Below are 46,211 nucleotides of genomic sequence, written 5' to 3'. Positions count from 1 at the left end.
AAGCTAAGCCTTACAGCGCCGATGGTACTGCAGGGGGGACCCTGTGGGAGAGTAGGACGCCGCCGAACAATTCTTGAAAAAGGCCCACACCGTAAATCGGTGTGGGCCTTTTTGCGTTTCTGGCTACAGTTGCCGTATGAACTGTCTGATCCGCTCCATCCGGTCCGACGAGTGGCCGACGGCCAAGGCACTGCGGCTGACCGCGCTCCAGGACCCGGTCGCGCACATGGCCTTCGTGGAGACGTACGAGCAGGCTCTGGCCAGGCCGGACTCCTACTGGCAGCAGCTGGCCGCCCAGGCCGCACACGACGCGACCGGGGCGCAGCAGATCATCGCCGAGGGGCCGGACGGCGACTGGGTCGGCACGCTGACGGTACTGGTCGAGGAGCCGGGCACGACGGACTGGGCCGGGTTCCCCGTGGAGCGGAGGCAGGGACACGTCGTCGGGGTGTACGTGCGGCCGGAATACCGGGGGATCGGGCTGACCGAGGTCATGTTCGAGGACGGGCTGGAGTGGGCGTGGCAGGCCGGCGTCGAACGGGTGCGGCTGATCGTGCACGAGGACAACACACGAGCCCAGCGGTTCTACGGCAGGGTCGGCTTCAAACCGAGCGGGCGGGTCGTGCCGCTGGAGAAGGCGCCCGGCGAGACGGAGTTCGAGTACGTTCTGGAGCGCTAGCGAAGGGTCACACCGGGAGTTCGTCGTGCGGCCAGCGGCTGCGGCCCTGTTCGCGGGAGCGGAGCAGGGCCAGGGTGGGCAGGCCGGCGTCGGCTCCGGTGGACAGGAGGTCCGGGAGCTGGGGGAGCGGCGCCACTGCGGCGACGTCGTCCAGGACGAGCGTCAGTGGTGGGTCGAGGCGACCGGAGGATGACCGTTCGGCCATGCGCCGGCCGCCGTCGACCACGCTGGAGACGAGGGCCGTCAGGAGTGGCATCGCGCCTGGATCGGTCCTGGGGTCCTCGACGGATTCCCCCACGACATAGAGCGTGCCCCCTTCGTGGACGAAGGAATCCAAGGCGAGGGCATCCGCTCGGTTGGGAGTGCACGCCTCGCGGACGTTGACGGTGAAGAGGGACGACAGTGCACGGCTGGTCAGTTCCTGGGCCATGTCGCGTCGTTCGGGGTGCGCGGTGAGCGCGGCCTCGAGTTCGCCGGCCGAGCCGGGGGCCGCCTTCGGGTTCGTGCGGAGGATGCGGACCGCGTCCTGGATCTGCTTGCCCTGGGACCAGCGGTGGACGTGGCGGACGGTGCGGCCGTCGACGGCGGCGGCGTGGACGTAGCTGCGCAGGAGGGTCTCCGCGGTGGCCGCCACGGCCTGGTCGAGCTTGGCCGTGGGGCGGACCGGGGCCAGCATCGCCGCCGCCCGTGCCGCGGCCGTCTGCTTGTCCTCGCAGCCCGCCGTCGGGGACCAGTGGAGGCGGGCCGGGGTGTCGCAGCGGTGGGCGGGGTCGTAGAGGTGGACGGGGCCCAGCTTGGCGCGGGCGTCCTTGGTGTCCGACCAGACCGCGGGGTTGGAGGTGACCACGAGGGCGGGGCCCTCCGCGTCGCGTACCGCCTGCGCCGCGGTCGCCCGGCGGGCCTCCCTCGTCGCCACGACGGCCCTGTCCCATCCGCCGGTGCCTTCGCCGCCGAACCGGGGCGTGGCAGGCGCGGACGTGGACGGCAGGGGGGCGGAGGGCACGGTCGCGGGGGCCGCCGGGTGGAGGAGTTCCGCGGCGGCCGGGGCCGTGCGGGGCGTGGGCACCTCGTGGCGTGGCGGCCGGGTGTCGTCGTACGGCCCCGGGGGCTCCTCCTGGGCCTCCGGGAGCCGCTGGGTGGCCGTGGTGGCCCTTCCGGGTGCCGCCGTGCGCTGTGCGCGCCGCTTCAGGCGGCCGGCCCGCCAGCGGGCCAGCGTGCCCATGGTGAACACGGTCAGCACGAACAGCACCATCAACTGGCCGATGAACAGGCCCCAGAAGAGCCCGTACCCGGACAGCTGCCCGGCCGGGGTGTCCGGCCAGGCGCCGGGGACGTCGTGCGGCGCGCCGATGAGGTGGCGCATGGCGAGGGGGGTGCGGGCGAAGCGGACGCCGTCCGGCCAGGCGCCGTGCGCCAGCAGACCGGCGAGCCCGGTGGCGGTCCACACCAGCAGGGTCATGCCGAGGAGGAAGGCGAGCAGGCCGATCAGCAGTCCGTCCGGGATGCCTCCCTGACCGTCCCGCCGGCCCTCTTCGGGTCTCACCACTGCCCCTCCTTACGCCACCGTGGACTCGGACGAGCCGTCGAGGTGATGTTCCACGAAGGCCGCCGCGCGCTCCTCCGCCTCCAGTTCGGCGGCGTGCAGGGCGTCGTCCGCCAGGTGGTCGTTCGACGACTCGGTCATCGCGCGGTCGGTGAACACCAGCGGGCGTTCGGTCTCGGTGATCAGGTGTTTGACGACCTGGACGTTGCCGTTGACGTCCCACACGGCGATGCCGGGGGTGAGGGTGGGGATGATCTCCACCGCCCAGCGGGGCAGACCGAGCACCCGGCCGGTCGCCCGTGCCTCGTCCGCCTTCTGGGCGTAGATCGTCCTGGTCGACGCCATCTTCAGGATCGCGGCCGCTTCCTTGGCGGCCGCTCCGTCGACGACGTCGGACAGGTGGTGGACGACCGCCACGAAGGACAGGCCCAGGCGGCGGCCGAACTTCAGCAGCCGCTGGAACAACTGCGCCACGAAGGGGCTGTTGATGATGTGCCAGGCCTCCTCGACCAGGAAGATGCGCTTCTTCCGGTCGGGGCGGATCCAGGTGTGCTCCAGCCACACGCCGACGATCGCCATGAGGATCGGCATGGCGATGGAGTTGCGGTCGATGTGGGACAGGTCGAAGACGATCAGCGGGGCGTCGAGGTCGATGCCGACCGTCGTCGGCCCGTCGAACATGCCCCGCAGGTCGCCGTCGACGAGACGGTCGAGGACCAGTGCCACGTCCAGGCCCCACGCGCGTACGTCGTCTATGTCGACGTTCATCGCCTCGGCGGACTCCGGCTCGGGGTGCCGCAGCTGCTCGACGATGTCCGTCAGGACCGGCTGGCGGTCGGTGATCGACTCGTTGACGAAGGCGTGCGCCACCTTCAGCGCGAAGCCGGAGCGCTCGTCGAGGCCGTGGCCCATCGCGACCTCGATGATGGTGCGCAGCAGCGCCAGCTGCCCGGTCGTCGTGATCGCCGGGTCCAGCGGGTTGAGCCGGATGCCCATGTCCAGGGCGGCCGTCGGGTCGAGCCGGATGGGGGTTATGCCCAGCTCCTCGGCGATGAGGTTCCACTCGCCCACCCCGTCCTCGCCCTGGGCGTCGAGGACGACGACCTGGCGGTCGCGGAACCGCAGCTGGCGCAGGACGTAGGTCTTCTCCAGCGCCGACTTGCCGTTGCCGGACTCGCCGAGGACCAGCCAGTGCGGGGCCGGGAGCTGCTGGCCGTACAGCTGGAAGGGGTCGTAGATGTAGCCCTTGCCGGAGTACACCTCGCGGCCGATGATCACGCCGGAGTCGCCGAGGCCGGGGGCGGCGGTCGGCAGGTAGACCGCCTGGGCCTGGCCCGTGGAGGTGCGTACCGGCAGGCGGGTCGTCTCGACCTTCCCGAACAGGAAGGACGTGAAGGCGTCGGTGAGGACGGACAGCGGATCCCGCATCTTCAGCAGCCTCTACCTTCGAATGCCGGTGGCGAACGGGAGCGTGTTCACGAAGGCGCGGTGGTGCTCGCGGTCGCACCACTCCAGCTTCAGGTACGACTTTCCGGCCGAGGCCCGGATGGTCCGCTTGTCGCGGGCCAGGGCCTCGGGGGAGCGGGAGGAGACGGTGATGTAGCCGACCAGGTTGACGCCGGCCGCGCCGCTGGCGAGGTCCTCGCCGCGCTGGTCCAGGCGGGTGTGGGCGGCCACGTCGCGCGGGTCCACGGTCCGGTTCATCTTGGCGGCGCGGGACGCCTCGGCCTCGTCGTTGGTCTTCTCGGTCAGCATGCGTTCGATGGCTACCTCGGTGGGCTCGAGATCCATCGTGACGGCGACCGTCCGGATGACGTCCGGGGTGTGGACCAGCAGCGGCGCGAGGAAGTTCACGCCGACCGGGGTCATGGGCCACTCCTTCACCCAGGCCGTGGCGTGGCACCAGGGGGCGCGGGTGGAGGACTCGCGGGTCTTGGCCTGGAGGTAGGTGGGCTCCATGGCGTCCAGCTCGGCCGGCCAGGCGTTGCGCTTGGTCATCGCCTGGATGTGGTCGATCGGGTGGTCCGGGTCGTACATGGAGTGGATGAGGGAGGCCAGGCGGCTCTGGCCGAGCGGCTGGCGCACCCGGATGTCGGCCTCCTGCAGGCGCGAGCAGATGTCGGTGAGCTCGCGGGCCATGACGATGGCCAGTCCGGCGTCCCGGTCGAGCTTGCGTCCGCCGTGCGGCCGTGCCGCCCGCGCCATCGCCTGTGCCTCGGCGGCGAGTTCGCGGGTGTAGTGCATGCAGGCGACCAGGTAGGCGCGGTGCTGCTCGCTGCTGGTCGACACCATGGACTGCAACTGGTCGTACGACTGCCGCAGCCAGCCCGGCGCCTTGTCGTCGCCGCGTACGGCGACGTCCTTGGCGTGGGCGTCGGGGTCGGCGGGGAGGGTGCGGGCGAGCATCTGCAGGCGGGTGACGAAGCCGTCGCCGTTGGCGACGTGCTTGAGGAGGGTGCCGAAGCGGTCGACGAGGGCTTCCTGGTCCTCGGAGTCGCGCAGGCCGACGCCCGGGCCCTCGATCTCGATGGCCGCGGTGACCGTACGGCGGTCGGCGTGCAGGAGCACGGCGATCTCGTCGGGGCCGAAGGGGGCGGCCAGCCAGCTGATGCGGCCGATGCCGGGCGGCGGGCCGATCTCGACCTCGCGGCCGTCGAGGCGGGTGCCGGCCTCCACGGCGCCGGAGCGGTAGGTGGTGCCCTGCCGCAGGGTCCGCTTGTAACTGCGGTTGATCTCGAACCACTTGTAGAACGTGCGGTGCTTGTACGGCACGTAGACCGCGGCCAGCGCGAGCAGCGGGAAGCCCGTCAGCAGCACGATGCGCAGGGGCAGGACCGGGACGAGGAGCCCGCACATCATGCCGAGGAACGCGCCGACGATGATCAGCGCGATCTCGCCCGATTCGCGGTTGCGGCCGACGATCGCGTTCGGCCGGGCGCGGCCGATGAGATACGTACGGCGGGGCGTGACCGGATGGGACAGGTGGGACTCGGTCGTCAACGCCCTTCACCTCCCGTGCGGTTGGTACTGCTGTTGCGGGTGCTGCTGGCGTGCGGGGTGTTCACCGCGCTGCTGCTGGAGCGGGGCGCGGGTGCGGCGGAGGGGACGGACCCGCCGCCACCGGTCGGGGTGCGGGAGCTGTGCGCGGCGACTCCGCCGGTGGCAGGGTTGGCCGGGCGGGCGCCGCCGGAGGCGGACTGGCCGCCGCCTCCGCCGTCGTTGGCGCGGGTGCTGTGCGTCTTGATGCCCTGGGCGACGAGGGTCGCCGGGGAGCTGATGACCGCGGCGGCCTTGCCTTCGGCGCCCTGCATGATGCGGTTGTTGCGGGAGCCGGCGATCTCGTCTCCGAAGCCCGGGACGAAGCGGTAGATCATCGCGCTGGCGAAGATGGCCAGCAGGATGATCGCGAGGCCGGAGACGACGGCGGAGAAGGAGTCGGGGCCGTCGTCGGTGGACAGCGCGCCGGCCAGCCCCAGCACTATCACGATGACCGGCTTGACCAGGATGACGGCGATCATGATGCCCGCCCAGCGGCGGACGTGGCCCCACAGGTTCTTGTCGACCAGGCCGGCGTACACGACGGTGCCGAGGAGGGCGCCGACGTAGAGGAGGGCGGCCCGGATGACCAGCTCCAGCCACAGGACGCCGGCGGCGAGGATGCTGACCAGCGACACGACGATCAGCATGATCGGGCCGCCGCCGATGTCGTCGCCCTTGTCCAGGGCGCCGGAGAACGTGCCGAAGAACGTGTCGGTCTGGTCGCCGGTCGTCTTCGCCAGCACGTCGGTGACGCCGTCGGTCGCGGAGACCACGGTGTAGAGGATCAGCGGCGTGAACGCCGACGCCAGCACGGTCAGCCAGAGGAAGCCGATCGCCTCCGAGATGGCGGTGGTCAGCGGCACGCCGCGGACGGCCCGCTTGGCCACGGCCAGCAGCCACAGCAGCAGCGTCAGGATCGTCGACGCGGCGAAGACGACGGCGTACTGCTGGAGGAACTTGGCGTTGGTGAAGTCGACGTTCGCGGTGTCCTTCACGGCCCCGCTGAGCTTGTCGACGGTCCAGGAGGCGGCGTCGGCACAGCCCTTGCCGAGGGAGGAGAGGGGGTCGAGGGTGGAGGTGAGGCTGGGGGTGGTGGTGCCGGTGGAGCCTTTGTCGCCGCTGCCTCGTTCGCAGTATCGCTTGGCGGGGCCGACGATGAGATCACACTTGTCGTCCGACGCCGTCGGCGACGGAGTGGGCGCGGCTGCGGCGCGAGTGGCCAGCAGCACGGCGGTCGTCTGCATGGCTGTGACAGCGGCGGCCACTTTGAGTACGCGTCGCGGGCTACCGGGCATAGGTGAAGCCTCCGTACTGCTCGACGGCCTTGGCCATCTCGTCGGCGCTGGATGCCTTGTTGTCCCCGGGGACAGGCGCGGGGCCGTCCTTCTGGGAGAAACTGTCGACCTTCCAGTCGCTGTTCGCCCAGCGAAGCTGCAGCGTCATGGTGAACCAGTCGCTGGTCACCGGATTGGTCGAATCCTCTCCGGCTGTGCCGTACAGCCCGGTGCACCAGACCTCGACCGTTGCCGTGGTGTCCGAGTATGCGGTGGCCTCGGTGCCGATCGGCACGGTGCGTGACACGTAGGTGTGGCCTGCGGCCGCGTTGCCGTTCTGGTCGAGACCGATCTTGCTCAGGAAGTCCTTCGAGTACGCCGCGTTCAGCCGTTCCTGAAGCGAGGCCCGCTGGTTGGCGACGAAGACCTGCTGAAGGATCTCGCCTCGCCGAGCCGGTTTGAGGATGTCGGCAGACACCAGGACCGTCGCATAGTTCGCCGCCGCGCTCTGTGCGCCCTGTTCGTCGTGGGCGAAGCCGGTGGGGATGTCCGAGGTCTTGGACTGGACCGGCTTCGTGCCGGTGGCTGCCGTCGCCGCCGTCTCCGGCTTGTCCTCGGCTCCGCCGGCCGAGGAGGAATCGTCGCCTCCACGGTTCGCGAAGGCGATCGCGGCGATCAGCAGGATCACCACCCCGACCACCGTGACCAGGCTCCGTGACGACCGGCCGCCGCGCCGGGCACCCCCGTACACGTCGCCGCCTCCGGGCAGCCGGGTACGGGTCTGGCCCGTGCCGCCGTAACCGCCGGAGGCCTCGTGCTCGTCTCCGAGACTCATGCCGCGTACGCCCCCTCGACGTCGTGCGCGAAGTCGTGCAGAAACATGTCGGAGTACGACGGTAGCCGTGCTGGTTGCCGCGCGGACGCGGTGTGGTGACTCGACATCAGGGAGACGCAACCTCAGCCGGTGGGCACGACGGGTGGGTGGGGGTGCAGGGGACCGGGCGTGCCCGGAAGGGACCGGAGGGACGGGCGGGCCGTCAGACGGCCATGCCGTACACGATGGTGAACAGCGTGCCGAGCGAGCCGATGATGAAGACGCCGGTCAGGCCCGCGATGATCAGGCCCTTGCCCTGTTCCGCGCTGAAGGTGTCGCGCAGGGCGGTGGCTCCGATGCGCTGCTTCGCGGCGCCCCATACGGCGATCCCGAGGCAGAGCAGGATGGCGACCGCCATGACCACCTCGATCATCACCTTGGCCTCGTTGCCCAGGCTGCCGAAGGGGCCCCAGTCCGGAGCGATCCCGCCGATGATGGTGTTGATGTCTCCCTTGTCGGCCGCAAAGAGCATGTAAGTCACCGCCCCTGGTGGGTAGTTCCGCAGTCCCCTGCGGTAGTGCAGAGGTCAGGCCCATTGTCGCTGACAATGTCGCCGCCGCATGTCGACTTGGCGTCATTGCTTTGCGGGTTCGTACGAAAAGCATGGTCCGGTCACTCTGTGTATCATGGCCGGTCACGCCGGGCAATGAGGCCTGGGCGGAACCTCCGTGTGGTTCCGTCGTTGACCTTCCTTATGCCCTGGTGGGGTTTCTGACGGCTGGTCGGGTGAGATGTCCGGGACGATGGTCTCACGCGAAAGGGGCCCCGGCGGTTTGCCGGGGCCCCTTCGTGCGGGGGCGGTCAGCCGGTGAAGGCGGACACGCCCTCGGGGGTGCCCCAGCCGGTCGGGCCGTCGTACCCCGACCGGGCCGTGCACAGGTAGGCGGTGGAGCAGGTGCCGTTGTTGCCGCTGGTGACGTCGTTCAGCGCGGCGGTGCCGGCCTTGGCGTAGGGGAAGGCGGCCGGGTAGCTGCCGCTGGACGGCGTTCCGGCCAGGGCGTAGACGCCGGCGATGATGGGCGCCGAGGCGCTCGTGCCGCCGAAGGTGTACCAGCCGGCGGTGATGCCGTAGGAGTCGTAGACCGAGACGCCGGTGGCCGGGTCGGCGACCGCCGCCACGTCCGAGATCGTGCGCCTGGTGCAGCCGGTGTCGGTCTGCCAGCTGGGCTTGGCGTCGTAGGAGGAGCAGCCGGAGCCGGTGCCCTCGGTGCCGGACGTCTTCCAGACCGTCTCCGTCCAGCCGCGGGTGGTGGACGACGTGGACAGGGCGGTGCCGCCGACGGAGGTCACGTACTTCGAGGCGGCCGGGTATTCGGTGCCGTAGCCGCTGTCGCCGGCGCTGACGGTGATGGCGACGCCGGGGTGGTTGAAGTACGCGGAGTCGTAGGAGCTGTCGGAGGAGGACTCCGAGCCGCCGTAGCTGTTGGAGACGTACTTCGCGCCGAGGGTGACCGCGCGGTTCACCGCGGTGCCCAGGTTGGCCATGGTGGCGGAGGTGGCTTCGACGAGCAGGATGTTGCAGTTCGGGCAGACGGCTGACGCCATGTCGAGGTCGAGGGAGATCTCCTCGGCCCAGCCGGAGTCCGCGGAGGGCAGGGAGGTCGTCGAGCCGGTCTGGCCGACCTTCTTGAAGCAGCCGTTGGCGGTGGTGCAGGTGGGCAGGCCGTAGTAGGAGCGGTACTTCGCGAGGTCGGCCTCGGCGTTCGGGTCGTCATAGGCGTCGACGATGGCGATGGTCTCGCCGGAGCCGTTGGAGGCGGCGGCCGCGGTCAGGCCGTAGGCGGACCGCAGGTCGCTCGGGCCGTAGCCGGACGGGGTGGAGGCGTCGGCGGCCTTGGGGGTGACGCCGGTCCTCCTGGCCTGCTGCTTCTGGTAGGCCGTCAGGCCGCCGGTGACGCGGAAGGAGTCGCAGGCCAGCTCGCCCTGGTGCCGGGGGGTGGAACAGGGCGTCGCGGTCCAGGTCGCCTTCGACGGGGTGGCCGTCGGGGCTGCGCCGGCCTGGGCGGCGGCGCCGATGCCGGTGAGCAGCAGGGTGGCCGTGGCCACCGCGGCCGTGCCGAGACGGCGCCAACGGCTGGGCGCGGGAAGCCTGTCGGGGGGAGCGGAACGCATCGTGCAGCCTCCTGGTGTTCCTGGTCGGAGTGAACAGGGGCGGTGCGGGTGCGAGGCCGTCGGTACGGGGTCCCCGACGGCGGGCGGCGGCCCGCCGAGAACCCTGGCTTGTTGGGTACGCGACAACAAGGCCGGTTGTGGAACTCTGACGTCCGCATTACTCGGGGGAGTTGTGTGCTTACCCGGCGATGACGGTCGGATGGCGGGGCGTTGGCCGCGGCTTGACCGGACGCACGGGCGGCCCACAGGGGGCCGTGGGGCCGAGGCGGCGTGGATCGTCATGGTGGCGGGTGGCGGGTGGCGGGTGGCGGGTGGCGGGGACGGGGGCAGGTGGAGGAGGGGCTGCCGGAACCGGGGAGGACGGCTTCCGGTACGCGCCGGTGCCCGCGCTGCGCCCCGTCTCCGGAGGCCGGGAAGCCCCTGGGGGCCGGGTGCCGGCCGGGTGGTCCGGTGCGAGGAGAGGCGAGCCGGGGCGGGCGCCGGTACCGTGGAGGGGACGCCGGGTGTCCCGGCGACGCCGTTCGTGCAGGTGGTTCCGTACAGCCGGTGAGACGGAGGGACGAGAGGCAGCCGCCATGACCGTGTCGCCGGAGCGCAAGCGCGCCTCTCGTACGGTCGGCCCCGTGTGCCTGGCCGTCATGCTGCTCGTGCCGGCTCTCACCTCCGCCTCCCTCGCCGCCGCCGACGACGGCCCCGGGCCGCTCGGCGTCACCGCGGTCGTGCCCGGCGCGGCGCACAGCGCGCGGGTCGGGGCCCTGTTCGGCGCCGACGGGCACTTCTGCACGGCCTCCGTCGTGCGCAGCCCGCACCGCGACCTCATCGTCACCGCCGCGCACTGTCTGGGCGGGGGCGGCGACCTGACCTTCGTGCCGGGGTACCGGGACGGCGCGGCCCCCTACGGGGTCTGGCGCATACGGGAGCGGTTCGTGCCCGGGGGGTGGAGCGAGGGCCGCGACGAGGACAGCGACGTCGGCTTCGCCGTCCTCGAGGACCAGGGGGGCCGGGGCGTCGAGGACGTCGTCGGCGGGAACCGGTTCACCACCGGGACGGCGACCGGGGCCACCCCCGTGACCGTCACCGGGTATCCCGACGCACTCGAGGTCCCCGTCGGCTGCACCCAGCGGCCGACCCCGTACGGCCGCACCCAGCAGCGCATCGAGTGCCCCGACCTCACCGGCGGCACCAGCGGCAGCCCGTGGGTCGACGGCGACGACCGGGTGGTCGGCGTCCTCGGCGGCCACGAGCGGGGCGGGTCGACCGCCGACGTCTCCTACAGCGCGGTGCTCGGCGCGGAGGCCGCCGAGCTGTACCGGGAGGCGTCCGGAGGACGTTGAGTTCCACGGGGGACCCGGCGGGCGCCCTCCAGTGCCCTCCAGTGCCCTCCAGTGCCTGGCAGGGCCGTTCCAGAGCCCGTTGAAGCCATTCAGCGCCCGTCAGAGCCCTCCAGCGTCCGTCAGAGCCCTCCAGGGTCCTGCCGGAGCCCTCAGGGGTCCGTTTCTCCTTCCGCGTGATCACCCCGGATCGCCGGACCCGCCCCTACACTGACGTGGGCGACGGACTCCCGGACGGCGAGGGGCGGTTGACGGTGCGTAAGGCATGGATCGTGACGACCGTTGCGGTCGGCTCCGCGCTGTCCTTCGTGATGCTGCTCGTCGTCGGGGTGTACGTGGTCGCCGGCAACCTGACCGGCGGCGTCGGCGGCGGCACCAAGGCCCTCGCCAAGGGGGCCGTGCCCGCGGTCTACTCGGACATCGTGCAGAAGTGGGGCAACCTGTGCCCCGCCATCAACCCCGCCCTGCTCGCCGCCCAGCTCTACCAGGAGAGCGGCTTCAACCCCAACGCCAGGAGCGCCGCCGCGGCGGAGGGGATAGCGCAGTTCATCCCCGGGACCTGGGCCACGCACGGCATCGACGGCAACGGCGACGGCAAGCGGGACGTGTGGGACCCGGAGGACGCGATCCCGTCGGCGGCGTCGTACGACTGCAAGCTCGCCTCGTACGTGAAGGACGTGCCCGGGAACCTGACCGAGAACATGCTGGCCTCGTACAACGCCGGGGCCTACGCGGTGATCAAGTACGGGGGCGTGCCGCCGTACGCGGAGACCCGGAACTACGTCAAGACGATCACGACGCTCGAGGAGAGCTTCGCCGCGCCCGTCAGCCGGGTCGATCCGTCCGAGCAGGCGGCCGGGGCCATCGCCTACGCGCAGAAGAAGCTCGGCACGCCCTACCTGTGGGGCGGCGAGGGAACCGCCGCCGACGGCGGGCGTTTTGACTGCTCGGGACTGACGAAGGCGGCGTACGCGAGCGTCGGCGTCACCCTGCCGCGGGTCGCCAACGACCAGTACAACGCCGGGCCGCACCCCGCACGGGACGAACTGCTCCCGGGGGACCTGGTGTTCTTCTCGGACGACCTCACCGACTCCCGCGCCATCCGGCACGTGGGAATCTATGTGGGCGGCGGTTATATGATCGACGCCCCGCGCACGGGCGCGGTGATCCGGTTCGATCCGATCGACACCCCGGATTACTTCGGGGCCACCCGGGTCACCGAGGATGGCGCGAAAGCGCTGCCCACCACGGTGTGAACCGAGCGTGAACCAACCCCCTGAGCTGCGGCGATGAGTCTCTCTTCGATAACGTCTGCGTGATCATTCGGTGGAGGGTGGAACGTATCGACGAGGGTCGTGCGTTCCTGTTTGCGTAGCCGGACCACGGGGGTGGCAGGAGCGGCGCGCGCAAGGGCGCGCCGGGAGAGACGACGAAGGGGCCGCAGCACCATGGCTGGACTCGCCGAATCCGGGTCGAACCCCGACGTCGACCTGCTCTACGACATCAACGGACTGGCCAAGGACGCCCCGCACTGGTTCGACCGCATCATGGAGTACGTCGGGGAGTACGGGCTGCTGCTCGCCATGGTGCTCCTGGTGCTGTGGTGCTGGTGGTCGGTGCGCCGGCGGGGCGCCGAGGACGCGGCGTCGTCCGTGGCCGCGCTGGTGTGGGCGCCGCTGGCGGCCGGGATCGCGGTCCTGGTGAACGTGCCGATACGGGGGTTCGTCGAGCGGCCCCGGCCCTTCCTGCAGCACCAGGGGCTGGACGTCCTGGTTTCCGGCAAGACCGACTATTCCTTCGTCAGCGACCACGCGACGATCACCATGGCCATGGGCGTCGGACTCTTCGTCGCCAACCGGAAGTTCGGGCTCGTCGGGATAGGGCTGGCACTGCTGGAGGGGTTCTGCCGGGTCTACATGGGCGTGCACTACCCGACGGACGTGGTGGGCGGGTTCGCGCTCGGCACGGCGGTGGCCCTGCTGCTGTTGCCGCTGGCGATGGCCCTGCTGACGCCGTTGATGAAGGCGGTGGAGCGGTCGCCGCGCGCCGGGCTGCTGATCCGGGCCCGGGGCGGCTCCCGCGCGGGCCGGGACGCGGTGCTCGCCGGCACCCGCGAGGGAGCCATGGGCTCCGAGGAACGGGACCTGGCCGCGTAGCGGCCGACATGGTCCGCCGCAGCCGTCCGGGGGCGGGTGCCCGCGGTGCCGGCGCGGGTGCCTACAGCGCCTGCGGGTAGGTGAAGAAGCGGTTCGGGTCGTACTGCTTCTTCAGCCGGGTCAGGCGCGTGACCGCGTCACCGTAGTACGCCTGGCGCCAGTTGGTCAGCGCCGGGTCGGTGTAGTTCTGGTACGCCGCTCCGGACGCGTACGGCCTCATCGCGTCGTGGGCCGACGCCAGCCAGGAACGCGCCGTGGTGCCCGAGCCGCTCGCCGGCCAGGACGTGAGGTACTGGGCCAGCATCCGGGAGCGGCGGTGGACGAAGGCGGTCGCCGTGGGCGGGACGCGGTTGACCGCGCCGCCGAGTGCCGTCAGGGCGATGCTGCCGGAGCCGCCGCGCACCGAGGTCAGCTGGGCGAGCAGGGTGCGCACGCCCGCGGAGGAGAGCGAGCGGTCGAAGAAGTCGGAACGCGCCGCGTACGTCTCCCGCTTCAGCGCGCCCCTCGGGTCGCGGCCCGGCGTCGAGCCGGGCAGGTGGCACTGGGCCCGCGTGGAGAAGGAGGAGCAGCCGGCGTACAGCTCCATGGACTCCTGGTAGCCCCTGCGGTGCAGGGAGACGCTCGACGCCGGGGCGCCCACCCGGTCGGCGAGGCGGTCCACCGCGTTCTGCAGCTCGCCGTAGGTGCCGAGGGAGAAGGCGGCGACGGAGACGGTCGGGGTGGAGCCCGGGGAGTTCGCCAGGTGCAGGGAGGACCAGATCTCGTCCGGCTGGCCCGGTCCCCACTCCTGCCAGGCCGCGACCACCGCGGCCGCCCTCGCCCACGGCCAGGTCAGATAGCCCGTCACGGCCTGCGGCGCCGGGTGGGTGCGGAAGCGCAGCTCCGTCACCACGCCGAAGTTGCCGTTGCCCGCGCCGCGCAGGGCCCAGAAGAGGTCCTTGTTCTCCCGGGCGTCCGCGGTCAGCTGCCTGCCGTCCGCCGTGATCAGCGTCGCCCCGGTGAGGCTGTCGCAGGTCAGCCCGTAGGCGCGGGAGACCACGCCGTGGCCGCCGCCGAGCACCAGGCCGGAGACGCCCACCGTGGGGCACGATCCGGCGGGTATGGTCGCGCCCTTCGCGGCGAGCGCCCGGTAGACGTCCTTCAGTTTGGCGCCGGCGCCGACGACCGCCTCGCCGCCGCTCGCCCGTACGCCGCTGAGCTTCGAGACGTCGACGATCAGCCTGCCGTTGCCGGAGGACCAGCCCGCGTAGGAGTGGCCGCCGTTGCGGATCGCGACGCGGATGCCGTGGGAGCGGGCGTACGCCAGCGTCGTACGGATGTCGTCGGCGTGCGCGACGTAGGCCACCGCGGCGGGCTTCAGGCCGTCGAAGCGGGTGTTGTACAACTGGTGCGCGGTGGCCCACCGTGCCTCTCCCGGCCGGACCAGCACGCCGTCCAGGTCACGGGCGAGGGCGGACCAGCTCGCGCCGGTGGCCGGGGCGTGGCCGGCCGGCACCGGCAGGCCGGAGGAGGACGCCGAGACGGTGCGGGTCGAGGCGTCCGCGGGGCCGCCGCCGCTGCACCCGGCCGTCGCGGCCGCCGCGAGCGCGGCCGCGCCGCCCGATATGAACGTACGCCGTTCCATGTAGCGCCTCCTGTCGGCTCTCCTGGAACGAGACGGCCCGTCGGCTCCCCGGGTTCCAGCGGTCGGTGATCCGTTCGAGACGCGATCGGTGATCCGTACGAGACGTTCGCACGCGCGTGCGGGTGCGCGGTCCCCGGTCCGCCGTCACCGGAATCTGTGCGTGCCCTCCTCGTAAGCGTTCCGTGACCTAACCGCACCGACCGCAGGGGTTCACCTTGCGTTCATTTACGGCCATAGGCGCCTTCACCTGATCTGCCTAATTTCGGCCTTACGCGATGCGGGGCGTCCGTCGCAGGACGCGTCCGCATCACCAAGTCTTCGCACGCCGCCGGGTTCAGGTCGGCGGCTCCTGGAAGGAACTCCCTCAAGTGAAGCTTCAGCGCATGAACCGGCGGGCCCTCGCTCTCGGTGCTCTCGCCGTCTCCGGCGCCCTGGCCCTCACGGCGTGCGGCTCGGACGACACCGGTGGCGGCAAGGAGGGCGGCAAGAGCGCCTCCTCGACCGCGGGCGCCTCCTCGATCAAGTGCGACGACGCCAAGGGGCAGCTGCTGTCCGACGGCTCCTCCGCGCAGAAGAACGCGGTCGACGCCTGGGTGAAGAACTTCTCGCAGGCCTGTGGCGTGCAGATCAACTACAAGGCGGGCGGCTCCGGCGCCGGCGTCACCGCCTTCACGCAGGGCCAGATCGCCTGGGCCGGTTCCGACTCCGCGCTGAAGCCCGAAGAGGTCGCCGCCTCCAAGAAGGTCTGCTCCGGCGGCCAGGGCATCGACCTGCCGATGGTCGGCGGTCCGATCGCGGTCGGCTACAACCTCTCCGGCGTGGACAACCTGGTGCTGGACGCCCCGACCCTCGCCAAGATCTTCGACAGCAAGATCACCAAGTGGAACGACGCGGCGATCAAGAAGCTGAACCCCGGCGCGAAGCTTCCCGACCTGAAGATCCAGGCGTTCCACCGCTCGGACGAGTCCGGCACCACCGACAACTTCACCAAGTACCTGATCGCCGCCGCTCCGGACAACTGGAAGTACGAGGGCGGCAAGGCCTGGCAGGCCAAGGGCGGCCAGTCCGCCGCGCAGTCCTCCGGCGTGGCCCAGCAGGTCAAGCAGACCAACGGCGCCATCGGCTACTTCGAGCTGTCCTACGTCGGTGACGGCGTCAAGGCCGTCAGCATCGACACCGGCGCCGGCGCCCCGGTCGCGCCCAGCAGCGACAGCGCCACCAAGGCGATCGCGGACGCCAAGGTCGTCGGCACCGGCAAGGACCTCTCGCTGCAGCTGAACTACGCGACCAAGGCCGAGGGCGCCTACCCGATCACCCTGGTCACCTACGAGATCGTCTGCGACAAGGGCACCAAGGCCGACGCTCTGCCGAACGTCAAGTCCTTCCTGCGCTACATCGCCTCCGAGGACGGCCAGGGCATGCTGACCGACCTCAAGTACGCCCCCATCCCCGCCGACATCATCACCAAGGTCCGCACCACCATCGAGGGCCTGAGCTGATCCGAGTGCGGTCCGGCCCGGTCACCCGGGCCGGACCGCACCGTCCGGTGCACCGCCGCCAGGAGCCGCACACCGAGTACGGCTCCGCAGAGCCGCACATCGCGTGCGGGTCCGCAGACCGGAGAACCCGATGGACATAACCACACAGAACACCCAGGCTCCTCCTTCCGTATCCCCGCCGGCCGACGCTGAGCACAAGCGCGCGGCCCGCGGCGCCACCCGGCCCGGCGACCGGATCTTCCTCGGTCTGTCCCGTGGGTCGGGCATCCTGCTGCTGGTGATCATGGCCGCGATCGCGGTCTTCCTCGCCTACCGCGCATCGCTCGCGATCAGCAAGGACGAGGGCAACTTCCTCACCACCTTCGAGTGGAACACCAACCTGATCCCGCCGAAGTTCGGCATCGCCGTACTGGCGTTCGGCACGGTGATCTCCTCGATCATCGCCATGGTGCTCGCGGTACCGATCGCGGTCGCCATCGCGCTGTTCCTCACGCACTACGCCCCGCGCCGACTGCGCGGCCCGATCGCCTACGTGATCGACCTGCTCGCCGCCGTGCCGTCCATCGTCTACGGCCTGTGGGGCGCGCTGATCCTGGTCCCGCACATGAACGGCCTCTTCGGCTGGCTGAACGACTACTTCGGCTGGACCGGCGTCTTCTCCTGGGACGGCGGCGCCCCCCGCTCGATGCTCACCGTGGGCATCCTGCTCGCGATCATGATCCTCCCGATCATCACCAACGTGAGCCGCGAGGTCTTCCGCCAGGTCCCGCAGATGCACGAGGAGGCGGCCCTCGCCCTCGGCGCCACGCGCTGGGAGGTGGTCCGCATGGCCGTGCTGCCCTTCGGCCGCTCCGGTGTGATCTCCGCCTCGATGCTCGGCCTCGGCCGCGCGCTCGGCGAGACGATGGCCGTCGCCACCGTGCTCTCCCCGGACTTCCTGATCCACGGCAGCCTGCTCAACCCGGGCGGCGGCACCTTCGCCCAGAACATCGCCTCCAAGTTCGGTGAGGCGACGGAGCAGGGCCGCGACGCGCTCATCGCCTCCGGCCTGGTCCTGTTCGTCATCACCCTGCTGGTCAACGGCGCGGCGCGCATGATCATCGCCCGCCGCAAGGAGTACTCGGGGGCCAACGCATGAGCCACGCCGCCATCGCCGACAAGCGCCCCAGCACCCTGCGCGGCGCCCAGCTGCCGAAGTGGTTCCCGTGGGCGGTCGCCGCCGGGTCGGCCGTCGTGGGCATCGGCATCAGCGCCGCCGCCGGACTGCACAGCAGCATCCAGTGGGCCCTGATCGCCGCGATCCTCTTCATCCTCGGCACGTACGGCATCGCCGCCCGCGTCGAGGGCCGCCGCCAGGCCAAGGACCGCATCGCGACCGCCCTGGTCTGGGTGGCCTTCCTGCTCGCCGTGGTGCCGCTGGTCTCCCTGGTGTGGACGACCCTCTCCCGCGGTGTGAAGGTCCTCGACGTCTACTTCCTGACCCACTCCATGGGCGTCGTCACCGACGCCGAGCCCGGCGGCGGTATCTACCACGCCATCCTCGGCAGCCTGGAGCAGGTCGGCCTCGCCACCCTGATGGCCGCGCCGATCGGCATCCTCACCGCGATCTACCTGGTCGAGTACGGGCGCGGCAACCTCGCCCGCGCCGTCACCTTCTTCGTCGACGTGATGACCGGCATCCCGTCGATCGTCGCCGGTCTGTTCATCCTCAGCCTCATGCTGATCTTCGACATGCAGCCGTTCGGCTTCGCCGGCTCGCTGGCGCTGGCCATCCTGATGATGCCGGTGGTCGTGCGCTCCACCGAGGAGATGCTCAAGCTCGTCCCGAACGAGCTGCGCGAGGCGTCCCTCGCGCTCGGCATCCCGAAGTGGCGCACCATCCTGAAGGTGGTCCTGCCGACCTCGATCGGCGGCATCACGACCGGCGTCATGCTGGCCGTCGCCCGTATCGCGGGCGAGACCGCGCCCGTGCTGCTGCTGGTGTGGGGCAACTCGTTCATCAACACGAACCCCTTCGAGGGCGCGCAGCAGGCGCTGCCGCTCTACATCTACCAGCAGTACGCCAACAGCTCGGGTTCGACGGCGGCGTACGACAGGGCGTGGGCGGCCTCGCTCACCCTGATCGCCTTCGTGATGATCCTCAACCTGGTGGCCCGCGGCATCGCCCGCTGGAAGGCCCCGAAGACCGGTCGCTGACGCGGCCAACCGGCGACTGAAGACTGACGGAAGTGAAGTAGTCATGGCCAAGCGAATAGACGTGAGCGGGCTCACCGCCTACTACGGCTCCCACAAGGCGATCGAGGACATCTCGATGACGGTCGAACCGCGCTCGGTGACGGCCTTCATCGGCCCCTCCGGCTGCGGCAAGTCGACGTTCCTGCGCACCCTCAACCGCATGCACGAGGTCACCGCGGGCGGCCGGGTCGAGGGCAAGGTGATGCTGGACGACGAGGACCTGTACGGGGCCGGCGTCGACCCGGTGTCGGTGCGCCGCGAGATCGGCATGGTGTTCCAGCGCCCGAACCCGTTCCCCACGATGTCGATCTTCGACAACGTGGCCGCGGGCCTGCGCCTGAACGGCAGCCACAAGAAGAGCGAGCTGAACGACATCGTCGAGAAGTCGCTCAAGGGCGCCAACCTCTGGAACGAGGTCAAGGACCGCCTCAACAAGCCCGGTTCGGGCCTGTCCGGTGGTCAGCAGCAGCGTCTGTGCATCGCCCGCGCCATCGCGGTCGAGCCGAAGGTGCTGCTGATGGACGAGCCCTGCTCGGCCCTCGACCCGATCTCCACCCTCGCCATCGAGGACCTGATCGGCGAGCTGAAGGAGCGCTTCACGATCGTCATCGTGACGCACAACATGCAGCAGGCGGCGCGCGTCTCGGACCGTACGGCCTTCTTCAACCTCTCGGCCGTCGGCCAGCCGGGCCGGCTCATCGAGATCGACGACACCGAGCGCATCTTCTCCAACCCGTCCGTCCAGGCGACCGAGGACTACATCTCCGGACGCTTCGGCTAGACCGGCCCGAGAGGCCGCCACCGAGACGCCTCGCGGTGCTGCATGGCGGTGCCACCGCGAGGACGATGAAGGGCCCGCCCCCGGCAGGGGGCGGGCCCGCGTCGTAGGTGCGGTGCCTGCCTAAGCCGGCGACAGTGCCGGTCACAGGACGGCGAGGTCGATGAGTGCGAAGGCGCCCGCCGCCACCAGCGCGGCCGCCGGCATGGTGATGAACCAGCCCATGACGATGTTCTTGGCGACGCCCCAGCGCACGGCGTTCACCCGCTTCGTCGCGCCGACGCCCATGATGGCCGAGGTGATCACGTGGGTCGTCGAGATCGGCGCCTTGAACAGGAACGCGGTGGTGAACATGATCGACGCGCCGGTGGTCTCCGCGGCGAAGCCCTGCGGCGGGTCCAGTTCGATGATCTTCCGGCCCAGGGTGCGCATGATGCGCCAGCCGCCCGCGTAGGTGCCCAGGGACAGCATCAGGGCGCAGACGATCTTCACCCACACCGGGATCGGGTCGCCGAAGGTCTCGTGGCCGGAAATGACCAGTGCCATCACCACGACGCCCATGGTCTTCTGCGCGTCCTGCAGACCGTGACCGAGGGCCATGCCGGCCGCCGAGACGGTCTGCGCTATGCGGAAGCCGCGCTTGGCCTTGTGCGGGTTGGTCCCGCGGAAGATCCACATGATCGTCGTCATGACCAGGTAACCGACGACCAGGCCGACCACCGGGGACAGGAACATCGGGATGACGACCTTGTCCAGGACGCCGTTCCAGTGCACGGTCGTGCTGCCCGCGAGCGCCGCGCCCACCATGCCGCCGAACAGCGCGTGGGACGAGGAGGAGGGCAGGCCGAAGTACCAGGTGATCAGGTTCCAGGTGATCGCGCCGACGAGCGCGGCGAACAGGATGGCCATCCCCGTGGAGCCTTCGGGCGTCGCGATCAGCCCTTCACTGACGGTCTTGGCGACCCCGCTGCCGAGGAAGGCGCCGGCCATGTTCATCACCGCGGCCATGGCGAGGGCGGCCCGCGGGGTCAGCGCCCGCGTCGACACGGACGTCGCGATCGCGTTCGCCGAGTCGTGGAAGCCGTTGGTGTACGTGAAGAAGAGCGCGACCGCGATGGTCACGACCAGGGCGAGGGTGTCCATGAGGGGCTCAGGACTCCTTGACGGCGATGGTCTCCACCGTGTTCGCCACGTGCTCGAACGCGTCGGCGGCCTCTTCCAGCACGTCGACGATCTGCTTGAGCTTGAGCACCTCGATGGCCTCGTACTTGCCGTTGAACAGGTGGGCCAGCAGCTTGCGGTGGATCTGGTCGGCCTGGTTCTCGAGGCGGTTGACCTCGATCCAGTACTCGGTCAGGTTGTCCATCGTGCGCAGGTTCGGCATGGCCTCGGCGGTGAGCTCCGCCGCCCGCGCCAGCACCTCGATCTGCTGCTCGACGCCCTTCGGCAGTTCTTCGATGTTGTAGAGGACGACCAGGTCGACGGCCTCCTCCATGAAGTCCATGATGTCGTCGAGGGAGGAGGCGAGGGAGTAGATGTCCTCGCGGTCGAAGGGCGTGATGAAGGAGGAGTTCAACTGGTGGAAGATCGCGTGGGTGGCGTCGTCACCGGCGTGTTCCGCGGCCCGCATACGCTCTGCGATCTCGGCCCGGGCGGAGGTGTCCGCCCCGAGCAGTTCCATCAGGAGCTTCGAGCCCGTGACGATGTTGTCCGCGGAAGCGGCGAACATGTCGTAGAAGCTCGTCTCCCTGGGGGTCAGACGAAAGCGCACAAGGGGTCCTCGGGGTGCATCGGTTTCGGTCAGGCTGATGCTAAGTGCATCATCCGGCCACGACTACGGGCCGTCCCCAGTGTCGCCCATCGGACATAGCGATCAGCAAGGGGGCGGACCAAGACCCGCTTACCCGCGAAATTCGGTATCATATACCCGCCAGGGGTATATCAGTCGAACGGGAGGACGCGATGACGACCACTGAGGCCGGCGCGGTGGCGCCTTCCGGCGGCGACGGGCATCCGGTGACACACGGCTACCACAAGCAGAAGGACGAGCACCTCAAGCGTCTGCGCCGTATCGAGGGGCAGATCCGCGGCCTGCAGCGGATGGTCGACGAGGACGTCTACTGCATCGACATACTGACCCAGGTCTCCGCCTCCACCAAGGCGTTGCAGTCCTTCGCCCTGCAACTGCTGGAGGAGCACCTGCGCCACTGCGTCGCGGACGCGGCCCTGAGGGGCGGTGACGAGATCGACGCGAAGGTGGAGGAGGCGACGAAGGCGATCGCCCGGCTGCTGCGCTCCTGAGCGGGCCGGCCGGGACGCGCGTCACCCGCCGCAGGCGGCGTCGCGTTCCTCGGTGACCCGTAGCACCTCGTCGATGCTCTCCAGGCTGAGCCGGTCCTCGCCCGTGGCGGAGGCCGCGATGATCAGTTCGCCGCACAGCTCGATCTCGGCGAGGGCCACGTGGTCCTGAACCGCCCCACCGCCGACCGGAGCCACGTGCGTCACCTCTTCTCTGCCGTCACCGGCTTCCTAGAGTAGGGAGCGGCCCACGCACCGCGCATGGCACGGACGGGCTAGTTCTCCACGCCCCTCGCGCGCCCTCACGCGGGACCCCGCTCCTCGGCGATCTTCCCGGCGTAGATGTCCCGGGACTTCGGCAGAAGCACCTCGGCCGGGGCCCCGAAGCCGTACAGCAGCGTCGTCGAGGACACCGCGACGGTGCCCCGCCGCTGCGCGTTGACGAAGCTGAACCGGTGCCGGACCTTGCGGACCCGGCCCTCGTCGTCGAGGTAGACGTCGAACGGCACCTCGGCGGTGGCGAACCCCTTCGCGGCCGCCGCGAGCGCGGCGCGCACCCCGCGCGGGGCGCCCTTCGCCGCCGCGGCGAGGTCGGCGGTGCCCCGGTAGTGCCGCACCGCGATCCCGGCGACCTCGGTACGGCCCAGGTACGCCGCCGTGCGCGTCCCGCGCAGCAGCGCCGCCGCGGCGTACGGGTCGGTGGCGCCGCCGGTCACCAGGTTCCCGTCGGAGAGCGTCGCGGTGTCCACCCGCACCCATTTGTCGGCGGGCACGCCGGCGCCCCGGTTCTTCATGAACAGCGCGCCGGGCGCGAGGAGTTCGGTGATCGGCCGGTGCGGGGTGGCGCCGGCCGGGTCCGCCGGCAGCTGCAGCGTCAGCCGGCCGAGCCGCCTGCGGAAGTCGTACACGCCCTCGCCGCGGATGGTGACGCGGGTGCCGCCGGTGGCCATCTCCATCGACGTACGGGCCTTCGAACTGCCCGCGTCCACCAGGGTGTCGGCGGAGCGCCGCACGACTGCGGCCGGGTCGGCCCCGGCCCGGCCGTCCGCGGCGGCGCCGGTGCCCGCGCAGCCGCTCGTCCCCAGGCACGTCCAGACCACGAGCCCGGCCGCCATGACCGTCCGCCTGCGCTGCAGCTCCCCCATCGCCTGCCTACCCCCAGCCGGTGCGTGCGTCTCGGGCCTCCTGTCGTCCGGTTAACGACGAGTAGGGAAGCCCGTCACGCGCGCGACGACCGTTCACCTCGGCTGGGTAACGTTGTCGGTGTGGCGCAGCAGGAACATCGCACGACGACCGTCGACCAGGGCCGTTTCTGTGTCGCCCGGTGCAGCTGCGGCTGGCGCGGTCCGGCCCGCCGAGCCCGCAGCCTGGCCCGCACGGACGCCGAAGGGCACGCGGCGACGGCGAGCGACTCCCCCTAGCGAAGGCCGCGGGTTGCCGAGGGGGTGGCGCCGCGTGAACCGGCGGGATCCGGCGGGCGCCTCTCGTGCTGTCCGCGAGACGTTTGGCCCGGCAGGGCGCCGTCGTTCTGTCTCCGTGATCCGCGACCGGGCCTTCCGCCGGCCACCTGCCGCCGCCGAATCCCCGGCGGAATTCACTCGGGCATAACCCTCACCTTTTGATCACGGACTCTCGTATAGTGACGCCCGGTTAACCCCTGCCTACAGTTTCTCTCCGCTTCTCTCTGCTTCTCTCCGCTTCGCTCCAGTTCTCTCCAGTTCCCTTTCATGGACGACACGAGGGCCGCGCCCGCAGCGGCCGCCCGAGGACCTGATTGATGACCGCGCCCGCCGCCCCCAGCGCCCAGTCCCCCCTGCGCACCGTCCTGCCCGTCACCCTGCTCACCGCGGCCGTGGCCGCCGTCGCCATCGTCTGGGCCGTCTCCGCGGCACCCTCCTCCGTGCGGGGACCCCTCGGCTGGTGCTCGGCGGTCGCCGCGGTGGTGCTGTGCGCGGCGGTGGCCGTCGCCGCGCGTGAGCGGCAGGCGGTCCGGGCGGCCCGTGCCCGGCTGCGGGCGTCGGACTCCGAACGGGAACGCGCCGCCCAGGAGCAGGAACGCCTCGCCGCCCGGTGGCGCCAGGAACAGCAACGGCTCGTCGACGCGGCGGACGCCGAACGTGTCCGTCTGCGGGAGGAGTTCGCCCGGGAGCGGGCGCGCCTTGCGCAGGAGGCCGACGCCGAGCACGCCCGGCTGGCGGAGGAAGCGCGACAGCTCTCCGCACGGCTGGACCGGGCCGTCGCCGAGCGTGCCGCGGCGATCTCCGCGACCGCCAACACGGCGGCCCGGATGCAGGCGCTGTCCACCGGCATGCTCGCCGACCTGCGCGCCATGGAAGAGCGGCACAGCGACGAGGACGTGCTGACCGACCTGCTGCACCTGGACCACCGCACCGCGCAGGCGGGCCGGCTCGCCGACTCGATCGCCGTGCTCACGGGCGCGCGTACCGGCCGGCGCTGGGCGCGTCCCATCGGCATGGAGTCCATCCTGCGCGGTGCGATGGGCCGGATCAGCGGCTACCAGCGCATCCGGCTGCACTCCGCGAGCGACACCGCGGTCGCCGGTCACGCGGCGGAAGGCGTCATGCACGCTCTCGCGGAGCTGCTGGACAACGCCGCCAACTTCTCGCCGCCGAACGCCGAGGTCCACGTCTACGTCGAGGAGGTCCCGGCGGGCGTCATCGTCTCCGTCGAGGACAGCGGGCTCGTCATGAGCGACGTCCAGTTGCGCAGGGCGGAGCACGCCGTGTCCGGCGACTCGGCCGACCTCGGCGGACTCACGGGCACCCGGCTGGGCCTCGCCGTCGTCGGCCGCCTGTCGCGCAAGTACGGCCTCAAGGTGTCCTTCCGGCCGTCCGCCCGTGGCGGCACCGGCGTGCTGATGCTCGTTCCGCAGGAGATCCTCACCAACGCCGCCGTCGAGCCGCGGCCCGTCCCGGCGGAGCGCCCGGCCGCCGTGCCCGCGCGCACCGCGCGGCAGCCGCTCGCCCACTCCGCCGCCGACGACGCCCCGGCCCCGGCCCGCACCCACGCCGCTTCCGCCCCCGTCTCCGCTCCGGTCCACGAGACCCCGGACCGGGCGGGGGACGAGGCCACCGCGGGGCTGCCCAAGCGGCGCCGCGGGCGCACCCTCGCCGCCGCCGAACGCGCGCGGTCGGCGACCAGTTCCGTCGAACGGCCCGCGGGCGCCGCCGAGGACATCAGGACCAGGGCCGCCCGGTTCGGCGACTTCCGCCAGGCCGTACGCGCGGCCGGTCCGGAGGCCACCGCCCGCCCGGACGCGGGCCGGCCGCACCCCGACGCCCGGGCCATGCCGTCCGCATCCGCCGAGACGGCGTCCGACAGACCGTTCCACTCGCATGCGCACCCGGAAGGCGACACCACCTCATGACCGGCACGACCACCGCGGACGAGAAGCTCACATGGCTCATCGAGGGGCTCCTGGAACGCACCCCCGGCGCACGGCACGCGCTCGTGCTGTCCCGTGACGGGCTGAAGCTGTGCCGCACCCCGGAACTGACGGTCGACCAGGCCGACCAGCTCGCCGCCATCGCGGCCGGGATCCAGTCCCTCTCGCACGGCGCCTCGGTCGAGTTCGGCGACGGCAGCGGAGGCGTGCGCACGTCGATGACCGAGTTCTACGGCGGGACGCTCTTCATCGTCGAGGCCGGTGAAGGCGCGCACCTGGCGGTGGTCACCACCGAGGAGGCCGACCCCGGACTGGTCGGGCACAACATGAGTGAGCTGGTGGAACAGCTCGGTGAGCACCTGACGGCTCAGCCCCGAAGCTCATGAGCCGGCCCGGCAGGGACGACGCCCCCGACCGGCTGTACACCATCACCCAAGGACGCAGCCGATCCGGGCCGGACAGTCCGTTCGACCTGGTCACCCTGGTGGTGGCCGAGTGCGACCCCACCCCCGGAATGCAGTCGGAGCACGCGGCGATCCTCCGGATGGCGCAGGCCCCCACCGCCGTGGTGGAGATCTCCGCGGAGCTCAGGCTCCCGGTGAGCATCACCAAGATCCTGTTGTCCGACCTTCTCGCCGCAGGCCGTGTCAGCGCTCGCCATCCCCGTAGGTCGGTCCTGCCCGACCCCGACATTCTGGAACAGGTGCTCGTTGGACTCCGCAACCTCTGACGCGCGCACCCCCCTGGGTGCCACCGCCGACAACGGCCTCAAGATCGTGGTTGTCGGCGGCTTCGGTGTCGGCAAGACGACCATGGTCCGCTCGGTCAGCGAGATCCGTCCCCTCAACACCGAGGAGACGATGACCCGTGCGGGTGAGGCGGTGGACGACACCAGCGGGGTGCACGCGAAGACTTCGACCACCGTCGCCTTCGATTTCGGCCGCATCAGCATCGACGCGCACAACGTGCTGTACCTGTTCGGCGCGCCGGGCCAGGAGCGCTTCTGGTTCCTGTGGGACCGGTTGTTCTCCGGCACCCTCGGCGCGGTCGTACTGGTCGACACCCGCCGGATCGACGACTCCTGGTACGCGATCGACCGCCTCGAGGCGCACGGCACGCCGTTCATCGTGGCCTGCAACGACTTCGGTGGGCCCAGCCACCGGCACGAGGCCGTCCGGGACGCGCTCGACCTGGACCCGCACGTGCCGCTGGTCGACTGCGACGCACGCTCCCGCGAGTCCAGCAAACAGGTCCTCATCACCCTGGTCCAGCACATAAAGAACCAGTACGCCGGGCAGACGATCCGGCCTGTCGCGTCCACCCGGGAGTTCGCTTGACCACCGACGCCGTACCGCTCACCGGTTCCAGCTTCCTGTCCGAACCCGCCAGGCTCTACCGGGAGATGAGGCGCGATCACGGTTCCGTCACCCGGGTGCTGCTGGACGGCGGGGTGCCGGCGTGGCTGGTGCTCGGCTACCGCGAACTGCACCAGGTGACCGGCGACCCGGTCCTCTTCAGCCGCGACTCCGACCTGTGGAACCAGTGGGACAGCATCCCCGGCGACTGGCCGCTGCTGCCGATGATCGGCCGCAAGCAGCCGTCCATCCTCTACACCGTCGGTGAGCGCCACCGTCAGCGCTCCGCCATGGTCAGCGACGCGCTGGAGGCGACCGACCCGTTCGAACTGCGCCGTCACGCCGAGCGGTTCGCCGACGAACTGATCGACGCGGTGTGCACCCGGGGCGAGGCGGACCTGATCGGCCAGTACGCGATGCTGCTGCCGGTGCGGGTCCTGGCGCGGCTGTACGGCTTCTCCGACGAGGAGGGGCCGGGTCTGGTCACCGCGCTCAACGACATGGTCGACGGCCAGGAGCGGGCCCTGGCGGGCCAGAGCCATCTGGTGACGTCGATGACGGCGCTGGTGGCCGACCGGAAGGCCGCGCCGGGCGACGACGTCGTCTCGCGGATGCTGGCGAACCGCAGCGGCTTCACCGACGAGGAGGTCATGCAGGACCTCATGGTGATGCTGGCCGCCGGTCACCAGCCGACCGCCGACTGGATCGGCAACTCGCTGCGCCTGATGCTCACCGACGACCGGTTCGCGGCGTCCCTGTTCGGCGGCCGCCACAGTGTCGCCGAGGCGATGAACGAGGTGCTCTGGGAGGACACGCCGACCCAGAACGTGGCAGGCCGGTGGGCTTCCCGCGACACCCATCTCGGCGGGCGCCACATCCGGGCCGGCGACCTGCTGCTGCTCGGTCTGCAGGCCGCCAACTCGGACCCGCAGGTGCGCACCGACGGCGCCTCGCTCACCGGTGGCAACAACGCGCACTTCTCCTTCGGGCACGGCGAGCACCGCTGCCCGTTCCCGGCCCAGGAGGTCGCCGAGGTGATCGCGCGGACCAGCATCGAGGTCGTCCTGGACCGCCTGCCCGACATGGATCTGGCGGTGCCGGCCGACGCGCTGACGCGCCGTCCCTCGCCCTGGCTGCGCGGGCTGACGGAACTGCCCGTGCGGTTCACACCCACCCCTGCTCTCGGAGGCGACCGACCGTGACTTTCCCCACCGAAGAAGTACGCATCGCGCTGGATCCGTTAGTCGGTGACCTGGACGGCGAGAGCGCGAGGCTGCGTGCGGCGGGACCGCTGGCGGCGGTCGAGCTGCCCGGCGGTGTCCCCGTGTGGGCGGTCACCCACCATGCGGAGGCCAAGGCGCTGCTGACGGACTCCCGGCTGGTCAAGGACATCGACGTGTGGGGCGCCTGGCAGCGCGGGGAGATCCCGCCGGACTGGCCGCTGATCGGTCTGGCCAATCCGGGCCGCTCGATGCTGACCGTGGACGGCGCCGAGCACCGCCGGATGCGGACGCTCGTGGCCCAGGCCCTGAGCGCGCGCCGGGTGGAGGCCATGCGGGCCCGGGTCACACAGCTCACCGAGGAGTTGCTGGACCGGATTCCGGCGGACGCCGACGTCGTCGATCTCAAGGCGGCGTTCGCCTACCCGCTGCCGATGCTGGTCGTGGCGGACCTCATGGGCATCGACAAGGCCGTGCTGCCCCGGCTCAAGGTGCTGTTCGAGAAGTTCTTCTCCACCCAGACCCCGCCGCAGGAGGTCGTCGCCACCCTCACCGAGCTGGCCGGCATCATGGGCGAGACGGTCGCCGCGAAGCGGGCGCGGCCCGGCGACGACCTGACCAGCGCGCTCGTCCTCGCCTCCGAGGACGGCGACCGGCTCACCGACCAGGAGATCGTCTCCACCCTGCAGCTCATGGTCGCCGCGGGGCACGAGACCACCATCTCCCTGATCGTCAACGCCGTGGTCAACCTCTCCACCCACCCCGACCAGCGGGCCCTGGTCCTCTCCGGCGAGGTGGACTGGTCGGCGGTGGTCGAGGAGACGCTGCGCTGGTCGACCCCGACCTCGCACGTCCTGATCCGTTTCGCGGCCGAGGACGTGCCCGTCGGCGACAAGGTGATCCCCGCGGGGGACGCGCTGATCGTGTCCTACGGCGCGCTGGGCCGGGACGAGCGGGCACACGGTCCGACGGCCGGTGAGTTCGACGTCACCCGGGAGACGGTGACCCGGCACATCTCCTTCGGTCACGGTCCGCACGTGTGCCCCGGCGCGGCCCTGTCCCGGCTGGAGGCGGGCGTCGCGCTGCCCGCGCTGTACGCCCGGTTCCCGCGGCTGGATCTCGCGGTACCCGCGTCCCAGCTGCGCAACAAGCCGGTGGTGACGCAGAACGACCTCTTCGAACTGCCGGTCAGGCTGAACGGCTGACCACCGCGGCGGATCAGCTCTCCCCGTGCCGCCCGGGGCCGATGGCCGCGAGCGCCGGAGGTATCAGCTCCCTGTCGCGCTGGTACGTCAGGCGCTCGCGGGCGCTGTCCGGTGACAGCCACGCGAGCTCGCTCACCTCGTCGTCGGGGCTGAAGGCTCCGCCGGTCGACTCGGCGACCCAGTACACGACCTGCTTCTGCCGGCCCGTGTGATCCACATAGCGCAGGGTCGGCAGGCTGGGGCCGAGCCGGCAGGTGTGGCCGGTCTCCTCCCGGACCTCGCGCAGGGCGGCCGCGCGGGCCGCCTCGCCCTTCTTGAGCTTGCCCTTGGGCCAGGACCAGTCGGACCACTTGGGTCTGAAGACCAGCGCGAGTTCGACGCCGCCCGCGGGGGAGCGGCGCCACAGGACGCAGCCGGCCGCGAGGACCGGGGTGTCGGGGGTGGGGGTCACCGGGGGTTCACCGCCTTCTTCGGCGTGCCGCGACGGGTTCAGGGCGTGCTCACCGCCTGCTTCTGCCAGGACTGCTGGAACGCGAACCGGGCCGCCTCCACCTCGTGCCGCTGGTCGGCGTGCAGCACGCCGAGCGCGTACGCCGTCGCCGGGGCGATACGCGGGGTGCGGGCCGCCGACGCCGCCGCGGCGGCCGCCTCCGAGGCGTCGCGGTGCCGGTCGAGCGCCTGGCCCGCGGCCAGCAGCCGCACGTCCACGGGGGCGTCCTCGCCGCACAGGACCTCGCGGGCGTAGCGGTGCAGGCGCAGCAGCAGGCGGACCTGGTGCCAGGGCCCGTCCTGCGGATGCGGGGCCGGGTCCGGGGACAGGCCGTGCACCAGGGCCTCCGCGTTGTACGGGCTGCCCGCGGTGACCAGGGGCAGCGCGGTGACGGCGTCGACGAGGCGTTCCTCGGCGGCGGCGGCCAGCGGGCCCAGACCGGTGCCGGCCGCGGCGGGCGTCAGCGGGACCTCGCTGGCCAGTACGGCCACCTTGTCGGCGACCGCGTGGAAGCGGGAGGAGCCGAGCGCCTGCAGCGCGGTGGAGTGGGCCCGGGTCCGGGCGAGGGTCAGCTGGCGTTCGAGCAGGGCGCCCGCCTTGGCGGCGCCCACGGTGAGGTTGCCGCGCTCGGTGCCGGCCCGGGCGGCCCCGGGGCCCGTCTGCTGGGCGGGGAACACCGCCGCGCCGGACAGCCGGTGCAGCGCGAGCAGCAGCCGCTCCAGGCGGGCCGCGTAGCCGTGCTCCATCGACAACGTGCCTGACAGCCAGGCCAGTTCGGGACGCAGTCCCTCGGACCAGTCGGCCTCCAGCAGGGGGCGGAAGGTGTGCAGGCTGCCGCTGATGCGGCGGACCGAGCGGCGCAGGGCGCGCGCCGCGTCGGCGGACTCCGCGGTGCCGTTCCCTCCGCCGCCCCCGGCGCCGGTCTCCCGGTGCAGCCTGAGGGCGCGGAGGAACTCGGTGGCCTGGGCCCGCAGATAACCCGCGAGGGTCTCTCCGGTGGCGGAGGGCCCGGCCACCGGGTCCGTCGGGTCAAGGTGTTGCTGTGCCACGCCGGCGCCTCCGGGCGTCTATGAGCATCTCCTGGACGTTGCGCAGGGGTTGGCCGTCCGCGTCGGTGGCGTGCCGGGTCCATTCGCCGTCCGGGCCGAGGTGCCAGGAGGCGGTGGTGTCGGACATGCCGGTCTCCAACAGCCGGTTCAGGGCTGCGCGGTGGGCCGGGTCGGTGACCCTGACCAGGGCCTCGATACGGCGGTCGAGGTTGCGGTGCATCATGTCGGCGCTGCCGATCCACACCTCGGGCTCGCCGCCGTTGCCGAAGGCGAACACGCGGGAGTGTTCGAGGAAGCGGCCGAGTACCGAGCGGACCCGGACGTTCTCCGACAGGCCGGTGACCCCGGGGCGGATGGCGCAGATGCCGCGCACCCAGATGTCGACCGGCACGCCCGCCTGGGACGCGCGGTAGCAGGCGTCGATGAGCGCCTCGTCGACGAGCGAGTTGACCTTGATGCGGACGAAGGCGGGGCGTCCGGCACGGTGGTGCTGGATCTCCTTGTTGATCCGCGATATCAGGCCGTCCCGCAGGGACTTGGGGGCCACCAGCAGCCGCCGGTAGGTCTCGCGGCGCGAGTAGCCGGAGAGCCGGTTGAACAGGTCCGACAGGTCGGCGCCGACCTGCGGGTCGGCTGTCAGCAGGCCGAGGTCCTCGTACAGGCGGGCCGTCTTCGGGTGGTAGTTGCCGGTGCCGACGTGGCTGTAGCGGCGCAGCGTCTCGCCCTCCTGGCGGACCACCAGCGACAGCTTGCAGTGCGTCTTCAGGCCGACGAGGCCGTAGACGACGTGGCAGCCGGCCTCCTCCAGCTTGCGCGCCCACTTGATGTTGGCGTGCTCGTCGAAGCGGGCCTTGATCTCGACCAGGACGAGGACCTGCTTGCCGGACTCGGCGGCGTCGATGAGCGCGTCGACGATCGGGGAGTCGCCCGAGGTCCGGTACAGGGTCTGCTTGATGGCGAGGACGTCCGGGTCGTTGGCCGCCTGCTCCAGGAACGCCTGCACCGAGGTGGAGAAGGAGTCGTACGGGTGGTGCAGCAGCACGTCCCGGCTGCGCAGGGCGGCGAAGATGTCGGGCGCGGACGCGGACTCGACCTCGGCGAGGTCGCGGTGGACGCCGGCGACGAACTTCGGGTACTTCAGCTCGGGCCGGTCCAGGCCGTGGATGCGGAAGAGGCCGGTGAGGTCCAGGGGGCCGGGCAGCGGGTAGACCTCGGCCTCGGAGATCTTCAGCTCGCGCACCAGCAGGTCGAGCACCTCGCGGTCGATGGACTCCTCGACCTCCAGCCGCACCGGGGGCCCGAATCGGCGCCGCATGAGCTCCTTCTCCAGGGCCTGGAGCAGGTTCTCGGCGTCGTCCTCCTCGACCTCCAGGTCCTCGTTGCGGGTGAGGCGGAAGGCGTGGTGCTCCAGCACCTCCATGCCCGGGAACAGCTCCTCCAGGTGGGCGGCGATGACGTCCTCGAGGGGGACGTAGCGGCCCGGGGAGCTCTCCAGGAAGCGGGACAGCAGCGGCGGCACCTTGACGCGGGCGAAGTGCCGGTGGCCGGTGACCGGGTTGCGCACCACGACGGCCAGGTTCAGGGACAGGCCGGAGATGTACGGGAAGGGGTGCGCCGGGTCGACCGCGAGCGGGGTGAGGACCGGGAAGATCTGGTGCCGGAACAGCGTGAACAGCCGCGCCTGCTCCTTCTCGGTCAGCTCGCTCCAGCGGACCAGGTGGATGCCCTCCTCCGCGAGGGCGGGGGCGACGTCCTCGTGGTAGCAGGCGGCGTGCCGCGCCATCAGCTCGCGGGACCGGGCCCAGATCATCTCCAGCACTTCGCGGGGCTGCAGGCCGGAGGCGGAGCGGGTGGCGACGCCGGTGGCGATGCGGCGCTTGAGTCCGGCCACCCGGACCATGAAGAACTCGTCCAGGTTGCTGGCGAAGATCGCGAGGAAGTTCGCGCGTTCGAGCAGGGGCGTGTTCGGGTCCTCGGCGAGTTCGAGGACCCGCTCGTTGAAGGCGAGCCAGCTGCGCTCCCGGTCGAGGAAGCGGCCCTGCGGCAGCTGGGGGCCCTCGTGCGGCGCTTCCTCGTAGGAGTCGAGGTCGGCGTCGATGTCGGGTTCCAGGTCGGAGACGGCCGCGGACACCGTGTGCGGGCGGTGCGCGGCGATGGAGCCCACGGAGGGCTGCGGGTGCTGTACCTGTGCCTGGGCGTTTGGCTGGCTCATGAACCCATTCTTCCGCGCCGGAGGTGTCACGGGCGCGTCGGAAGCGGCGGGCGGGAGCTCGGCTTCGAAGAAGTGGGCGTCCCCGTTCCCCGCGGCCCCCTCGGGGGGTGGCGAAGGGTCTGGCACGGCGGGCGTCATTGGCCGAGCGTCGCAAGCCTGTCTGAACCGATGGTTACGGCGACATGGCGTTCGGGATATCGGGGGGCGGCTCCCGGCCGCCGCCCGCGCGGGTGCGGCTCGGGCGGCGCGGCAGCCGGAACGCGGCCGCCGTCGCGAGGGCGGTGACCGGGAGGAGGGTGCCGGTCCCCACCGGGTTCATGGGCCAGGAGGGCGAGGCGGGGCCGCAAACGGGGGTTCCCGTGTCGAATGCGTGACCTTCGCGGGAGGTGTTCGTTGAAGGTGAAACGGTTTCCCGGGCGGGCGGGGGAGTCCTCCTCGCGCTGGGCGGGCAGCATCGCCGAGGCCACGCATGACCGGTGGGCGCCGGCCCGGCGCCCCCGGTCCGCCCACCTCTCGGGGACGCCCGGCGCGGGCAGCGAGCGGCGCAGCGGCGGCGCCGTGAGCGTGCCGGCTGGCAGGGCGTGCCGGCGGGCAGGGCGTACGGGCGGGCAGGGCGTGCCGGCCGTGGGCGATCAGGGCGGGGCCGCGGGCCGTGAAGCCGCCTGGGAAGGGCCGGTCGTCGCCCATCGGGTCCCGGTGCGCGCCGCGGGCGTCACGTCTCCGTGCGGTACATCAGGTCCGTCTCGTGCGTCACGAACCCCAGCCCCTCGTACACGGCGACGGCCGCCTGGTTGTCGGCGTCGACGTACAGCATCGCCGTGGGCAGTTCCTGGGCCCGCAGGTGGCGCAGGCCGATCGTGGTCAGGGCCTTGCCCAGACCGCCGCCCTGCGCCCCGGGCCGCACCCCGAGCACGTACACCTCTCCCAGCTGCTCGGTGGCGTGGACCTTCGTCCAGTGGAAGCCGACGAGTTCGTCGCCGCGGAAGGCGAGGAAGAAGCCGGCCGGGTCGAACCACGGCTCGGCCTTGCGGTCGTCGAGGTCGCGCTGGGTCAGGGAGCCCTGCTCGGGATGGTGGGCGAACGCGGCGGCGTTCACCGCGAGCCAGGCCGCGTCGTCCTGGCCGGGCACGAAGGTCCGCACGGTCACGCCCTCGGGCAGCACCGGCTCGGACAGTTCCAGGCCCGTCAACGGGCGCCGCATCTGCCGCAGTTCGCGGAACAGGGTGAGCCCCAGGACCTGCGCCAGGTGCCGGGCCGCGGTGTGGCCGCCGTGCGCCCACACCCGCAGCCGCTTGCCGGAGGCGGCGAGCAGCGCCGATCCCAGCGCCCGCCCGTGCCCCTGCCCCCGGTGCGCGGGGTGCACGACCAGCTCGGCGGCCGGCGCCTCCACCGGGTCGGTGTCCTCCAGCTGGGCGTAGCCGACGAGTTCGTCGCCGACCGTGAGCAGCAGATGGGACACGCCCTGGCGCTCGCCGCCCCGCAGCTGCAGCCGGCCCTGTTCGGACACCGCCTGGTGCCCGTCGTGCCGGGCGGCCTCCGCCAGCAGCCCGAGCACGGCCTCGGTCCGGTCCGGGGAGAGCGCGGTCAGGGTCTCGATGGAGCGGGTGCCGTCGGGGCGGGCGATGTCGTCGCTGGTCATGCGTACGAGGGTAAGGGGAGGACCCGGCGGAGCGGAGGTACGTGCACAACGGAACGTAAAGGCAGAGCAGGGGGCAAAGGGAAACCAGGATGTAACCAGGAACCCCCTGTCGCGCTACGCGCGTTGACTCTAGGCTGCGCCCCGACGGGGCCACCACCTCAGCACGAACGACAGGGGGGCGTATGCCAGCCAACTCCCAGCCGTACCAGCGCCGCAGACGGACGTACCGTCTGCTCGCCGCAGCCGCGGGTCTCGCGACCGCCGGCGCGCTGGTCGCCGCGCTTCCGGCCGAGGCGCACGACACGAGCCACGATGGCCATCACCCGGGCCGCTACCAGGACGTGCAACTGCTGTCCTTCAACGACCTGCACGGCAACCTGGAGCCGCCGTCCGGTTCCTCCGGCCGGGTGACCGAACTGCAGGCGGACGGCACGACGAAGACGATCGATGCGGGTGGCGTGGAGTACCTGGCCACCCACCTGCGCCAGGCCCGGGAGGGCAAGCCCTACTCCATCACCGCGGCCGGCGGCGACATGGTCGGCGCCTCGCCGCTGATCTCGGGCCTGTTCCACGACGAGCCCACCATCGAGGCGCTCAACAAGCTGGACCTGGACGTCACGTCCGTCGGCAACCACGAATTCGACGAGGGCCCCAAGGAACTGGCGCGCCTTCAGAACGGCGGCTGCCACCCCACCGACGGCTGCTACACGGACCAGGAGTTCGAGGGCGCCGACTTCCCGTACCTGGCCGCCAACGTCCTGAACGAGAAGACCCACCGGCCGATCCTGAAGCCGTACTGGGTCTGGAAGAAGAAGGACGTCAAGATCGGCTTCATCGGCGTGACCCTGGAGGGCACCCCGGGCATCGTCTCCGCGGACGGCGTCAAGGGCCTGCAGTTCAAGGACGAGGTCGAGACGATCAACAAGTACGCGCGCGTGCTCCAGGCGCAGGGCGTGCAGTCGATCGTCGCGCTGATCCACGAGGGCGGTGCGCCGGCCTCGTCGTCGTACAACTACGACTGCGACTCCCCGGGCGCCGGCGACGGCATCTCCGGGCCGATCGTCGACATCGCCAAGAACGTCACGCCGGCGGTGGACGCGCTGGTGACGGGTCACACCCACACCTCGTACGTCTGCACGATCGACGACCCGGCGGGCCGTCCCCGCATGGTCACCTCGGCCTCGTCCTTCGGACGGCTCTACACGGACACCACGCTCACCTACGACCGCTACACCGGCGACATCGCCCGCACCGCGGTCACGTCGGCGAACCACGTGGTCAGCCGGGACGTGCCCAAGGCGGCCGACATGACCGACCTGATCGGCAGGTGGAACACCCTCGCCGCCCCGATCGGCAACCGCCCCATCGGCTACATCTCCGCCGACATCCCCAACACCGGCACCGAGTCCCCGATGGGCGACCTGATCGCCGACGCGCAGCTCGCGTACGGCAAGCAGCTCGACCCGGAGACGGACCTCGCGCTGATGAACCCGGGCGGCGTCCGGGCCGGGCTCACCTACGTGGCCAAGGCCGCCGAGGGCGACGGCGTGGTGACCTACGCCGAGGGCTTCACGGTGCAGCCGTTCGCCAACACCGTGAACCTCCAGGACTTCACCGGCGCGCAGCTGATCCAGGTGCTCAAGGAGCAGGTCAGCGGCTCGAACACGGCGTCCCCGAAGATCCTCCAGCCCTCGTCGGGCCTGACCTACACGCTGGACCTGACGAAGACCGGGGCCGACCGTGTGGTCACCGACTCGATCCGCCTGAACGGCGCCGCGATCGACCCCGCGGCCACCTACCGCGTCGCCACCAACAGCTTCCTCGCGGGCGGCGGCGACGGCTTCACCACGCTGGGCCTGGGCACGAACGACCTGGTCGGCACCGACGACCTGGCGGCCCTGGCGCAGTACCTGACGGCCACCTCCTCGGCGGCGAACCCGATCGCCCCGCCGGCCGCGAACCGCATCACGATCACCAAGTAGCCCGCTCCCGAGCGGCACCGCCCCGAACCCCGCCCCGGCACCGCCGGGGCGGGGTTCGTCGTCCTCGCCGTCGCCACAGGCCCGTGTGGACCCGCGCCCGGATCCGCGACCCGCCGCCCGGCCTGCGCCCGGGGTTCCTGCCCGAGCACGTGGCGCGGACGCCCCGGCGGACGCCGACCCCCAACGACACGATCCGCGAGAACATCCCCTGCGGCCGCCCCGGCGCGAGCGACGAGGAGATCGAACGCGCGGCCGTCGGCGCGGCGGCGCACCCCTTCGCCACCGTCCTGCCCGACGGCTACGACACCCCCGTCGCGTCCGGCACGGCCGCCCTCTCCGGCGGGCGGCTCCGGCGCATCGCCCACTCCCGCGCGATGCTGCGCGCCGCGCCCGTCCGCGTCGTGGACGAACCGACGGCCGGCCCGAACGCGCCGGCCGCCCGCCGGGTGGCGCAGCCGCTGCGCAGGCTGATGGCGGGCCGCACCACGAGCGTGATCACGCACGATCCGAGCCGGGCGCCGGACGCCGACCGGCCCCTGGTCGTCGACCGCGGCCTGCTGGTGGAGGCGGGCACCCACGGGGGACTCCTCGCGCGGCGGGGCGCCTGGGCCGCTGGTGGCGCGCGGGACGCAGCCCGGCCCCCCCGCACGGGGGCGGGACACGGTCGGGTGAATGGGCGCAGGAGGCGTTTCGAGCGGGGGATGACCTTGGGCCGGCTCGTCGAGGACCTGGCGGCTCAACAGCTCACGGCCGAGCCGATCGCCGAGCGCGTCGCCGCTGCGCGAAAGGCGGGCCACCGCGCCATGTCGTCCCGCCGGCCCTCGCTCCCGCGCGTCGGCCCACGTGCGGAGCGGGCCCTAGGGAGCCTCGGCGGGCGGGGCCGTCGGTGCGCCCGGCAGCCGCAGCGTCGCCACCGTGCCGCCGCCGTCCGCGCGGGACAGGGTGACCTCGCCGCCCGCCCGGCGGACCGTGCGGGCGACGATCGACAGGCCGAGGCCCGAGCCGGGCAGCGCGCGGGCGCTCGGGGAGCGCCAGAAGCGGTCGAAGACGTGCGGGAGTTCGTCCTCCGCGATGCCGGGACCGTGGTCGCGGACGGTCAGCACACCGTCGCCGAGCCGCACGTCGACCGTGCCGCCCTCGGGGCTGAACTTCACCGCGTTGTCGAGGACGTTGACGATCGCCCGCTCCAGGGCGGAGGGCTCCGCCATGACGTACCAGGGCTCCAGGTCGGCCGTGATCGTCAGCTCGGGCCCGCGCAGGCGCGCCCGGCGCAGGGCCGCCTCCACGGTGTCCCGCAGCGGCACCACCTGGACGCGCTCGCCCCGCTGCCCCTCCGACCGCGACAGCTCCTGCAGGTCGCCGATCAGCGAGGCCAGTTCCGTCACCTGCGCCTTCACCGACGCCAGCAGCGCCTTGCGGTCCGCCTCCGGGAGGGGGCGGCCCGTCTCCTCGCTGCGGGTGAGCAGCTCGATGTTGGTACGCAGCGAGGTGAGCGGGGTGCGCAGCTCGTGGCCGGCGTCCGCGATGAGCTGCTGCTGCAGCTCGCGGGAGCCGGCCAGCGAGGAGGTCATGGAGTTGAACGAGCGGGACAGCCGGGCGATCTCGTCCTCGCTGTCGTCCTCGACCGGGATGCGGACCGTGAGGTCCTCGGTGCGGGCGACGTGCTCGACGGCATCGGTGAGCTTGTCGACGGGCCGCAGCCCCGCCCGCGCGACCGCGAGCCCGGCCGCTCCCGCGCCGAGCACGCCCACGCCGGAGACGAGCAGGAGGATCAGGGAGAGATCGTTGAGGGTGTTCCTGGTGCTCTTCAGGGGGACGGCGGCGACGAACCCGACGCTGGGTCCGGCCTCCCCGTCGGCGGTCCTGGTGGCGCCCAGCGGGCGGACCATCACCCGCACCGCGGCGCCGTGCTCGTCGGTGCCGTCGCGGAAGTAGATCCGGCCGGTGTCCGCGTTCTTGATCTGTTCCTTGTCGGCCTGGGTGACCTTGACGGCCCCGGTGGAGTCGTCGGTGACGCAGACCTTCCCGCTCTCCGTGACCACCTGCGAGTAGTTGCTGCGGAAGAAGCCGTTGCCCTGCGGGGTGGTGGAGCAGTTGTTGAGGGCCTGCTCGGCCTGCTGGATCTGCTGCGGCCCCCGCATGCCCCGCTGAAGGTCCTGGTTGAGCTGCTCGTACAGCTTCCCCTGCACGATGAACCAGCAGGTCACCGACACCGCCGCCACCGCGAACGCCACCGCCGCCGCGACCAGCAGCGCCAGCCGGGAGCGGATCGGCAGGGACCGGAACCGGCGTGCCACCTCGCTCACTCCGCCCCGCCCTGCCGCAGCACGTACCCCACCCCGCGCACCGTGTGGACGAGCCGCGGCTCGCCGCCCGCCTCGGTCTTGCGGCGCAGGTACATGACGTAGACGTCCAGCGAGTTGGAGCTCGGCTCGAAGTCGAAGCCCCACACCGCCTTGAGGATCTGCTCGCGGGTGAGCACCTGGCGCGGGTGCGCCATGAACATCTCCAGCAGGGTGAACTCGGTGCGGGTCAGCTCCACCGGCCGCCCGCCCCGGGTGACCTCCCGGGTGGCGAGGTCCATCCGCAGGTCGGCGAAGGCCAGCGCCTCGTCCTGCTGGCCGCTGCCGGCGGCCGCGGCGGCGTAGGAGTTGCGCCGCAGCAGGGCGCGGACGCGGGCGAACAGCTCGTCCAGCTCGAACGGCTTGACCAGGTAGTCGTCGGCCCCGGCGTCCAGCCCGGTCACCCGGTCGCCCACGGTGTCCCGGGCCGTCAGCATCAGGATCGGCGTCGTGTCACCGGCGCCGCGGATGCGCCGGGCGGTGGTGAGGCCGTCCATGCGGGGCATCTGGATGTCCAGCACGATCAGGTCGGGCCGGTGCGCCGTGGCCTTCTCCAGCGCGTCGGCGCCGTCCACGGCGACCTCGGTGCCGTACCCCTCGAAGGCGAGACTGCGCTGGAGTGCTTCGCGCACCGCCGGCTCGTCGTCGACGATCAGGATGCGCTGGGGGTCACGGTCGCCATCGGCGGGGCTCATGGGCTCGGATTCCTCGGATGCGGTGGGGGGACGGGGGCTGGACGCCTTCAGCGTCGCATGTTCCCCGTCGGGCGCGGAAAGGGCGGAGCGCGGGTGGAGTGCGGGTGGAGTGCGGACGGAGCGTGGCCCGGATCAGCCGCGGGCGCCGCCGCGGCGACGGCCGCGCACGGCGCCGGCGCGGCGGCCGGCGGCGGGGACGGCGGCCACCTCGGGGGCCCGGACCGCCGGTGCGTGGAGGTCGTACGCCACCTCGAGGGCCGCCGTGAAGTCGGCGGCGCCGGTGCCGGCGCCCGGGTGCGGAACCTGCTTGATCATGACTGCTCCCTGACTGCGGACGGTGTCGGCCGGCGGGCGGTGTCAGTCGGAGCCGCCGGCCCGCAGCGTGGCCAGGTCGGACTTGACGGTGTTGATCGGGATGGCGAAGCCGAGGCCGACGCTGCCGGCGCCGGCCGAGGACGACCCGGAACTGTCCGAGTACATCGCGGAGTTGATGCCGACGATGGTGCCGTTCATGTCGATCAGGGCGCCGCCGGAGTTGCCGGGGTTCAGCGAGGCGTCCGTCTGGATGGCCTTGTAGGTCGTCGTGGACGAGCCGGTGTCGCCGTTGAACTGCCGGCCGCCGAACTCGAACGGCCACTGCCCGCTGCCGCCGCCCTGGCTCCGGCCCTCGCCGGTGGAGACGGTCACATCGCGGTTCAGGGCCGAGACGATGCCGCTGGTGACGGTGCCGGTCAGGCCCTCGGGGGAGCCGATCGCCACCACCGTGTCGCCGACGCTGACGCCGCTGGAGTCGCCCAGGGTGGCCGCCTGGAGGCCGGAGGCGCCCCGCAGCTCGATCAGGGCGAGGTCCTTCTTGCTGTCGGTGCCGACGACCCGCGCGGTGTAGGACGTGCCGTCGCTGGTCCTGACCTTGATCGAGGAGGCGCCGGAGACGACGTGGTTGTTGGTGAGGATCTCGCCGTCGCCGGTGATGATCACGCCGGAGCCGGTCGACTCCCCGGAGCCCGAGGTGGCGTTGATCTCGACGATGCCCGGGCTGACCGCGGCGGCGATCGCGGCGATGTCGCCCTTCTTGGCGGCGGGCACCACGCTGGTGCTGCTCGTGGTGGCGGCGCGGTTGTCGTTGCCGGTCAGCTCCTGGATGCCGTAGGCGGTGCCGCCGCCGATGGCCGCGGCGACGATCGCCACGGCGGCCAGCAGGGCGACCGGTCCCCGGGTCCGCTTCTGCGCCGCGGACGCGGGCGCCGGCGCGGGGGCGGCGGGTGCGCCGGGCGAGGCAGGTGCCGCGTGCGCGTCCGGCCCGGCCGGGGGAGCGGCGAGCAGGGCGGTGCCGCCACCGGGCTCGACGGTGACCGGCCGGGCCGGCGGCTGCGCCGGCGGGGGCGGGGGCGGCCACTCGGGGTTCGCGGGCGAGGAGGCGTGCTGCTGTGGGTACGCGTGCCGCTCGCCCTGGTACGGGTCGTCGTGCTCGCCGCCGCGGCGGATGCTCTCGGTCATGGAACGAGCTTGTCGCTCCACCATGAGAGCTCCCTGAGCGTCCGCTGAGAAGCCCGGCAGAACCTCGTGTGCCCGGTATGAACGGGCTTCTCGCGGCTTCGCGGACTCCCTCGGGAGGCGCTCAGAAGGTCACGCGCAGCCGCAGGACCGCCGGACGACCAGCCGCGACGGGAACACCTTCAGCCGCTCGCGCCGCGACCCCGCGACCCGCAGTCCGTCGTCCAGCACCAGGTCCACGGCGGCCCGGGCCATCGCCGAACGGTCCGATGCGACCGTGGTCAGGGGCGGGTCGGCGAGCGCCGCCTCCTTGATGTCGTCGAAGCCGGCCACCGCCAGCTCGCCCGGCACGTCGATGCGCAGCTCGCGCGCCGCGCGCAGCACGCCGATCGCCTGGTCGTCGGTGGAGCAGAAGACCGCGGGCGGCCGCCGGGGCCCGGAGAGGATGTCCAGGGCGATCCGGTAGGCGTCGTAGCGGTTGTACGGCGCCTCGAACAGGCGGCCCTCGGTCTCCACGCCCGCCTCCTGCATCGCGCGCCGCCAGCCCTCGACGTGGTCGGAGACGGGGTCGCCGACCGCGGGCGTCTCGGCCGTACCGCCGACGCACGCGACGTAGTCGTAGCCGTGTTCCAGCAGGTGGCGCACGGCGAGCTGGGCGCCGCCCAGGTCGTCGGTGACGACCGCGACGTCGTCGATGGCCTCGGGCCGCTCGTGCAGCAGGACCACCCGGGCGTCCCACGCCTCGATCTCGGCGGCGGCCAGGTCGTTGAGCGCGTGGCTGACCAGGATCAGGCCGGAGACCCGCATCCCGAGGAACGCCCGCAGGTAGTGGACCTCGCGCTCGCTGACGTAGTCGGTGTTCCCGACGAGCACCATCTTCCCGCGCTCGGAGGCGGCCTGTTCGACCGCGTGCGCCATCTCCCCGAAGAAGGGCTGGCGCGCGTCCGGGATGATCAGCCCTATGAGGTCGGTGCGCCGGGACGCCATCGCCTGGGCGACCCGGTCGGGCCGGTACCCGAGCTCCTTGATGGCGGCGAGGACGCGCTCGCGCGTGGCCGGGGCGACCGGCCGGGGTCCGTTGTTGATGACATAGCTGACGACGGCAGTGGACGTCCCTGCCAGCCGTGCTACGTCGTCCCGAGTCACCTTGGCCACTCGCGGAGTCTACGCGGAGAGACCGGGACCGGGCAGGGCGAAAAGGCGCTGGGCCGGGCTTCCCCGGGCCCGTTCGGCGCTTCCGGTGCGGGAGCGCTCCCCTGCCCGGGCGTCCGCTATGCCTTCGCCCGGACCTCGACGGCGTCCAGGGCCGTCGTCTCGTCCGTTTCCTCCGCCTTTGAGCGCTCCGCCCGGGCCTTGGCCTCCTCGGCGGTCCGGTCGCCCTTCTCCGGGGTAACGAATCGATAACCCACGTTCCGGACGGTCCCGATCAGCGACTCGTGCTCGGGTCCGAGCTTGGCACGCAGGCGCCGTACGTGCACGTCGACCGTGCGGGTGCCGCCGAAGTAGTCGTAGCCCCACACCTCCTGCAGGAGCTGGGCGCGGGTGAAGACCCGGCCCGGGTGCTGGGCGAGGTACTTCAGGAGTTCGAACTCCTTGAAGGTCAGGTCCAGGACCCGGCCCTTGAGCTTGGCGGAGTAGGTCGCCTCGTCGACCGACAGGTCGCCGTTGCGGATCTCCATGGGCGAGTCGTCGTTGACGATCTGCTGGCGGCCCATGGCCAGCCGGAGCCGGGCCTCGACCTCGGCCGGCCCGGCGGTGTCCAGCAGGACGTCGTCGATGCCCCAGTCGGCGGTGACGGCGGCGAGGCCGCCCTCGGTGACCACCAGGACGAGCGGACAGCCCGGCCCGGTGGAGCGCAGCAGCTGGCACAGGCTGCGCACCTGGGGGAGGTCGCGGCGGCCGTCGACGAGGATGACGTCGGCGCCCGGGGTGTCGACGAGCGCGGGTCCCTCCGCCGGAGCGACACGCACGTTGTGCAGCAGCAGGCCGAGGGCGGGGAGCACCTCCGTCGACGGCTGGAGGGCATTGGTCAGGAGCAGCAGAGAACTCATACGTCTGGTTCCTCCTCGGTCCCTGCGAGGACGTTTGCGGTGCGGAACTGCTCTGCGATCCCGGGGGCCCGTACACCGCGGTCACCTGGGGCTTCCCGCTTCGTATACAACGCTTCCGAAAGCACAAAAGGACCCGGGGGCTACGCTGCCCGAGTCCTCTGTCCAGCAGAATAACCCACATGAACACCGGTCCGGCAGGTCATGTGGCGCGATCCACCCTTCGTCCGCACTGCGAGACGGGCAGACGGGAACCTTTGCGTACGTTTCTGCACACGGTCGACGGGGTTGCCGTCGATTCCGTATACGATCCGGCGGCCGTCGTACCCGACCCCTCCCGGCCGTCCGCCGGTGACCTGGTGTTCGTGGTGGCGCACGGCTTCACCGGCGACGTGGACCGGCCGCACGTGCGGCGGGTGGTCACGGCCCTGGCCCGCCACGGCGCCGTCGTCACCTTCTCCTTCCGCGGCCACGGCGCCTCCGGCGGCCGCTCCACGGTCGGCGACCGCGAGGTGCTCGACCTGGCGGCGGCGGTGGAATGGGCCCGCGAGCTCGGACACACGCGCGTGGTGACCGTCGGCTTCTCCATGGGCGGCTCGGTGGTGCTGCGGCACGCGGCCCTGCACGGGGGGACCGACGCCGTGGTCTCCGTCAGCGCACCCGCCCGCTGGTACTACCGGGGCACGGCCCCGATGCGCCGCCTGCACTGGCTGGTGACGCGCCCCACCGGCCGGCTGGTGGGCCGTTACGGCCTGCGCACCCGCATCCACCACCGCGTGGGGGCACCTCCCACGCCCTTCGGGCAGTGGGGGAGGGACCCGGTACCGCTGTCCCCGGTGGAGGCGGCGGCGAGGATCGCACCGACGCCCCTGCTGATCGTGCACGGCGACCGGGACGGCTACTTCCCCCTCGACCACCCGCGCATGCTGGCCGCGGCCGCCGGCGACGACGCCGAACTCTGGGTCGAGCACGGCATGGGCCACGCGGAGAACGCCGCCGGCGACGAACTGCTGTCCCGCATCGGGGACTGGGCGGTCGCCCGGGCGGGCTAGCCTGAGGTGTCCACAGCCGAACTGATTGAGGAACGGATGCCAAAGGTCACGGTGCGCTACTGGGCGGCCGCGAAGGCCGCGGCCGGGGTCGCCGAGGAGCCGTACGACGCGGACACGCTGGCCGAGGCGCTCGACGCCGTGCGCGGGCGACACCCCGGCGAACTCACCCGCGTGCTCCAGCGATGCTCGTTCCTCGTCGACGGTGATCCCGTGGGCACCCGCGGACATGAGACGGTACGGCTGGCCGACGGCGGCACGGTCGAGGTGCTCCCGCCGTTCGCAGGAGGGTGACGATGACCGACCAGCCGTACGACCCCGCGTACCAGGGGTACGACCCGTACCAGCAGTCCCCGCAGCCGCAGCCGCAGGCGTGGCCCGGGCAGCCGGCGTACCAGGGCGGGCAGGCTCCTGCCGGGTACGAGGACCCGGACGCCCTGCAGTACACGCAGCGGTGGCAGGGACAGACCTGGGAGACGCAACTGCAGCCGCCCGTCGCAGCGGTGGACGCGGCCGAGACGGCGTACCTGCCCCCGCAGACGGACGCCGGGTACCCGCCGCACCACCCGGCGCCCCACCACCAGGCCGCCGCCGGGTACGGGTATCCGCCGCACCAGGAACCGGCCCAGGAACCGGCCCAGGAACCGGCCCAGGAACCGGCCCAGGGCCCAGCCCACGCCCCGGCTCCGGCCCACGCCCCGGCGTGGGACCCGCAGCCGCAGCCGCAGCCACAACCGCAGCCGCAGCCGCAGCCGCAGGCCGTTCAGCCCGCCGGCCGCCGGGGCCACGCAGGCCCCGCCGCGCCCGAGCCGGAGGGCGCCCCCGCCTACGGCCCCGCCACCCTCGCCGGCAACGCCCGTATCACGGACGCCCAGCGCGCCCGCCTGGAGGGCCGGTCCCCGGTCATCGAACCCGGCGGGCAGCCGGCCGCGCTGACCGCGCTGCTGGGGCTGCTGCTGTCGGGAACGGCGGCGATCGGCCCGTACGCCCTCCTCGTCCCGCTCGTCGCCCTGCAGGCCGTCACCGCGGCGGGCTGGTTCCGGCTCAACGGCATGTGGCCGGCCCGGCAGGGCATCGCGCTGGCGTTCCTCGGCGCGCTCGTCGCGGACGTGGCACTGCTCGCGGCGGGCCGCGAGCACGGCCCGGCCGCGATACTCGGCACCATCGGCGTGTGGGTGCTGCTCTCCCTGGTGCTGCAACTGCGCTCGCACGCGGACCCCGACGAGCGGATGTACGGCCTGATGGCGAGTGTCGCCTCGGCGGCGCTGGCCATCCTCGCGGCCGGTTACCTCGCGGCCGGTGCGGACGCGGTGTCCGTCGGCGCGGCCGCGGTCGCGGTGGCCCTGCTGGCCCGCGCCCTGCCCCTGCCCACGCCGGCGTCGGTGGCGGTCTCGCTGCTGGCGGCGGCGGGCGCGGGCGTCGCGGCCGGCGCGCTCACGGACCTCGGCGCGAAGGGCGCGCTGCTGGGCGCGGGCGCCGCGGCGTGCGCGCTGATCGGGCACCGGGTGGCGAGCTACGACTACCCGTCGCGCTTCGTCCACTTCACCGCGGGCGTCGCCCTGCCGCTGACGGCGGCGGCGCCGGTGGTGTACGTGCTCGGGCGGGCGCTGGGGTAGCGGTGTCCCCTGTGCACCCTCCTGTCACAGGTGATCCACAATTCGCGGGTGCGTGCCCGTCCCAGGGTTAGTCTCGCGCCAGACGGCCACCTGGGTCGTCGGTGACCGGCCTTCGTGGATGACCGCCGAAGTGGGGGAAACATACGGTATGCGCGCCCTGCGAATACTTTTGATCGTCGTCGTGATCCTGGGCGGCCTGTTCGTGCTCGTGGACCGGGTGGCGGTCTACTTCGCCGAGAACGAGGCGGCGGACAAGCTCAGGACCACCGAGAACCTGGCCTCGACCCCGGACGTGTCCATCAACGGCTTCCCGTTCCTCACCCAGGTGGCGTCCGGGGAGCTGGACGACGTCCAGGTCGGCATCAAGGGCTACGAGGCGGACACCGGCAGCACCGCCGCCGGCGCCGCGAAGACGATCCGCGTCGACGACATCGACGCCCACATGAAGCGCGTGCGGTTCTCCGGCGACTACAGCTCCGCCACCGCGGCCACCGCCACCGGCACCGCCCTGGTCTCCTACGACGAGCTGCTGAAGGCGGCCAAGTCCGGGCCGACGCAGATCATCCCGGGCATCACCGCCGAGGTCGTCGGGCTGTCCGACGGCGGCGACGGCAAGATCAAGGTGGAGGTCAAGGTGCGGGCGGCCGGTGTGGAGCAGACGTACCCGGTGCTCAGCTCGGTGACCGTGGAGGGCTCCACGGTCAAGGTGCACGCCGACTCGCTGCCCAGGACGGTCGTGCGGCTCGCCGAGTCCCGGATCCGCGCGATCACCGACTTCCAGCAGACGATCGACCAGCTGCCCGGCGACGTCAGGCTCGACAAGGTCGAGGCGGCGAAGAACGGGGTGGAGATCACCGTGAAGGGTTCGGACGTCAAGCTCGCGGGGTAGGGACTAGGAGTTGTCGTCAAATGTCACGCCCACATCAGCAGGGCTGCGAGGGTGACGGCTGCTTGGTAGGACTCGGCG

General features: G+C 71.9%; 44 protein-coding genes. 21 read left to right on the top strand and 23 right to left on the bottom strand.

Going from position 1 to position 46,211, the window contains the following annotated elements; translation table 11 throughout:
- The first annotated feature begins 136 nt into the window (after window positions 1–136).
- Window positions 137–679: a GNAT family N-acetyltransferase gene (locus VKA29_RS07730; RefSeq protein WP_324784467.1), complete on the top strand. Its 543-nt coding sequence runs from the start codon at window positions 137–139 to the stop codon at window positions 677–679.
- Window positions 680–686: 7 nt separating this feature from the next.
- Here the strand turns inward: VKA29_RS07730 and VKA29_RS07725 are convergent, their stop codons facing one another.
- The 7 genes from VKA29_RS07725 to VKA29_RS07695 all read right to left on the bottom strand — a co-directional run bounded on the left by VKA29_RS07725 (window position 687) and on the right by VKA29_RS07695 (window position 9,521).
- Window positions 687–2,222 carry a TraM recognition domain-containing protein gene (locus tag VKA29_RS07725; protein ID WP_324784466.1) on the bottom strand — a complete coding sequence of 512 codons (1,536 nt, stop codon included), beginning with the start codon at window positions 2,220–2,222 and terminating at the stop codon, window positions 687–689.
- Window positions 2,223–2,234: 12 nt separating this feature from the next.
- A complete protein-coding gene (locus tag VKA29_RS07720) occupies window positions 2,235–3,650 on the bottom strand; it encodes an ATP-binding protein (RefSeq protein WP_324784465.1) in 1,416 nt (471 codons plus the stop codon).
- Window positions 3,651–3,662: 12 nt separating this feature from the next.
- Window positions 3,663–5,222: an SCO6880 family protein gene (locus tag VKA29_RS07715; RefSeq protein ID WP_324784464.1), complete on the bottom strand. Its 1,560-nt coding sequence runs from the start codon at window positions 5,220–5,222 to the stop codon at window positions 3,663–3,665.
- A complete protein-coding gene (locus tag VKA29_RS07710) occupies window positions 5,219–6,556 on the bottom strand; it encodes a hypothetical protein (protein ID WP_324784463.1) in 1,338 nt (445 codons plus the stop codon). Before VKA29_RS07710 ends, VKA29_RS07715 begins: the two co-directional genes overlap by 4 nt.
- Window positions 6,546–7,370, bottom strand: a complete 825-nt coding sequence (locus VKA29_RS07705) for a hypothetical protein (RefSeq protein ID WP_324784462.1) — start codon at window positions 7,368–7,370, stop codon at window positions 6,546–6,548. The genes VKA29_RS07710 and VKA29_RS07705 overlap by 11 nt, the downstream gene beginning before the upstream one ends.
- Before the next feature lie 202 nt (window positions 7,371–7,572).
- Window positions 7,573–7,881, bottom strand: a complete 309-nt coding sequence (locus VKA29_RS07700) for a hypothetical protein (RefSeq protein WP_014673544.1) — start codon at window positions 7,879–7,881, stop codon at window positions 7,573–7,575.
- Window positions 7,882–8,210: 329 nt separating this feature from the next.
- Window positions 8,211–9,521, bottom strand: coding sequence for a S53 family peptidase (locus VKA29_RS07695; RefSeq protein WP_324784461.1), 1,311 nt, complete (start codon window positions 9,519–9,521; stop codon window positions 8,211–8,213).
- 575 nt (window positions 9,522–10,096) lie between these two features.
- On the opposite strand from VKA29_RS07695, the gene VKA29_RS07690 reads away from it, so the two are divergent.
- The 3 genes from VKA29_RS07690 (at window position 10,097) to VKA29_RS07680 (ending at window position 13,008) form a co-directional block, all read left to right on the top strand.
- On the top strand, window positions 10,097–10,855 hold the full coding sequence (locus tag VKA29_RS07690; RefSeq protein WP_324784460.1) for a trypsin-like serine peptidase: 759 nt from the start codon (window positions 10,097–10,099) through the stop codon (window positions 10,853–10,855).
- 212 nt (window positions 10,856–11,067) lie between these two features.
- Window positions 11,068–12,108, top strand: a complete 1,041-nt coding sequence (locus tag VKA29_RS07685; RefSeq protein WP_420718455.1) for an NlpC/P60 family protein — start codon at window positions 11,068–11,070, stop codon at window positions 12,106–12,108.
- 192 nt (window positions 12,109–12,300) lie between these two features.
- Window positions 12,301–13,008 carry a phosphatase PAP2 family protein gene (locus VKA29_RS07680; RefSeq protein ID WP_324784459.1) on the top strand — a complete coding sequence of 236 codons (708 nt, stop codon included), beginning with the start codon at window positions 12,301–12,303 and terminating at the stop codon, window positions 13,006–13,008.
- Window positions 13,009–13,069: 61 nt separating this feature from the next.
- Here VKA29_RS07680 and VKA29_RS07675 read toward each other — a convergent pair whose 3' ends face one another.
- Entirely contained in the window at window positions 13,070–14,632 is a 1,563-nt protein-coding gene (locus tag VKA29_RS07675) for an FAD-binding oxidoreductase (protein WP_324784458.1), read from the bottom strand.
- A gap of 368 nt (window positions 14,633–15,000) precedes the next feature.
- Between VKA29_RS07675 and pstS the strand changes: the two genes are divergently transcribed.
- The 4 genes from pstS (at window position 15,001) to pstB (ending at window position 19,147) form a co-directional block, all read left to right on the top strand.
- Window positions 15,001–16,131, top strand: coding sequence for a phosphate ABC transporter substrate-binding protein PstS (pstS, locus tag VKA29_RS07670; RefSeq protein ID WP_324784457.1), 1,131 nt, complete (start codon window positions 15,001–15,003; stop codon window positions 16,129–16,131).
- 130 nt (window positions 16,132–16,261) lie between these two features.
- Window positions 16,262–17,269 (top strand): phosphate ABC transporter permease subunit PstC, encoded by a 1,008-nt coding sequence (gene pstC, locus VKA29_RS07665; protein ID WP_324784456.1) that lies wholly within the window; start codon window positions 16,262–16,264, stop codon window positions 17,267–17,269.
- A complete protein-coding gene (gene pstA / locus VKA29_RS07660; RefSeq protein ID WP_324784455.1) occupies window positions 17,266–18,327 on the top strand; it encodes a phosphate ABC transporter permease PstA in 1,062 nt (353 codons plus the stop codon). Before pstC ends, pstA begins: the two co-directional genes overlap by 4 nt.
- Window positions 18,328–18,370: 43 nt before the next feature.
- Window positions 18,371–19,147 carry a phosphate ABC transporter ATP-binding protein PstB gene (gene pstB, locus VKA29_RS07655; RefSeq protein ID WP_324784454.1) on the top strand — a complete coding sequence of 259 codons (777 nt, stop codon included), beginning with the start codon at window positions 18,371–18,373 and terminating at the stop codon, window positions 19,145–19,147.
- Between the two features lie 141 nt (window positions 19,148–19,288).
- Here the strand turns inward: pstB and VKA29_RS07650 are convergent, their stop codons facing one another.
- Window positions 19,289–20,287 (bottom strand): inorganic phosphate transporter, encoded by a 999-nt coding sequence (locus tag VKA29_RS07650; protein ID WP_324784453.1) that lies wholly within the window; start codon window positions 20,285–20,287, stop codon window positions 19,289–19,291.
- 7 nt (window positions 20,288–20,294) lie between these two features.
- Window positions 20,295–20,915 (bottom strand): DUF47 domain-containing protein, encoded by a 621-nt coding sequence (locus tag VKA29_RS07645; protein WP_324784452.1) that lies wholly within the window; start codon window positions 20,913–20,915, stop codon window positions 20,295–20,297.
- Window positions 20,916–21,106: 191 nt separating this feature from the next.
- On the opposite strand from VKA29_RS07645, the gene VKA29_RS07640 reads away from it, so the two are divergent.
- Window positions 21,107–21,445 (top strand): metal-sensitive transcriptional regulator, encoded by a 339-nt coding sequence (locus tag VKA29_RS07640; protein ID WP_324784451.1) that lies wholly within the window; start codon window positions 21,107–21,109, stop codon window positions 21,443–21,445.
- A gap of 21 nt (window positions 21,446–21,466) precedes the next feature.
- Here VKA29_RS07640 and VKA29_RS07635 read toward each other — a convergent pair whose 3' ends face one another.
- Both VKA29_RS07635 and VKA29_RS07630 read right to left on the bottom strand, forming a co-directional pair.
- Entirely contained in the window at window positions 21,467–21,649 is a 183-nt protein-coding gene (locus tag VKA29_RS07635; RefSeq protein ID WP_324784450.1) for a hypothetical protein, read from the bottom strand.
- 95 nt (window positions 21,650–21,744) lie between these two features.
- Complete coding sequence (locus VKA29_RS07630; RefSeq protein ID WP_324784449.1) at window positions 21,745–22,587, bottom strand: hypothetical protein; 843 nt, start codon at window positions 22,585–22,587, stop codon at window positions 21,745–21,747.
- Between the two features lie 120 nt (window positions 22,588–22,707).
- Between VKA29_RS07630 and VKA29_RS07625 the strand changes: the two genes are divergently transcribed.
- The 7 genes from VKA29_RS07625 to VKA29_RS07595 all read left to right on the top strand — a co-directional run bounded on the left by VKA29_RS07625 (window position 22,708) and on the right by VKA29_RS07595 (window position 28,628).
- On the top strand, window positions 22,708–22,863 hold the full coding sequence (locus VKA29_RS07625; RefSeq protein WP_324784469.1) for a hypothetical protein: 156 nt from the start codon (window positions 22,708–22,710) through the stop codon (window positions 22,861–22,863).
- A gap of 356 nt (window positions 22,864–23,219) precedes the next feature.
- Complete coding sequence (locus VKA29_RS07620; RefSeq protein ID WP_324784448.1) at window positions 23,220–24,830, top strand: sensor histidine kinase; 1,611 nt, start codon at window positions 23,220–23,222, stop codon at window positions 24,828–24,830.
- Complete coding sequence (locus VKA29_RS07615; RefSeq protein ID WP_324784447.1) at window positions 24,827–25,234, top strand: roadblock/LC7 domain-containing protein; 408 nt, start codon at window positions 24,827–24,829, stop codon at window positions 25,232–25,234. The genes VKA29_RS07620 and VKA29_RS07615 overlap by 4 nt, the downstream gene beginning before the upstream one ends.
- Window positions 25,231–25,578, top strand: a complete 348-nt coding sequence (locus VKA29_RS07610) for a DUF742 domain-containing protein (RefSeq protein ID WP_324784446.1) — start codon at window positions 25,231–25,233, stop codon at window positions 25,576–25,578. The genes VKA29_RS07615 and VKA29_RS07610 overlap by 4 nt, the downstream gene beginning before the upstream one ends.
- Window positions 25,559–26,185 carry an ATP/GTP-binding protein gene (locus VKA29_RS07605; protein WP_324784445.1) on the top strand — a complete coding sequence of 209 codons (627 nt, stop codon included), beginning with the start codon at window positions 25,559–25,561 and terminating at the stop codon, window positions 26,183–26,185. Before VKA29_RS07610 ends, VKA29_RS07605 begins: the two co-directional genes overlap by 20 nt.
- Window positions 26,182–27,405, top strand: coding sequence for a cytochrome P450 (locus VKA29_RS07600; RefSeq protein WP_324784444.1), 1,224 nt, complete (start codon window positions 26,182–26,184; stop codon window positions 27,403–27,405). The genes VKA29_RS07605 and VKA29_RS07600 overlap by 4 nt, the downstream gene beginning before the upstream one ends.
- Window positions 27,402–28,628 carry a cytochrome P450 gene (locus VKA29_RS07595; protein ID WP_324784443.1) on the top strand — a complete coding sequence of 409 codons (1,227 nt, stop codon included), beginning with the start codon at window positions 27,402–27,404 and terminating at the stop codon, window positions 28,626–28,628. The genes VKA29_RS07600 and VKA29_RS07595 overlap by 4 nt, the downstream gene beginning before the upstream one ends.
- A gap of 13 nt (window positions 28,629–28,641) precedes the next feature.
- Here VKA29_RS07595 and VKA29_RS07590 read toward each other — a convergent pair whose 3' ends face one another.
- From VKA29_RS07590 to mshD, 4 genes are all read right to left on the bottom strand, one after another.
- A complete protein-coding gene (locus tag VKA29_RS07590; RefSeq protein WP_324784442.1) occupies window positions 28,642–29,079 on the bottom strand; it encodes an NUDIX hydrolase in 438 nt (145 codons plus the stop codon).
- 38 nt (window positions 29,080–29,117) lie between these two features.
- The gene (locus tag VKA29_RS07585; RefSeq protein ID WP_324784441.1) at window positions 29,118–30,167 is read right to left on the bottom strand and encodes a CHAD domain-containing protein; all 1,050 of its coding nucleotides are present in this window, start codon (window positions 30,165–30,167) and stop codon (window positions 29,118–29,120) included.
- Complete coding sequence (locus VKA29_RS07580) at window positions 30,148–32,379, bottom strand: RNA degradosome polyphosphate kinase (RefSeq protein WP_324784440.1); 2,232 nt, start codon at window positions 32,377–32,379, stop codon at window positions 30,148–30,150. The genes VKA29_RS07585 and VKA29_RS07580 overlap by 20 nt, the downstream gene beginning before the upstream one ends.
- Window positions 32,380–33,091: 712 nt before the next feature.
- Entirely contained in the window at window positions 33,092–34,018 is a 927-nt protein-coding gene (gene mshD, locus VKA29_RS07575) for a mycothiol synthase (RefSeq protein WP_324784439.1), read from the bottom strand.
- Between the two features lie 182 nt (window positions 34,019–34,200).
- On the opposite strand from mshD, the gene VKA29_RS07570 reads away from it, so the two are divergent.
- Window positions 34,201–36,000 (top strand): bifunctional metallophosphatase/5'-nucleotidase, encoded by a 1,800-nt coding sequence (locus VKA29_RS07570; RefSeq protein ID WP_324784438.1) that lies wholly within the window; start codon window positions 34,201–34,203, stop codon window positions 35,998–36,000.
- Window positions 36,001–36,298: 298 nt separating this feature from the next.
- Here VKA29_RS07570 and VKA29_RS07565 read toward each other — a convergent pair whose 3' ends face one another.
- The 7 genes from VKA29_RS07565 to VKA29_RS07535 form a co-directional block, all read right to left on the bottom strand.
- Window positions 36,299–36,574 (bottom strand): hypothetical protein, encoded by a 276-nt coding sequence (locus tag VKA29_RS07565; RefSeq protein WP_324784437.1) that lies wholly within the window; start codon window positions 36,572–36,574, stop codon window positions 36,299–36,301.
- A 283-nt stretch (window positions 36,575–36,857) separates the two neighbouring features.
- Window positions 36,858–38,306 carry a HAMP domain-containing sensor histidine kinase gene (locus tag VKA29_RS07560; RefSeq protein ID WP_324784436.1) on the bottom strand — a complete coding sequence of 483 codons (1,449 nt, stop codon included), beginning with the start codon at window positions 38,304–38,306 and terminating at the stop codon, window positions 36,858–36,860.
- Window positions 38,303–39,037, bottom strand: coding sequence for a response regulator transcription factor (locus VKA29_RS07555; protein WP_324784435.1), 735 nt, complete (start codon window positions 39,035–39,037; stop codon window positions 38,303–38,305). Before VKA29_RS07555 ends, VKA29_RS07560 begins: the two co-directional genes overlap by 4 nt.
- A 132-nt stretch (window positions 39,038–39,169) precedes the next feature.
- A complete protein-coding gene (locus tag VKA29_RS07550) occupies window positions 39,170–39,352 on the bottom strand; it encodes a hypothetical protein (protein WP_324784434.1) in 183 nt (60 codons plus the stop codon).
- Window positions 39,353–39,394: 42 nt separating this feature from the next.
- Window positions 39,395–40,534 (bottom strand): S1C family serine protease, encoded by a 1,140-nt coding sequence (locus VKA29_RS07545; RefSeq protein WP_324784433.1) that lies wholly within the window; start codon window positions 40,532–40,534, stop codon window positions 39,395–39,397.
- Window positions 40,535–40,663: 129 nt separating this feature from the next.
- The gene (locus VKA29_RS07540; RefSeq protein ID WP_324784432.1) at window positions 40,664–41,686 is read right to left on the bottom strand and encodes a LacI family DNA-binding transcriptional regulator; all 1,023 of its coding nucleotides are present in this window, start codon (window positions 41,684–41,686) and stop codon (window positions 40,664–40,666) included.
- A gap of 116 nt (window positions 41,687–41,802) precedes the next feature.
- The gene (locus tag VKA29_RS07535) at window positions 41,803–42,582 is read right to left on the bottom strand and encodes a response regulator transcription factor (RefSeq protein WP_324784431.1); all 780 of its coding nucleotides are present in this window, start codon (window positions 42,580–42,582) and stop codon (window positions 41,803–41,805) included.
- 179 nt (window positions 42,583–42,761) lie between these two features.
- On the opposite strand from VKA29_RS07535, the gene VKA29_RS07530 reads away from it, so the two are divergent.
- From VKA29_RS07530 to VKA29_RS07515, 4 genes are all read left to right on the top strand, one after another.
- Window positions 42,762–43,631, top strand: a complete 870-nt coding sequence (locus tag VKA29_RS07530) for an alpha/beta hydrolase (RefSeq protein WP_324784430.1) — start codon at window positions 42,762–42,764, stop codon at window positions 43,629–43,631.
- 36 nt (window positions 43,632–43,667) lie between these two features.
- Entirely contained in the window at window positions 43,668–43,922 is a 255-nt protein-coding gene (locus VKA29_RS07525) for a MoaD/ThiS family protein (protein ID WP_324784429.1), read from the top strand.
- 2 nt (window positions 43,923–43,924) lie between these two features.
- Window positions 43,925–45,244 carry a hypothetical protein gene (locus tag VKA29_RS07520; RefSeq protein ID WP_324784428.1) on the top strand — a complete coding sequence of 440 codons (1,320 nt, stop codon included), beginning with the start codon at window positions 43,925–43,927 and terminating at the stop codon, window positions 45,242–45,244.
- Between the two features lie 148 nt (window positions 45,245–45,392).
- Complete coding sequence (locus VKA29_RS07515) at window positions 45,393–46,133, top strand: DUF2993 domain-containing protein (protein ID WP_324784427.1); 741 nt, start codon at window positions 45,393–45,395, stop codon at window positions 46,131–46,133.
- The last annotated feature ends 78 nt before the right edge of the window (window positions 46,134–46,211 follow it).

This window comes from Streptomyces sp. H51, from assembly GCF_035656535.1.
Lineage (GTDB): Bacteria > Actinomycetota > Actinomycetes > Streptomycetales > Streptomycetaceae > Streptomyces.
This window is presented reverse-complemented; position numbering and strand designations above follow the sequence as displayed.

Excerpts from the sequence above, each read along its gene's own strand:
- VKA29_RS07730 (WP_324784467.1), top strand. The coding sequence starts at position 137 with ATGAACTGTCTGATCCGCTCCATCCGGTCCGACGAGTGGCCGACGGCC.
- VKA29_RS07720 (WP_324784465.1), bottom strand. The coding sequence starts at position 3,650 with ATGCGGGATCCGCTGTCCGTCCTCACCGACGCCTTCACGTCCTTCCTG.
- VKA29_RS07710 (WP_324784463.1), bottom strand. The coding sequence starts at position 6,556 with ATGCCCGGTAGCCCGCGACGCGTACTCAAAGTGGCCGCCGCTGTCACA.
- VKA29_RS07705 (WP_324784462.1), bottom strand. The coding sequence starts at position 7,370 with ATGAGTCTCGGAGACGAGCACGAGGCCTCCGGCGGTTACGGCGGCACG.
- VKA29_RS07700 (WP_014673544.1), bottom strand. The coding sequence starts at position 7,881 with ATGCTCTTTGCGGCCGACAAGGGAGACATCAACACCATCATCGGCGGG.
- VKA29_RS07695 (WP_324784461.1), bottom strand. The coding sequence starts at position 9,521 with ATGCGTTCCGCTCCCCCCGACAGGCTTCCCGCGCCCAGCCGTTGGCGC.
- VKA29_RS07690 (WP_324784460.1), top strand. The coding sequence starts at position 10,097 with ATGACCGTGTCGCCGGAGCGCAAGCGCGCCTCTCGTACGGTCGGCCCC.
- VKA29_RS07680 (WP_324784459.1), top strand. The coding sequence starts at position 12,301 with ATGGCTGGACTCGCCGAATCCGGGTCGAACCCCGACGTCGACCTGCTC.
- VKA29_RS07675 (WP_324784458.1), bottom strand. The coding sequence starts at position 14,632 with ATGGAACGGCGTACGTTCATATCGGGCGGCGCGGCCGCGCTCGCGGCG.
- pstC (WP_324784456.1), top strand. The coding sequence starts at position 16,262 with ATGGACATAACCACACAGAACACCCAGGCTCCTCCTTCCGTATCCCCG.
- pstA (WP_324784455.1), top strand. The coding sequence starts at position 17,266 with ATGAGCCACGCCGCCATCGCCGACAAGCGCCCCAGCACCCTGCGCGGC.
- pstB (WP_324784454.1), top strand. The coding sequence starts at position 18,371 with ATGGCCAAGCGAATAGACGTGAGCGGGCTCACCGCCTACTACGGCTCC.
- VKA29_RS07650 (WP_324784453.1), bottom strand. The coding sequence starts at position 20,287 with ATGGACACCCTCGCCCTGGTCGTGACCATCGCGGTCGCGCTCTTCTTC.
- VKA29_RS07640 (WP_324784451.1), top strand. The coding sequence starts at position 21,107 with ATGACGACCACTGAGGCCGGCGCGGTGGCGCCTTCCGGCGGCGACGGG.
- VKA29_RS07630 (WP_324784449.1), bottom strand. The coding sequence starts at position 22,587 with ATGGGGGAGCTGCAGCGCAGGCGGACGGTCATGGCGGCCGGGCTCGTG.
- VKA29_RS07620 (WP_324784448.1), top strand. The coding sequence starts at position 23,220 with ATGACCGCGCCCGCCGCCCCCAGCGCCCAGTCCCCCCTGCGCACCGTC.
- VKA29_RS07615 (WP_324784447.1), top strand. The coding sequence starts at position 24,827 with ATGACCGGCACGACCACCGCGGACGAGAAGCTCACATGGCTCATCGAG.
- VKA29_RS07610 (WP_324784446.1), top strand. The coding sequence starts at position 25,231 with ATGAGCCGGCCCGGCAGGGACGACGCCCCCGACCGGCTGTACACCATC.
- VKA29_RS07580 (WP_324784440.1), bottom strand. The coding sequence starts at position 32,379 with ATGAGCCAGCCAAACGCCCAGGCACAGGTACAGCACCCGCAGCCCTCC.
- mshD (WP_324784439.1), bottom strand. The coding sequence starts at position 34,018 with ATGACCAGCGACGACATCGCCCGCCCCGACGGCACCCGCTCCATCGAG.
- VKA29_RS07570 (WP_324784438.1), top strand. The coding sequence starts at position 34,201 with ATGCCAGCCAACTCCCAGCCGTACCAGCGCCGCAGACGGACGTACCGT.
- VKA29_RS07555 (WP_324784435.1), bottom strand. The coding sequence starts at position 39,037 with ATGAGCCCCGCCGATGGCGACCGTGACCCCCAGCGCATCCTGATCGTC.
- VKA29_RS07550 (WP_324784434.1), bottom strand. The coding sequence starts at position 39,352 with ATGATCAAGCAGGTTCCGCACCCGGGCGCCGGCACCGGCGCCGCCGAC.
- VKA29_RS07545 (WP_324784433.1), bottom strand. The coding sequence starts at position 40,534 with ATGACCGAGAGCATCCGCCGCGGCGGCGAGCACGACGACCCGTACCAG.
- VKA29_RS07535 (WP_324784431.1), bottom strand. The coding sequence starts at position 42,582 with ATGAGTTCTCTGCTGCTCCTGACCAATGCCCTCCAGCCGTCGACGGAG.
- VKA29_RS07530 (WP_324784430.1), top strand. The coding sequence starts at position 42,762 with ATGAACACCGGTCCGGCAGGTCATGTGGCGCGATCCACCCTTCGTCCG.
- VKA29_RS07525 (WP_324784429.1), top strand. The coding sequence starts at position 43,668 with ATGCCAAAGGTCACGGTGCGCTACTGGGCGGCCGCGAAGGCCGCGGCC.
- VKA29_RS07520 (WP_324784428.1), top strand. The coding sequence starts at position 43,925 with ATGACCGACCAGCCGTACGACCCCGCGTACCAGGGGTACGACCCGTAC.
- VKA29_RS07515 (WP_324784427.1), top strand. The coding sequence starts at position 45,393 with ATGCGCGCCCTGCGAATACTTTTGATCGTCGTCGTGATCCTGGGCGGC.